This is a genomic window from Novosphingobium clariflavum, assembly GCF_026420865.1.
Lineage (GTDB): Bacteria > Pseudomonadota > Alphaproteobacteria > Sphingomonadales > Sphingomonadaceae > Novosphingobium > Novosphingobium clariflavum.
The window spans coordinates 285,008-325,671 of the sequence record NZ_JAPCWC010000006.1 but is presented as its reverse complement, the minus strand read 5'-3'; the positions used below and the strand labels follow the sequence as shown (position 1 = coordinate 325,671).

Here is a 40,664-nt window from a genome sequence, read left to right as displayed (position 1 = left end):
CTCATCTGGTCGATGGTAGCAGTGAACTGCCCAGAGCCGCTGAATATGTCGGTATCTTCCGCAAAGAAGCAAAAGATCAGGCGGGCCATGAAGTGGTTCATATCCGGTCGGCGGGCGGGCTTCGCCCATTCGGGGTTATCTTTCAGCAGCTCTACATAAAGGCGGTTCAGGCGTCCCGTTGCTTTGATGTCGAACGAGCTTTCCCTGATCTGTTTGACGGTGGTGATACCTGCCAAGGGCAGGAAGAAACCAAAGTGATCGGGGAACTCGGTAAAGTTGCATGCGATGGGCGGCTCATCGCTAAACAGGTCTTCGGCCTGTAGCGTTTCGCCATCGGTGGCGAGGATGAATTTCGCCTTCGCTTGGGCCGTCTTCGGGCTTTCACGCAAAGCCCTCAGGGTCGCATTGACCTGACCAGCGGCACAGGTGGCAATATGGATGTTGTTGCGTTGAAGGACGCCGCCCGCAACGTCAGACGTGTTCGACGCGCCCGCCCGAAGGCGCTTGATGGTAGTGTCTTTGTTTCCGAAGGCGGCAAGGAACGCATACGGGAATTCGACTGGATCGAATGGCGCAATCGCAAGGTCGGATACGGCTTCTTCGATTTCGACAGCGTTCATGCGCCTAAGGGTTCCTTGTTACGTCAAATTCCGTGGCCTCCCTGATGGGGTTGTCTGCTGAATCGCCGACATTTTCGCCACCGCCATAGGTAGATCAGGGGGCGGAATTTGTCACCTAGAACCCGCTCCATGTATGCGGCTATCCACATTAGCGGGCATCCAATCGGCGGACGGTTGGCCTCTCGGGGAGAGGCTGGGTTCCAAGGGGCAGGCACGCCCTTTCGGTCGTCGCGGTGGGCGAAACCACCGTGCAGGGTCCAAGGGCGGCATACGCCTTGGTCGTGGTTCAGGGCGCGAATGCCCTGACGGTATCCAATCCGCGTAGGGTTGGGATATGGGGGGAGGAAGCGCAACGCGGCTCCGGTCGGGGAGAGAGAATTCTCCCCGATGGTGCGGAGCTGGCTCAATGCCAGTGACGCGCCACTGCTGGGGATGGAACGGGGGCGCAGCGCCCCTTCCCAAGATAGGCGTGGTAGTACCACGCACATCTTGCGGTCAGCGTAAGCCCGTTCTTTCTTGCTTTTGAACTGAGCCTTTCGCTTCCTGCCTTATGGGGCTTCGGCGTCCCCAACGGGCATTGCCAACGTGTAGCTGGTGCTTCTTCCTCCTGCTTCACTGCGGACAAGGATGCCGCGTTTCACAAGGTCGTCGATGTCGCGGGCGGCTGTGTCCTGCGAGCATTTCGCCAGCTTCGCCCACTTGGAAGAGGTGAGCTTGCCCTCGAAGCCGTCCAGCAATCTGTTGATGACAAGGCGCTGTCTTTCGCTGATGGGTTGCCCCTTGATGGCATCCCACAGGCGCGCTTTTTCCATGACTGAGGCGAGCGTTTCCTCGGCCCGGTCAATAGCGCGCTCGAGGCATTCCAGAAACCATCGCAGCCATCCTGTCACGTCGAGGCCACCCTTTTGCGTGGCCTCCAGCATGTCGTAGTAGCGATTGCGCTCGGCCCTGATCTGGGACGACATGCTGTAAAATCTTTGCTGGCTTTGCTCGGAACGGGCCAGATAGAGGTCGGCAATGGCACGGGCTATCCGCCCGTTTCCGTCTTCGAATGGGTGGATAGTCACAAACCATAGATGGGCAAGGCCTGCTTTGATGACGGGATCAATCCCGGCATCGCGTTCCATCCATTCGAGAAGCGCCGCCATTTCGTCGGGTAGGCGCGGCGCGGCTGGAGCTTCATAATGAACCCGCTCGCGTCCGATGGGGCCAGATACAACCTGCATCGCACCGTTGGCATCATCGCGCCATCCGCCGACGATGATCTTGGTCATGCCGCTTCGGCCAGTCGGGAAGAGGGAAGCGTGCCAAGCGAAGAGGCGTTCCTCTGTTAGCGACTCGCTATAATTCTGCGTGGCGTCTAGCATCATCTCGACGACACCCTCGACATTGCGCTCGGCTGGGACCAATCCGGCGATGTCCATGCCAAGGCGGCGCGCGATAGAGGATCGCACCTGTTCCTTATCCAGTTGCTCGCCTTCGATTTCGCTGGATTTCAGAACGTCTTCGGTGAGGGTATGGAGGACGGCTTCCTTGCGGAGCGAGAAGCCCAGACCTTCCATGCGGCCTATCAGTCGGCCTTGCCGATGGCGGACATTCGCTAGCGTTGCCGCCAGTTCATCGGCGTTCCATTCGAATTTCGGCCATTCGGGCCGCTCATGGATATATGTCATAATATCCGCACCTCTTGCGGAGATTATAGCCCATATTCTCCGCAAAGGGCAATTACATTCTCCGCATACGGTGCGGAGAATAGGGGCGACAATCTCCGCATGGCACAGGATAAGTTGTGATTTGCCCTATTGAGGCAGGTTGCGATGATATAGCCTCGTTCTCATGTCCGATGATCTTGATCTAAATACGACCTATCAAGCCATTCTCGCCGCAGCAAAAAGGCGGGAATTTTTAAGTTATGGCGACATCGCCAAAGCGCATGACGCCGAATGGTCCAAGGTCCGCTATGCGATGAACAGGCACCTCGAAGAATTGGTGCAGGAAGCTGCCGTGCGGGACTGGCCTCTTATCACCTCCATTGTCGTCGATAAGGACGGTTTGCGCACAGGACGCATGAAAGATGGGGCAATCGAGGGGTTCGTGAATGCGGCGAAGCGTCACGGGCGCAGTGTCACGTCTCCCGACACATTCGTGCAAGAGGAACAGCAGCGCACTTTCGATTGGGCGCAGACGGCACCAGCTGATCCCGCCTTTCCCGAGAAACCCCAGAAGAAAGCCAGCAAGGCGGCGGGTCCGAAATTCGTACGGTATTTTCCCGTTGTTCTCGACGCGCTCCGCGCTCTTGGCGGATCGGCGGAAGCAAAGGAAGTTTATGCGGGCGTGCTCGACCGTGCCGAAGTGCCTGACGAGGAACTTCATGGGCAGACCAAGGGCGGGCAATCCAAATTCGAGAACAAGGTCGGCTGGGCGCGTTTTTACCTCACCAAAGCAGGCTTGCTGGACAGCAAGAAGCGCGGCGTGTGGGCACTGACCACGGAGGGGCGTGAAACTTACCTCGACCATGACGCGGCACTCGCCTTGTTCAAGGACGTGCAATCGCGCTTCAAGGTCAAAAACGGCAGCGATGATGCCGATGACGACACACCCGCACCCCATGTCACCGACGACAGCGACCTTTTCGGCGATCCGAACAGGCGCTTTTGGTTTGTCGGTGCGGTCTGGGGGGACGGGACGGAAGACCAGACGGACAGGTTTGTCGAAGAAGGTATCTGGCAGAACGGCTACGACGACAAATTCTCGGACCATGTGAGCCGTATGCAGGTGGGCGACCGCATCGCGATCAAGGCCTCCTACACCCAGAAATACAACCTGCCCTTCGATAGTCAGGGGCAGGTCGTTTCCTGTATGCGGATCAAGGCCATCGGGACCATCACCGAAACCTCCAAAGATGCAAAGAGCGTCAAGGTGGATTGGGAAAAGCTCGATCCGCCCAAGGAGTGGTTCTTCTACACCTACCGCGTCACCGTCGTGGAAGCGGATGCTTCCGATGATCTGGCTCGCCGCCTCATTCAGTTCACCTTCGGCGATCACAAGCAGGACTACGCATTCTGGCTGCGGGTGCCATACTTCGCGAAGAAGTATCGGCCCCAGACGACCGCAACGCTCGAACCGTTTTTCGAGGACGGCGACGAGGACATCGAGGTCGAGGGGGATGAAGCTGCATTCGAGACCTACGACCTTGCCAGTATCGTGACGGATGGCTGCTTTCTGGAAGATGCCGAACTCGGCGATGCGCTGGAACGCTTGAAGCAGAAGAAGAACCTGATCCTGCAAGGTCCGCCTGGCACAGGCAAAACGTGGCTGGCTAAGAGGCTGGGCTACGCACTCATTGGAACCCGCGACGGCAAGGTCACGAAAAAGCGCGTACGGTCGATCCAGTTTCACCCCTCGCTATCGTATGAAGATTTCGTGCGCGGATGGCGGCCTGACGGAAACGGCCAACTGTCACTCGTTGACGGGCTGTTTCTGGAAGCGGTCGAGGCCGCAAGAGCCGAGCGTGACCGCCCGTTTGTCGTGGTCATCGAGGAAATCAATCGGGGCAACCCCGCGCAGATTTTCGGCGAGATGCTGACGCTTTTGGAGCGCGACAAGCGGAACAAGGAAGAGGCCATCGAGCTGGCCTACAGGCAGGTGCAGGGAGAGCGGGTCTTCATCCCCGACAATCTCTATGTGATCGGCACGATGAACATCGCGGATCGCTCGCTCGCCCTTGTCGATCTTGCACTTCGCCGCCGATTTGCCTTCGTCACCCTTGAGCCGCGATTGAATGACCGTTGGAAATCATGGTGCGGCGAACAGGCCGGAATTGACGATGATGCGGTTGCCCTGATCCAGAGGCTTTTCGGGGAACTGAACGACGAGATCGCCGGCGACCGCTCGCTCGGACCGCAATTCCGTATCGGTCACAGCTATGTAACACCTGCGAAGGCGGAGAAGATCGACAATCCGCGTGAATGGTTGCGGCAAATTATCTCGACCGAGATCGCGCCGCTGCTCGAAGAATATTGGTACGACAATCCCGACCGCGCCAGAAAGCTCACGGGGCGGCTGCTGGACGCGCTGTGATGCTGGATGCGGCGCTCGACATTCCCGATGCGGACGCGGACGAGAGCCTTGTCGGCAAAATTCCGATCAGGAATGTCTGGCTGCTCTTTCTCTACGCGTCGGGATTAGCCCAGTTTTCCGAGCGCTTCGAGGCCGAAGTCGAGGAATCTCCCGACCTCAAATCCCTGATTGCACGCCTGCTGTGTTTTGCGGTCGAGAAGCGGCTGCGGCGCAACCTTAGCTTCGGCTATCGCCGTCGCAATGAGGTGTTGAAGCGCATTCGCGGCAGGATCGACATCCTAAAGACGGTATCCGAAGACCTATTTCGGCGGGGCGAAGTCGCCTGCCGCTTCGATGAGCTGACCATCGACACTCCCCGAAACAGGTTGGTGCGTGCAGCCCTCGCCAGACTGTCGTCGATAATCCTCGATGATGCCGATCTTTCCCATCATTGCCGCACGCTGGCGAATGATCTCGGGCGCGTCGGCGTGTCAGGCAAGGAACCGACACGCTCGGAAATGGCCGCAGACCAAATCGCCCGCCACGAAGGCGATGACCGTCTCATGGTCTCTCTGGCCCGCGCCGTGTTCGATCTCGTGCTGCCTATGGAAGCGGTGGGATCGCGGAGCATCCCGAAAGCGCAGCGGGAGGAAGCCAAGTTTCGGAAACTGTTCGAGAAGGCCATTAGCAACTTCTTTGCGAGCGAATTGTCGCGCGACGACGGTTGGAGGGTTTATCCGGGCAAACAATTTAGTTGGCCCATCACATCGTCATCCCGTGGTTTTTCAACCTTTATGCCGATCATGATTACCGACATCATTCTTGAGAACGAGCAAGTTGGGCGACGAATAATCATCGATACCAAATTTACGGGTATTCTAGCTAAATCGAAATTTGAAACCGAACGATTTAAGACGGGCCACCTTTATCAGCTATATACTTACCTTCGCAGCCAAGAAAAAATAAATGACCCGCTTTCGGAAAATTGTGAAGGCTGGTTAATTTACCCTTCTATGGGAATAAACATTGACGAGACCGCAAAAATCCAAGGGCACAATCTGAGAATGGTGACAATTGACCTATCACTTCCGAGTGACGATATTATCAGAAATCTTCAGAGGCTACCATTCATTAGTCGTTTGTTGCAAAATGACGATGTTGGATCATAGGCGAATGTCCTCCCGCCAACTCTATTCCCCCGCTTAATTCTATACTGAGTGCGAGGTCGTCCTCCTTCATTAAAAGGAGGCAGTGAGATGATGATCGAAGTGACCAAGGTTGGCGATCTCACCTTCGAAATTCGGTTTGATGAAAGCGTCCGTGAAGACCTGACCCTGATCGCGGGATGGGGAACAGAAGAATGGGCTATCGGACGCATTCTCTCTGACATTCTGCTGGGCAACGGCATCGAAGATGATGATGACTTCGTGGAACGCCACTATCCCGAAATGCTCAATTACGACCCGGAAAGCGACGGTGATCTGGATGGCGAAATTCCATTCTAATCGCCTATCCCCCCGAACGGTTCTGATCGGACCTTATCGCTTCGTGAAGCCGCAGAGTTCCTGCGGCTTCATTTGCATAGGAGGCGATTTTGCAAATCAATCCGCCCGAACTCCCGTCGATTAAGCCTGTTGGCGAAACCAATCCCCCTCCAAAGATGTCCGCGCCATCGCCATCACCGCGTGCCGAATTTCAAGGTCCACGGCACATGCGGCGGATCATGACTGCACTGGCGAGTGGCGGGCTGATCCTCGTCGCTGGCGTGGCACTCGGGGAGCTGGCCTTGCGGCCCGGCATCCGCCCAACGGACATTCTCGCAACCATCGAAGCCCGGACGGAAACGGGCATCTTCAATCAGAAGATGGGCGTAGCTCCGGGCGAGATGACTCTGACCGAAGATCAGTACCGCGCGAAGATCGCGGAAGCCGAACGCACTGGGCAGGCCAAGGCAGAAATCGCCTTTCAGCGTGAACTGGCCGACGTGCAGGCCGACAAGGAAATCCTCGTCGGTGCGTATCAGACGCTTTACCAGCGAACGAACGTGATAGCGCAGGAAGGCCTCCGCATGGAAAACTTAGCGCAACAGTTTCGCCAACAATTGCTCCAGCAGACGAATGGCGGTCGCGCGACGGTCATTGCCGTTTACGATATGCTTTGCGCCATCGGCGATCAGCAATCCTGCGAGAAGGCGCGTCAGGCTCGCGCAGGTATGATCCAAGAAGCATCCGAACTGACGCAGGGTGATCTGGCAAAGAAGATCAATAACCTGATGGCAGGCGTTCCCGATCCTGCGACGCTCGTGGTGAACACTCGCGGCAACGGCTCGCGCGCCTCTCCGCGCTAACAACCCAAATCCCCCAAGCCTCCATCCGGCGCATCGCAAGATGTGCCGGATTTTTATTGGGAGTGTGTCTGTGTCGATCTTCTCCGATTTTCCACGCGGGGTTCCCGACGATCCGTCTCGGCAATCCCTGCTCGGGACGGCGAAGTGGTCACAGACTTCAACCGCTTGGCGCGAAGGCCTGTTCTGGCTCGGGCGCGGCGATCACGGGCAGGCGGTCGGCAATGGCGATGACCGTCATATCGTCACGGTAGCTGGAAGCCGATCCGGTAAGGGGCGATCTGCGATTATTCCTAACCTGTTCCTGTGGCCGGGCAGTTGCGTCGTGAGCGACCCAAAGGGCGAGAATGCGACGCGAACCGCCGTGATCCGCGCAAAGCGGGAAGGTCATCGCGTGGCGGTGATCGATCCCCATCATAGCGCCGATGTGCCGGATAGCCTGCGCATGAGCTTCAATCCGCTCGACCTTATCGACGCTGAGAACGATGACGCTATCGACATCGCCGCCGCCATCGGTGACGCGGTGATGGTCGGCGGCGAAGACGGCAAAGATATTCACTGGGTCGAAAGCGCCCGGCAGATATTCGAGGCTGTGCTACTCCATGTCGCCACAAGCGAATATGGCGCGCGCCGCTCGCTTGTTCGTGTCCGGAAGTTGCTCACCATCGGCGATCCTGAATATGCCGATCAGCTCTATGCGGAGCGCGTCGCGGAAAAAGGTGACAAGGCCGTTGAGGTTTCGCCGTTCGATGCGCTGTGGATTCAGATGTCCAGTTCCATCGCGGCAAATCGCGCCGTCCGCGATGTGATCGCAGGGGCCGCAAACTCGGTTCGCGACATGGGCGAGAATGAGCGAGGCAGCGTTCTATCGACTGCGCGGCGCAATACCAAATTCATAGACAGCCCGTGGCTCCAATCTTGCCTCGATGGATCAAGCGGCAATCACCTCGACATCGACGAGCTGAAATCCGCCAAAGGAGGCTTGTCCGTTTATCTGTGTTTGCCCGCACGCTTCATTCCAACCCATGCAAGGTTTCTGCGCCTGATGCTGAACCTCATGCTCTACCGGATGGAAGCGCAAGGGCTGGAACAGCCGCAATGCGGCCATCCGGTTCTGTTCGTCCTCGATGAATTTGCCGCGCTCGGTCGGCTGGAAGTGATCGAGAAAGCGGCGGGGCTTATGGCCGGGTACGGCGTGAAGCTCTGGCCGATCTTGCAGGATTTGGGGCAGCTCAAGCGGCACTACAAGGAGTCATGGGAAACCTTTCTCGGCAATGCCGGGATTTTGCAGTTCTTCGCCAATGCCGATCTGACGACGCTCGAATGGCTGTCAAAGCGCATGGGGCAGATTGAGCTGATCCGCGAAACGCGCGGCACGTCATCGGCAACGACGACGCAGATTTCGAAAAGTCAGGGACGCACGGAAACGGCGGGCTGGTCGGAATCGAACGGCACTTCGCAGGGGCAATCTGAAATGCCGGACCTCTCGCGCCTAGCGGCGCGCGATGGCGGTTCGGGCCTGTTGCCGTTTATCGCACGCTCCGGCGCAAGCGGCACGGGGCATAGCGAAGGAGTCACCAATCAAAAGGGCGTCTCAGGCGGCGAGAGCATCCAGCACGGCGATAGCAGTTCATCGGGCAGCAGCACGACTGAAACCGCAAATGAGGGCATCCACCGGACGGCGTTGCTCAACCCCGACGAAATCGCTCGGCTGTTCGACCGAAAAACGGGACGGCAGATTGTATTTCTGGACAGCGAACCCGTCGCGCTCTGGCGAACGAATTGGGATCAGGACGCGGCGTTTAGCGCCATCCGACAATCCCCCGGCCAAGAAATTGCATGATCTCGCGATGGGCGCGAAACTCTGCCTTGAACTCCTTGGGTGTGTAGGTTCGACAGGTGACGGGCTTGTTCGCCCGTCGCATCGTGATCGGATAGGCGCTCGAAAGCGTGCCGCTCGCGCCGACCAATAAAGTACCATCGCCACGTGAATAGCCGCCTGTCTTCGGATCAAGGGGCAGGCTCGACATGATGAAGATGAACGGCGCGCCCGTTTCCCTCAAGCGCCCCTGAAAGAGAATGCAGGATTGATAGGGAATAGCGAAGCCATCCACATGCTCTTCGGCTTGCTCGTCATCGTCGTTAATGAAAGCCATGTCGATGGTGAAGCGCGAAGGGTCGTCATCGAAGCCACATTTCATCGACATCACCATGATCTCGTCTAGGCTGACGAAAGAGGGTCGATAAACGGCATAGTCGCCCCGCAAAAGTCTGAGGGCATTCAGGTCGAGAGACTTTTGCGTCGGCGTCAGAAATCGGTTCAGCGATGGCGCAACCGCGTTTGGCACGTCGGGGTGATAGTCCGGCATCGTCTTCCATAGCGGCTCTATGGCGTGGCGCTGCTTCTCGAAAAACCAATCCCATGCTGCGGGCGGCAAATCGGGTTCATTGGATTTGTAGGTGGCATCGCGGGTGACAAACCTATGCCACTTCCGGCGATCCAGACTGACGCCCCGGAAGCCCTCAAGATTTGCGGCTCTCTCACGCGACCAAGCTTCGATCTGCTCGGCTTGCGCTTTGAGCGATAAATATGGCTGCAACTCTTTGGCTGCGGCTTTCAGGACAGCGATGGAACGCGGAGTGCCGTCGAAGAGCGGGATGTCATTTGCCTGATCCATGTCGCAGATATGTCGCGGCATGTGTCAGACCTGTCAACCCGAAGTCGCCAATGATTCTGTGACGCGCCTGTCACACCAAAATCGCTGAAAACCGCCCGATTTTCCAGCATCTTCCTTTTGTTAGCAAACAGTGAGGAGAAGCAAAATGGAGACGTGTCGCACCTGCCTGTTTTTGAAGGTCGCCTGTGTTTGCGCGACTAGCGCTAACGACAATAATCCCTTCGATCTGGGATTCATTCGGTTGCCGTTCGATGCCGTCCTCGCCCAGCCCTCGGCTTATCATCGCCTTTCGATGGCCTATCGCCCGAAGGGATTGTCCCGGCGCTCGGTTCTCGATCACCTGAATCATGTCTTCACGGAGTTCGAAGGCATTGCCATTGACGAGAAGGGGCGCTGCATCAATGTGGCGGAGATTGATGTCGATGAAATCTTCCGCACCGATGCTGACCCATCCGAACGCTGGCTTTCTGATTTTCTGAGGGCCGGGATGGCGATGCCGAAGCGCGTTGCGCAAGGTCGGGTAGTGCCTCGGCTGAAACTTCTCTGGCTGGCGCTTGCCATTACCAATCCCGCACAAGCCGCATTGGTCATCCGGTAACAGACAGGGCCGCGTGGCTCACGCGGCCCGATTGTCGTTTAATTGCATATCAATCGATGGTTGTGGTAATATTATTACATAAGCGTTTCGACGCAAAATGTATATTCGGGCATCGGGGAGACATGAGGCCCACAGGAATTTAAGCGAATGCGCTTGGGGAGAGTAATCCCCCCGACCGTCACACAGGCATCTGTAGATCGGACTGACCTTGCTCATTCGAGAGCCGCCAATGGCGGCGGGACAGTCATTTGATGAAGATGCTATCGCCGGACGAAATGCAGGAACTGCGCGCAGATATTGCGGCGCTCGGCCTGCCGGATGGCAGGCAGGAAGAACTGATCCGGCTCATCGACAACATCATCATTTCCATCATCGATCAGGAATTTGGCTGGAGTCCGGTCCAAATCTCGCTTTCTGCGAGGGCAAACCGGGCTTTTTCGGCCTCTGACTCTTGCGGCGGAGTCCTTGCATCCGGTACATTTGGGGAAGTTGACGCCGAAGTCGATGGCGTAACGAAACCCGAACGATCAGCGGATCAATTTGCGCCATGACCAGAAAAACAAACCAGAAAGCCGTCATCTACTGTCGCGTCAGCACCAAGAAGCAAGCCCGTGAAGGTAATGGCTTGGATTCACAGGAAACGCGCTGCCGCGAATACGCTGGCTATCGTGGTCATCAGGTCGTGCAGGTATTCAGCGATGATATGTCCGGCTCGCTCTCCGGGCGTCCGGGGATGATTGCCATGCTGGCGTTTCTCAAAAAGCACCGCAAAGATAATGTGGTCGTCATCATCGACGACATCAGCCGTCTGGCGCGCGGGATCGAGGCGCACCTGAAACTCCGCGCCGACATTGCGGGCGCGGGCGGGATGCTGGAATCTCCGTCCATCGAGTTTGGCACGGACTCCGATAGTCTGCTGGTGGAGCATCTGCTTGCAAGCGTCTCGCAGCATCAGCGTCAGAAGAATGGCGAACAGGCCAAGAATAGAATGAAGGCTCGTCTTCAGAACGGGTTCTGGGTGTTCAATGCGCCCTTCGGTTATCGCTACCAAAAAGCTTCCGGCGGCGGCAGTGTTATTATTCGTGATGAACCACTCGCATCTATTATTGCGGAAGGGATCGAAGGCTATGCCAGCGGACGCTTCAATTCACGGGCTGAGGTGAAGCGGTTCTTCGAAGATCATGCAGAGTTTCCGCTTTGCCGTCATGGCTTCCTGACAAATGAACAGGTGAACCGCATTCTCACGCGCCCAATCTATGCCGGGTATATCGAGAGTAAGGAAATGGGCGTGTCGCTCCGCAAGGGGCAGCACGAAGGCCTTGTGTCACTTGAAACCTTTGAGCGGGTTCAGGAGCGCCTGACTGGAAAGGTCTATGCACCTGTCCGGCAGGACATCAATGTTGCGTTTCCCATGCGCGGCTTTGCCGCCTGCGGCTGCTGTCATCATCCGATGACAGCCAATTTCTCGACAGGTCGCCACGGCAAAAAATTCCCGTACTACGTTTGTCGTCACCGGGGCTGCGAGAAATTCGGCAAGTCGGTAGCCCGCGCGAAGATCGAAGACGCATTTGAAGAGTTGCTTCGCGCGCTCGTGCCAAGCCAAGAGCTTTTCACTCTCGTCTCCAAGCTGTTCCGCAAACGCTGGGATGAGGCGGAGGCCAAGGTGAAAGAGACTCGCGCTTCGATGAAGCTGGAGATTGCCGCGATTGAAAAGAAGGTCGCTCACTTTCTGGATCGCATCGTTGAATCCGACAGCGCAACCGTGATCGGTGCGTATGAGCGCAAGGTTGAAGAACTGGAGCGTCAGAAGCTCGCGATGGTCGAAAAGACCAATCGCTGCGGCACAGTCGCGCGAGGCTATGACGAAACTTTTCGAACCGCTTTTGAATTCCTCGGAAACCCTTGGAAACTATGGGAAACCGGGAGTTTTGAAGACAAGCGTATTGTCCAAAAATTGGTTCTGGCCACTCATTTGGAATACGACTGGAATGAGGGTGTTCGAACCCCTGAATTGTCTTTGCCGTTCAAGATGTTGGGGACGGATTTCGACCGTGAAAAGGTAATGGCGGAAGAGGTGGGATTCGAACCCACGGATAGGTTGCCCCATCGACGGTTTTCAAGACCGTTGCCTTAAACCACTCGGCCACTCTTCCATGCAGGATTGCTGCTGCGGGCAACGCGCATAGCGCAAAGCTGACAGCATGCAAGAGCGCTCGTTGCACTGTGGACAGATTGGGACGGAGTGCAGCCGGCATGCGGTGACTGTCCACGGATGATGCCGCCGGGGCATTTGCATCGGCGCTGCATTGTGCAAGATTTGGCGGCGATGACTTTTTCCTCGAAGCTTCGTTTTCTGCGCCTTCCCATCCTTGCCGCAGCCGCGACTGCCGCGCCGATCGTGCCGGTGCACGCGCAGGCCGTCGTCCAGAGCGCCGCCGCTCAGGGGTTTGACGCCTATTTGCAGTCGGTCGCCGCGCGGGCTCGGCGCGAAGGTGTCAGCGACCCGACGATCGCGAAGGTGTTAACCGGCTTGACGCCCAATCAGCGTGTCGTCGACCTCGACAGCGCACAGCCCAACCGCAGCAGCTCACCGCCGCCGATCGCCCCCTACATCGCGCAGCACGTCGGCCCGAGCATCATCGCGCGCGGCAGGGACCGCTACGCGCAGAATGCCTCGATCCTGCCCGCAATCGAACAGCGTTACGGCGTGCCGGCCAAGATGCTGTTCGCGATCTGGGGCCATGAGACCAATTTCGGCAGCTATGTCGGTGATTTCGATCTGGCGCGTTCGCTGGCAACGCTTGCCTGGGAAGGGCGACGGCGGCAGCTGTTCGAGAACGAGTTGATCGCACTGATGAAGATGGTCGATCAGGGGGTGCCTACCTACAAGCTCAAGGGAAGCTGGGCAGGGGCCTTTGGCTATCCGCAGTTCCTTCCCAGCGTCTACCTGCGCCTTGCTGCAGACGGCGACGGCAATGGTACGCGTGACATCTTTTCCAGCCCGGCCGACACACTGGCGTCGATCGCGAACTATTTTCGTGATGCGGGCTGGCGGCCTGGCCAACCCTGGGGCGTGCGCGCGTCGCTCCCAGCGGGTTTTTCGGCCAGCAGCTATGCGACCAAACTGTCGGCGCCGACCTGTGCTGCCGTCCACGCCCGGCATGGCCAGTGGAAGAGCGTGGCGGAATGGCGGGCGCTTGGCGTGACGCCGCTAGGGCCGATTGGGGATCAGGTGCAGGCCTCGCTCTTCCAGCCCGACGGTCCTGGAACTTCGGCCTATCTGTTAACCGGGAATTATCGGGTCATCCTCCAGTACAACTGCTCGAACTACTACGCCTTGTCGGTGGGGTTGCTTGCAGATGAGATTGCCCGTTAACCATGCGCTGCCGCTTGCGGCGCTGATTGTCCTCGTTACCTCGCCGCTCGCGGCGAAAGAGCGCAGGGCGCCCGTCGCCGCACCCGCGGCAAGCGGCCCTGCTGCCGACTATCCAGTGGTAGTGGGCGAACCGTTCACGGTCGCTGGAACGACCTGGACGCCGGCCGACCAGCTTAATTACGACGCCGTAGGCTATGCCACGACGGGGGAGGGAACGGGCGTGACTGCCGCGCACAAGACGCTGCCCCTGCCAAGCTATGCTGAAGTGACGGCGCTGGGCACCGGCCGCACCATCCTTGTACGCATCGAGCGCAGGGGCCCCATGGTCAACGACAGCCTCGTCGAACTCTCCGGCGATGCCGCTGCCCAACTTGGTGTCACGCCAGGCTCGCACACGCCCATCCGGATCCGGCGTGTCAACCCGCCCGAGGCGGAGCGGGCCCTGCTGCGCAGCGGCGCGCGCGCGCCGGAACGCATGGCCACGCCCGAAGGCCTGCTTGGAGTGCTTCGCCGCAAGCTTGCCGAGCAGTCACCGTTGCTACCGCCGCCTTCGACGCCGCCCAGAATGCCGACGTCGCTGCCCCTGCCTCAGGATAGCCCCGTCAGTTCGCCCGCACCTACGCCAAAGCCAGCGCCAGGCGCGACGTCTGCCGCACCACAGCCCCCCATCCGCTCTGCGCCGCCAGCAGCGAAACCAACCGAAAAGCCGACTGCGAAACCGGCAGTGGTATCTCCTCCTTCCGCCAGCGCCCCCCGCAAGGATGGCGCTTTCGTGCAGGTCGGGGCATTTTCCGTCGAAGCCAACGCGCGAAAGGTGGCCGCGCAACTGGGCGGCTCCGTGAGCAAGGCGGGCAAGCTCTGGCGTGTCCGGCTCGGTCCATTCCAGGCGGACACGCAGGCTGCAGCCGCGCTGCGCAAGGCGCAATCGGCAGGCTACAAGGACGCCAGGATCCAGCGCGGGGACTGATCGCGGAGACGGATTGACTGGGCCAGGACCGGTCCGCTCCTTCGCAAACGGTGCACAAGCTGCCGCAGCGCTGGAGCGGTGGCACCGCGCGCGGTATAGCCACTCGCGAATCTCGCGCACCGGCCGATCGGACGGCGCGCCCCGCACCATCGCACCCCGCCACGAGGGCGCGCCGGGAGAAGTCGCGTCTTGAAGTTCTTTCCTAAGTCCGCCCGTTTCATCACCTCGGCACTGGCTATCGCGCTCGGGGTTCCTGCAAATGCGGCAATTCCGACGCCGCCTGCGGAATTGCAGGGCATTCCGGTCAGTCTGCTGGTCGATATCGGCTCGGGACAGGTACTCGTGCAGAACCATCCGGACATTCCATTCCTGCCGGCTTCCGTCACCAAGGTGATGACGGCATTCGTGGCTTTCGAGGAAATCGACGCGGGGCGCCTGCCGCTCGACCGCCGCTTTTCGGTGCGCCCGGAAACCGCACGGGAATGGTTTGCCAAAGGCACTTCGATGTACCTGACCGAAAAGGACCAGCCAACCACGACCGACCTCCTTCACGGCATCATGACAGCGTCCGCCAATGACGGCGCGATCGTGCTTGCCCAAGGCTACGCCGGCAGTATTCCCGCGTGGACGGCAAAGATGAATGACGCCGCGCGCCGCCTCGGGATGTCGCGCAGCCACTACAATACGCCCAATGGCTGGATGGACGAGGGCCACACTTACGTCACCGCCAGCGATCTTGTTCGCCTTGCCGACGCGATGATCACCCGCCATCCGGCGCTCTATCGCGAATTCTCGGGGGTAAAGCACTACATGTGGCGCGACGTCGCCATGCGCAGCCATGACCCGACAGTAGGGGTGGTTCCCGGTGCCGACGGTATCAAGACCGGTTACACGCGCGAGGCAGGGTACAACTTCCTGGGCACCGCAGAACGCGATGGCCGCCGTCTGGTGATGGTGCTGGCGGCATCGCCCTTGCCCAAGCAGCGCGATGCCGCAGCGCGGGCCTTGCTTGAATGGGGCTTCTCGGCGTGGACGCCTCGGCACCTGTTCGATCAGGGTCAGCCTGTCGCGCAGGCCGAAGTGCAGGGCGGCACCGACCGCTCGGTGCCGCTGGTCGCCAACCGCGAGGTTCATGCGACCCAGCCCACCGGTGACAATCGCAAGGTTACGCTCGCCGTCCATTACAAGGGGCCGCTGGTGGCACCGATCCGTAAGGGGGACGAAGTCGGAAGCCTCGAAATCAAGGTTGACGGTCTCGCGCCCGGCCGCGTCCCTCTTTACGCGGGGCGCGACGTTGCCGTGGGCGGTCCGCTGGACAGGCTCTGGAACGGCCTTATCAGTCTCTTCGCATGAAACCGGGACGATTCATTGCGCTGGAAGGCGGGGAAGGGGCTGGAAAGTCCACGCAGGCGCGGCTGATTGCCGATGCCCTGCGAGCACGCGGGCTCGAAGTGGTGACCACGCGGGAGCCGGGCGGAACGCGCGGTGCCGAGGCGATCCGCAACTTGCTGCTGCACGCCGAAGGCGATGGCTGGGGCGCACGCGCCGAGGCACTGCTGTTCGCAGCCGCCCGCGCCGACCATGTCGAGAAGCTGATCCGTCCGGCGCTCGCCCGCGGAGCCTGGGTTATCTGCGATCGCTATCTCGATTCCAGCCGCGCCTACCAGGGCGGCGGCGGCGGGCTGTCGGACGCGGATCTGCGCACTTTGCATGCCATCGGCAGCGAAGGCCTGCTGCCGGACCTCACCCTGCTCATCGAAGTGTCGCCGGAAGTAGCCCGCACCCGCGTGTCCCTCCGCGACGTCGATGGAAGCGATCACATCGGCGGCCGTGAAGCGGCCTATCACGCGCGCGTCAACGCCGCATTTGTCCGGTTTGCGGAGGAGGAGCCGATGCGCTTCGTTCGCGTTGACGGTAATGGATCGCCGGAACAGACACGGGCGCTTGCCATGCAGGCGCTGGAGGTGCTGCTGCCCGAAAGTCCCGGGGCGTGAGCGAGGTGCTGCCATTCGTCGGCCAGCGCGAGGCATGGCACGAGTGGCTTGCTGCCATAGGCTCGGAGCGCATGCATCACGCCTGGCTACTCGCCGGGCAACGCGGGCTCGGCAAACGGGCCTTCGCGCGTGAAGCGGCGGCGGAACTGGTTCGCCAGCCCGGCCACCCGCGCCCGGATCACGCCACCCACCCGGATATTCACATCCTCGAGGCATTGCCCGCGAACGACGACGAGGCCAAGAAGAAGGCTGAGGGCAAGCCCTGGCAGGCCAAGCGCAGCATCTCCGTGGACCAGGTTCGCGAGATGATCCGTCGCCTCGCCACCAAGCCCACGTTGGGCGAGCGCCGCGCCATCGTCATCGATCCTGCCGACGAACTGGAGAAAAGCGCGGTCAACGCCTTGCTCAAGGCCTTGGAGGAACCGCCGGCGGGAACGTTTTTCCTGCTGGTTACGCACCAGCCGGGGCGGCTGCTACCCACTGTCCGATCCCGCTGCCGGGTCCTGCGTTTTTCGGCGCTCAGCGAAGCCGAACTCGATGAAGTGATCCGGCGGGAACTGCCGGAATCGGATGCCTCGATCCGCCGCACCGCCATCGAGGCCGCGCAGGGATCGCCCGGTGTTGCACTGAGCTTTGTCGAGCATGACCTCGCCGGGATCCATCACTTGATGCTGAGGATCCTCCACGAAGGAGATCGCGATTACCACCTTCGCGGGGCACTCGCCGACGAGATGGGGGCAAGGCCTCCGCGCGGCCGTCAGTTGGCGACGCTCGAACTGGCCCGCACGGTGGTGGCGGGAGAACTGGCTGCGGCTTCGCGCCCCCGGCAACTCGCGCTAATCGAGGCCCATGGCACGCTCATGCAGATTTCCGCACAGGCACCGACCTACAATTTCGATGCCGGCCTTCTCGTAATGGAAATTGGCGGCTTGCTGGCATCGGCCGCGATGCCTAGAGAGGCGGCTCGCCCGTAAACTCCAGCAAGGAATTGCGACGCCGCATGGCCGAGCCTTATTACGTCACCACCGCCATTTCCTACCCCAACGGCAAGCCGCATATCGGTCATGCCTACGAGGCCATTGCCGCCGACGTCATCGCCCGCCACCGCAAGGCGGAAGGCTTCGACGTGCGGTTCCAGACCGGCACCGACGAGCACGGCCTGAAGATGGCGCAAAAGGCACGTGACCTCGGCATCACGCCGGCACAGCTAGCGACGGAAATGTCGCAGCATTTCATTGATATGTGCGCTGCTCTTAACATCGAATACGATGTCTTCATCCGCACCACCGAAGCACGCCATCACGAAGCGACGCAGGAATTGTGGCGCCGGATGGAAGCGAACGGCGACCTCTATCTCGACCGGTATGAAGGCTGGTACTCGGTTCGCGACGAAGCCTATTATGACGAATCCGAACTGGTCGCAGGGGAAGGGGGCGCCAAGCTCTCCCCACAAGGCACGCCGGTGGAATGGACCGTCGAGGAATCGTGGTTCTTCCGCCTGTCGAAGTACCAGGACAAACTGCTCGAGCTTTACAATTCGAGCGACTTCATCCGTCCCGACACCCGCCGCAACGAGATCCAGCGCTTCGTCGAAGGCGGCCTGCGCGATCTTTCGGTTTCGCGTACCAGCTTCGACTGGGGCATCAAGGTGCCGGGCAGCGACAACCATGTCATGTACGTCTGGGTCGATGCGCTGACGAACTACCTCACCGGCCTCGGTTTCCCGGATGAAAGCGGCGACTACGCCAAGTTCTGGCCGGCAGACCTGCACCTGATCGGCAAGGACATCGTCCGCTTCCATACGGTTTATTGGCCGGCGTTCCTGATGAGCGCAGGCCTTCCGCTTCCCAAGCAGGTCTACGGCCACGGCTTCCTGCTCAATCGCGGCCAGAAGGAATCGAAGTCGCTCGGCAACGTGACCGATCCGATCGGCCTTGCCGAAACCTTCGGCGTCGATGCTGTACGCTATTTCCTGCTGCGCGAAGTGGCCTTCGGTCAGGACGGCTCCTGGTCGCCAGAAGCGATTGTCACGCGAGCCAATGCCGAACTCGCCAATAGCTTCGGCAACCTTGCCCAGCGCAGTCTTTCCATGATTTTCAAGAACTTGGATGGCGAAATCAAGGTGGGCTTCGAGGAATCTGAAGCGGACAAGGCGCTGTTTGCCGCTGTCGCCGAGGGTATTGCCGGCCTGCGCAAGAGCTTCACCGATCTTGCCTTCAGCGACGGCCTCGAAGCCTGGATGCGCGCCGTCTTCGCCTGCAACCAATATGTCGACGAGCAAGCGCCCTGGACGCTGCGCAAGACCGACCCCGCGCGCATGGAAGTTGTGCTCATGACCTTGTTCCGCGTCGTGCGCGATCTCGCCATCGCGGTGCGTCCGGTCGTGCCCAACTCGATCGACAAGTTGCTTGACCAGATGGGTATCGCCACGGAAGCTCGTGGCTACGCGTCGCTGGCCGATGCGGACTGGTTTACCGCGCTTGCCGCAAGGGGCTTCAAGGTGGAAAAGCCGGAAGGCGTGTTCCCCCGCCTCGAATTGCCCGAGGGTACGGAAGCAACGGCTTGATGTTTATAGATTCGCATTGCCATCTTGAATACGAAGGCCTGGTCGAGGATCAGCAGGGCGTGCTGGATCGCGCCCGCGCTGCCGGGATCAAGGGGTTCCTCAACATCTCGACGCGGCAGAGCGAATGGGATCGCGTGGTCGGTACGGCCGCGCGTATCCCGGACGTATGGGCTTCGGTCGGCATTCATCCCCATGAAGCCGACCAGCATGCCGATCTGGGCGAAGCTGCACTGCTCGAAGCAACACGGCACCCCAAGGTGATCGGCATCGGCGAAACCGGGCTCGACTATTATTACGACAAGTCCGACCGGGACGTGCAGCAGGCGCTGTTCCGCACGCATATCCAGGTCGGGCGGACCACCGGCCTGCCGCTGATCATCCATACGCGCGATGCGGAGGACGACACCTTCCGCATTCTCGAGGAGGAAATGGGGAAGGGCGCCTTCCCGGCACTGATCCACTGCTTTACGGCTAGCGCTGATTTCGGCCGCAAGGTGCTGGGCCTCGGCCTCACAATCTCGATCTCCGGTATCGTGACTTTCAAGAACGCCGCTGATTTACAGGAGGTTGTTAAGACGATTCCTGAAGATCGGCTACTGGTCGAAACGGACTCTCCTTTCCTTGCGCCGGTCCCGCATCGCGGCAAACGCTGCGAGCCTGCCTATACGGCCGACACCGCGCGTTTCGTCGCGAACCTGCGAGGCGTGAGCGAGCAGGAACTGTCAGAAGTTACGTCGCGCAACTTCTTTGCGCTGTTCACCAAGGCCGATCGAAAGGCCGTGTCGTGAAAGTGGTGATGCTTGGTAGCGGAACCTCGACGGGGGTCCCGCGCCTCGGCGGCGAATTCGGAGCCGATTGGGGGCTTTGCGACCCAAACGAGCCTAAAAATCGCCGAACCCGCGTATCGATCCTACTGGAAAGCGATGCCGGAAGCCGCATTCTCGTCGACACGTCGACCGACTTGCGCGCGCAGCTTCTGGCCAACGACATCCACCGCATCGATGCGGTTTTCTGGACCCATGATCATGCGGACCATTGCCATGGCATCGATGACATGCGTCCGCTGCGCTATGGGCGCGCAGGCCCTATACCCGGCTTTGCCAACTCCGAAACGGTCCGGCGCCTCCGGCAGCGCTTCGGGTATGTCTTTGCAGGCCAGTTCGGCTATCCAACCCTGATTAGCCTCGACAACCTTGATACCATGCGCCTGTGCGAAGGTTTCCGTGTTGATCACGTGCAAATGCCGCACGGACCGGCGGAATCCACCGCATTTAGGTTCGATTGCGACGGTAAATCAGTGTGTTACGCGACAGATTTCAGCGAAATTACCGGGGGAATGGTTGACCTCTGTTATGGCGCGGACCTGCTCGTGGTCGACTGCCTTCGCCGCGAACCGCATCCCACGCACGCACATCTTGGTATGGCGTTGGAACTGGCGTCGGTCTGCCGGGTGGGCAAGGCGGTTCTGACACATCTCGACAAGTCGATGGACTACGCAACGCTTTCCGCCGAAGTGCCGGACAATGTCTCGGTAGGTTATGATGGAATGGTGATCGAACCGTGATCAACAGCGCAACGATCGCAGGCATCATTTCCGTGATCGGTGCGCTGATCCTGGTATCCAGCCATTCCCGCTTTCGGGAGCTTGGCTTTGCCAAGGGCCTCAAGATGGCGCTGATCTGGGCACTCATAATCATTACGTTGACGTTGGTGATCGAGACCTTTGGCGTGCGGCTAAAGGGATGACTTCGAATAGTGGCGATCACAAATTTAACATAATACATATTATCAACCTATCTTGCCGCAGGTGATCATGACCCCGTACCACCACCAGATCGATCGTCTTCTGGGCATCATGGCGCGGCTGCGCGATCCGGTTTCAGGCTGTGAATGGGACCGCGAGCAGGATTTCGCGACGATCGCACCCTACACGATCGAAGAAGCCTACGAGGTCGCCGACGCCATTGCGCGCGAAGACATGGTCGATCTGCGCGGAGAACTCGGCGACCTGCTGCTTCAGGTCGTTTTTCACGCCCGCATGGCCGAAGAACTGGGCCACTTCGCGTTTGGCGATGTCGCTGCCGCAATCTCGGACAAGCTGGAATCGCGCCATCCTCACATCTTTGGTGAAGAGACCTCGGGTGATGCCCAGACCGAGCGTTGGGAAAAGCTGAAAGCCAAGGAACGCGCGAACAAGGGTGAAACGAGCGCGGTCGACGGCGTGGCTATCTCCCTGCCGGCGTTGATGCGGGCCGAGAAGCTCCAGAAGCGCGCCGCCCGCGTCGGTTTCGATTGGCCCGATCCCAGCGGTGCCGCGGAAAAGGTTACCGAAGAAATGGCCGAACTCGCAGAGGCCGGCGAGGCAGACCGCCTGGAGGAAGCCGGCGACCTGCTTTTTGCTGCCGTCAACTTGGTCCGCCTCAATGGTATCGCCCCCGAAGACGCCCTGCGCGCAGCCAATGCCAAGTTCGAGCGCCGCTTCCGGTCCATGGAGGCCTTTGCCGCCCGGGATGGACTGGATTTCGCGGCGCTCTCGCTCGATGAACAGGAGGCTTACTGGCAGGCGGTCAAGCGGTCAGAGCGCGCTGAAACGGCCTAGCTCGCGGTCGGCAAGGCGTACCTGCACCCGCAGCAGAGGCCCCTGCTCGTTTTCGCCAGCATCTTCTTCGGACACGACGTCACCACGCGCATGCAGGAATGCCAGGCGCTGGCCGTCTGCCGCAGGAATGACAAAGCTGTAGAGCTTTGCATCCTCGGTGAGAGACAAGCCCACCGTTTCCAGCAACGCGTCGCATCCCATGCCGGTGAGCGCGGAAATCGGCACGATCGTCTCGCCAACGCGGTGTGCAATCACCTCACGCAGCTCTTCGGCCTGTTCAGGCCCGAGAAGATCCCACTTGTTCCACACCTCGATCATCGGGATCGCGGGCTCGGCCTCCCCTGCTCCGTCTTCGTTCTCGCCACTGCCAAGCACTCCGAGGTCGGCCAGTACGTCCAGCACTTGCCGCTTCTGTGCCTCGGTGTCGGGGTTGGCGATGTCACGGACGTGCAGGATAAGATCGGCGGCCGTCACTTCCTCCAGGGTCGCACGGAAGGCCGCGACAAGCTGGGTAGGAAGGTCGGAAATGAAGCCGACGGTATCCGAGAGGATCGCCTTTTCGACGCCGGGCAATCGAATGGCCCGCATCGTCGGATCCAGCGTGGCGAACAGGAGATCCTGCGCCATCACCTGAGCGCCCGTCAAATAATTGAAAAGGGTCGATTTCCCTGCGTTCGTATAGCCCACAAGCGCGACAATCGGCCAAGGTGCCTTTTCACGCCGGTCGCGGTGCAGGCCGCGTGTCCGGCGGACTTGCTCCAGTTCACGGCGGATCTTGCCCATGCGATCGCGGATCATGCGGCGGTCCGCCTCGATCTGCGTTTCGCCGGGGCCGCCAAGGAAGCCGAAACCGCCGCGCTGACGTTCAAGGTGAGTCCAGCTGCGCACAAGGCGACCAGCCTGGTAATCGAGGTGCGCCAGTTCGACCTGGAGGCGACCTTCCGCGGTCGCGGCGCGTTCACCGAAGATCTCCAGGATCAGTCCGGTACGGTCGATGACCTTGCGCTTGAGCTTTTCCTCGAGATTGCGCTGCTGGATCGCCGACAGTGAGCCGTCGACGATTATCAGTTCTGCCTCGTTCAGCTCGCAGGCGACGCCGATGTTCTGGATCTGGCCTTCGCCGAAGAGCGTGCCGGCGCGCGGCTCGCGGATGGGAATTGCCATGGCTTCGGCCACGACAAGGCCGATCGCGAGGGCGAGCCCTTTCGCTTCTTCAAGACGGGCTTCGGTATCGAGGTCTCCACGACCCCGCATTTGCGGATAGACGACAAGGGCACGCGCGCCGCGCGTGACCTCGCCCTTGAGTTCGTCGTTCAAATCGGTTCAGCTTTGCTCGTCAGTCTTCGTCGATTTCTTCATGCGCCTGAAGGTCGACCGGAGTCACGGGCTGAATCGTCGAAACCGCATGCTTGTAGGCCAGCTGAACGTAGCCTTCGCGCTCCAGCAGCATGCAAAACAGGTCGTAAGCGGCAACACGGCCCTGGAGCATGACGCCATTGATCAGGAACATCGTGACCTGAACACCGGCGTTACGGATGCTGGACAGAAAGACATCCTGAAGAACACGCGTCTTCTTGGTGCTTTCAGCGCCGTTGGAAAACTGACGCGCGTCGATCGGCGTCGAGGGCATGATCGTCGAGATCGCATGCTTGTAGACAAGCTGCGACTGACCGTCACGACGCAGGAGAATCGAGAAATTGTCGAACCAGGTCACGATGCCCTGGAGCTTCACGCCCTTCACGAGGAACATCGTGACCGGCGTCTTGTTCTTGCGAAGGAGGTTCAGGAACTGGTCCTGGAGGTTCTGCCCCTTGCTCGCCGAAGTGCCGGCGGCAACCGGAGGCGACGCGGGGTTTTCTTCCGCAGGCGGGGGGGTGGGACGAGGACGCGCGGTCAGCGTGCGGCCAGCCATGTTCATGCTCCTTTTTTTGGCGGCCGCTTATGCGGTCCGCGATCTGGCCCTGCCCTGATGGCAATGGCCGTTCTCGAATCAAAATCTACCGTCTTGCTGCAATGCAGTAAACGCGAAAAATGTAGCAAGACGATGACAGATGCTGAGAGAAGCTCCGAATCCCCGAGGTTTCCGCCGTTTTGGATGCCTCAGATTTCCTCATCGTCAGGTTCGCCCTCGCGCCGTTCGGCCATACCGAGCAGCTTGAGTTTGCGATGCAGGGCCGAACGCTCCATGCCGATGAACGATGCCGTCTTCGAGATATTGCCCGAGAAACGGCGAATCTGAAGCCTCAGATATTCGCGCTCGAAGGTTTCCCGCGCTTCACGCAGCGGTGCGCTCATCATCACCGAAATTCCGGCCTCACCGCCGGTGCGATTGGCGAAGATCTCGGGCGGCAGCATGTCCACCTCGATCCGGGCCAGCTTTTCGCGCGGTGCCATGATGACGGTTCGTTCGACCACGTTGCGAAGCTGGCGGACATTGCCCGGCCATTCATAAGCCTGCAGCGCGGTCATTGCCTCGGCGCTGACCTGCGGCGGCGCAATCCCCTGTTCGTTCGCGTAGCGTGCGAAGAAATGATCGATCAGCGATGGAATGTCATCGCGCCGTTCGCGCAGAGCGGGAATGGTGACTGGCACCACGTTGAGGCGATAGAAAAGATCCTCGCGGAAGCGCCGTTCGGCAATTTCCTTTTCGAGATCACGCGAAGTGGAGGAGACCACCCGCACATCCACGCGGATCTGGCGGGTGCCGCCAACACGGACAAACGCCTGATCGGTCAACACCCGCAAGATGCGGGCCTGAGTCGATAGCGGCATGTCGGCCACTTCGTCGAAATAGAGTGTCCCGCCGTCGGCCATCTCCAGCAGGCCCGGGCGCACGAGTGCCCCTTCGCTTTCCTCGCCGAACAACTCCTGTTCGAAGCGTTCAGGCGTGATACGCGCCGAATTTACGCTGACGAAAGCGCTGCTTGCGCGCGCACTCCAGGCATGGAGCAGCCGCGCGGCCACTTCCTTGCCCGATCCTGCGGGGCCCGTGATCAACAGGCGGCTGCCGGTATTGGCGACTCTCTTCAGCGTCGCGCGGACCTGGTTGATGACGCCGCTGGATCCGGTGAACTCCTCGCCACTGGTGAAATCCGAGCGCAACTGCGCATTTTCGCGGCGCAGGCGCTCCGTTTCGGTTGCGCGCTCGACGAGGTGCAGCAGCTTTTCGGCCTCGAACGGCTTTTCGATAAAGTCCACGGCGCCGCGACTGATGGCCGCAACCGCGGTATCGATATTGCCGTGGCCGGAAAAGATGATCACCGGCAGCCCCGGCTCACGCGCCTTGATCGCGTCGAGTACTTCGAGCCCGTCCATCGGGCTCCCATGGAGCCACACGTCCAGCAGGACCAGCGAAGGGCGGCGCGCATCGACCGCGGCCAGCGCAGCGCCGCTGTCCCCTGCTGTGCGGCATTCATAGCCTTCGTCGCTCAACACGCCCGCAACCAGTTCGCGGATGTCGCGCTCGTCATCGACAATCAGAATTTCGAGGGCCATGGCATTGTCTTCATCTGGAGGAATATGGAGAGCGGTCGAAAGAGCGCTGGAGGCCTTGTTGGAGGACGCCCTGTCATTCAGCGGCCTCCGCCTTGCGGGCCTGCGCGGTGGGATCGACGGCGAACCGCATGGTCACCGTGGTCCCGCCGCCAAGCGTCGGCAGGAACTGCATTTCGCCGCCATGCTCTTCGATAATCTTGTTGACGATGGCAAGACCGAGGCCGGTCCCCTTCTCGCGCGTGGTCACGTAAGGCTCGATGATGCGTTCACGGTCCTGTGACAGACCGATGCCGTTGTCGGCGATCTGCACAAGGATGGCGCCGCTCAGCGCGTCGACAGAGACGGTGATGGCACCGTGGTAGTCGTCACCGGCATCCTTGGCCTTGGCCTCGATCGCCTCTACCGCGTTCTTGAGCACGTTGGTCATAGCCTGGCCGAACTGGTGACGATCGCAGTCGATCGAACCGATCGCCCCGTCGCTGGCAAAGCTGAAGGCGATGTCCGGACGGGCGACTTCCTGCAGGAACAAGGCCTGCCGGGTCAGCGCGACCGGGTCCTCAGGCCGGAAGACCGGCTTGGGCAGGCGGGCGAAGGACGAGAACTCGTCAACCATCTTGCGCAGGTCTCCGACCTGGCGGATGATCGTGCGGGTCAGATCCTCGAACAGTTCCGGATTGTCGACGATCTGCTTGCGATAGCGCCGACTGAGGCGTTCGGTCGCGAGCTGGATCGGCGTCAGCGGGTTCTTGATCTCGTGGGCGATGCGCTGCGCGACATCGGACCAGGCCGCGGTGCGCTGGTCCAGCAACTGGCGGGTGATGTCCTCAAAGGTGATGACATAGCCGGTCGCATCGCGCGTGACCTTGACCGCAAACGTGAGCAGGTCGCCGTGCCGGTGGTACTGAACAAGCCCGCCGCTACTTCCCTGCTCGACCAGCGCGGCGAACTGCGCGGCCACATCGGCCAGCGGAGTGCCCTCCGGCACCTGCTCCAGCGTGGTGAGCAGCTTGAGCGCGGTGCTGTTCATCAGGAGGATGTAGCCCTCCTTGTCGAGCGAGATGATACCCGAGGTGACCGATTCCAGCACCGCCTCGATGAAGATACGGCGTTCGTGCAGTTGCCGGTTGGCCCCCAACAAAGCCTGGGTCTGCTTCTCGATCTGCGCGGTCATCCGGTTGAAGGCACGGTTGAGCAGCCCGATCTCGTCGGTGCCCACTCTTCCCTCCAGACGGAGCGCAAAATTGCCACTGCCGACCGTACGTGCCGCGTCGACAAGTTCGTAGAGCGGCTTGACCTGCCTGTCCGCAAATCGCAGCGCGAACCAGACAGCCAGCCCCACGAGTGCGAGCGAGGCGATGAACAACGCGATGTTGAAGCGCAACTGGAAAACCCGCGCGCGGCTTGTCAGCACTTCGTAGGCCTGGACGATATTCTCGGCGTTTTCGGCGCGTTGTCCCTGGCTCAGGGCGAGCAAGTCGTTGCTACGCGCCGCGTAGAGATAGATCCCGGCATCTCGCTCGATCGGGACGACCGCCACGATCCGGTTGGCGTCCGAAGTGACGACGTAAGGCTCCTTTTGAAGCCTTTGCTGAACATCCGGCGCGATCCGCTTGGAATCCGATTTCCGGTCCGGATCGACGATGATCGGCGTGCGCTGCTCACCGTCGGGCGTCACCTGAACCAGGGCGGCGACCGAAAGGTTGCGGCGATAGACCTGGTCGCCGAAAAACGCCTGGAATTCACGGCTACCCACCGGATATTCACCCAGCCAGTCCCGCGTGTCCTGCGCCATGGCCACAGATTCGTAACCGACGTCGCGCTGGGTCTGCTCGTAATAGCCACGGGCCAGCTTGTTGGCATTTTCCAGCAGGCCGCGCGAGGAATCCGAGAACCAGAACTCCACGCCCGACTGAAACAGCCAGGATGCGAAGACCACCACAAGCAGGGTCGGCACCGCAGCGATCAACGAGAAGATGAACACCATGCGCACGTGCATCTGCCCGGTGCCGCCGATATGTTCGGCCGCGCGGCGCAGGGCCATCCGGCGCCCGAACAGCACCAGGATCGCCATGGCCGGCACCAGCGTCCCGACAAGCAGCGTGGCCGTCAGGTTCGAGGGGAGCAGCGTTCGCTTGTCCGCCCCGGTATTGAGCGCCATCCAGGTTGCCGCCGTCATCGCCAGGAAGGCGAGAATGGAGGCGACTTCCATGACCGCAAAGAAATTCGCTCGGCGCGCCCCGATCTGGACACGCCGCCACCAACGCGGCCAAGCGCGCTTGCGGACCCATTGTTCGTTCATCGTGGCCGAGTTACAACGCCAGTGTTGCCGGTTTGCAAGTGCAAATGCATCAAGCGCGGCTCATGAACGACGGGTGAATTCCTCGGGATCGAGCGCAAGTTCGCTCAATCGCTTGCGCAAGGTGTTGCGATTGATACCCAATGCCTGGGCGGCCCGAAGCTGGTTCCCGCCGGTCTCGCGCAGCACTTCGCTGAACAAGGGCCGCTCAAAGGCAGCCACTGCCGCTTCGTAGATCGTGCCGCTGGCAGGCCGTTCGGCTGCGAGCCAGCGACTGACCGCATCGGCAATGCCCCCTTGCCCGATCGCGGCACTCTCTCCGCCGCCCGAAAGGTCATCCCCGGTAGCCGCCGTGGCTGCATCCGGGCTGAGCAAGGCCTGTACGCTTTCGGCATCGATCATATCCTCCCGCGCCAGCAAGGCGAGGCGATAGATCACGTTCTTGAGTTCGCGCACATTGCCACGCCACGGCTGCCGGGCCAGCAATTGCCCTGCTTCAACACTCAACTGGCGGCGCGGAAGCCCTTCACCAGCGGCCAGTTGCAGGAAGTGGCGGGCAAGAACCTCGATGTCGTCGCGGCGCTCGCGCAGGGGCGGCATATGGATCGGCACGACGTTGAGGCGGTAATAGAGATCCTCACGGAAGCGCCCTGCAGCGATCTCCGGTTCGAGATCCTTGTTGGTCGCTGCGATGATGCGAACGTCGAGGCGGACCTCCTCGCGTCCGCCAACACGCCTGACAGTGCCGGACTGGAGGGCGCGAAGGAGGCGGGTCTGTGCCTGCATCGGCATGTCACCGATCTCGTCCAGGAACAGCGTGCCGCCGGAAGCCTGCTCGAACTTGCCGACATGGCGCGCGACAGCGCCGGTGAAGGCACCCTTCTCGTGGCCGAACAACTCGCTCTCGATCAGGTCGGCCGGGATCGCTGCGGTGTTGACCGCGATGAACGGTCCGGCCCGGCGATGGCCGAGATTGTGCACGGCTTCGGCCACCAGCTCCTTGCCGGTTCCCGATTCTCCCAGGATCAGCACGGTCAGGTCGTTGCGCAGGACCCGCGTAATCATGCGGAAAACCGATTGCATGGCGACACTGCGCCCCACCAGCGGCAGGCCGTCGCCCAGCGGCTCATCCCCGTCCGGCAGCAGTTCCTTGCCCGCTCCGGCAGCCTGGCGCACGGTGCGCGCCAGTTCGTCGATGTCGAAGGGCTTGGGAAAATACTCGAAGGCGCCGGTATCGCTCGCCCGCACGGCGGTATCGAGCGTGTTCTGCGCCGAAAGAATGATGATCGGCATCAAGGGGTGCAGCACCCTCGCACGATCAATCGTCTCGATTCCGTTGCCGTCCGGCAGCATGACGTCGGTGACCAGGGCGTCGAAACCACGCTCCCCCAATAGGCGGTCACGCTCGGCGATGGTCTGGCAATGCGTCACCGCAAAGCCCTCGGCCTCCAGCGCGGCGGTAATGACGATGGCGATCGAGACGTCGTCCTCGACCAGCAGAACACTCATGGCGCGACCTTTCTCCTGCTCGCCTTGCCGCGGGTTTCACGCGCAAGCGGCAGGTGAACGCGAAAGTGCGTCAGCCCCGCTTCATCGTCGCGTTCGTGGGTGATGCGCCCGTTCATGTCGCGAACAAGCTTGCGCACCAACGGCAAGCCAAGCCCCTGCCCCGCCTTCTTGGTGGTGACGAAGGGCTCGAAAATGTGCTCGCGCATCGCCGCATCGACGCCGGGACCGTTGTCGGTGACGCGCAGTTCGACGGGGAGCCGCACCGGCTCACCCGAATCGGTGGCGTGAAGCTGGAGGCCGCTGGCAAAGCGGGTGCGAATGGCCACTCGCGGCGCAGCTTCCCCCTGGCAGGCTTCACGGGCATTGGCGACAAGGTTGATTATCACCTGAACAAGGGCGTCGGGACTACCGAGTACGGCGGGCAAAGAGGGGTCAAATTCCTCTTTAATTCTTACCCTTACCACCGATCCCTCATGCGCCGCCGAAAGAACGTCGATGGCGCGGCGAGCGGCCTCGTGGAGGTTGCACGGCTCGACTGGCGGCGTCGTGCGACGGGACAGCTTCTGCATGCGTTCGATCAGGTTGGCGATCCGGTCCACTTCGGAAGTAATGAGTTCGGTCAGCGGAAGATCGCGCTCGCTGGCATGGCGCCCCAGCAGTTGCGCTGCCCCGCGAATGCCCGCCAATGGGTTCTTGATCTCGTGCGCCATGATCTCCGGGCCGCGCAGGACGGCATTGTCGGCGCTGCCGGAATCGTCTCCCAGCGCATCGGTGGCGCTGTTGTCGTGGATCGTCAGGACCTGCCAGCCCGGGGTGTCGGCCACCGGCGCGACGTTGACATCGATGCGCAGAACCCCGCGCCCGCGGATTGAGACCGTCACCTCACGCGCGGAAACCGGCGTTTCGTAATCGTCCAGACGCTCCAGCAGGCGCGCGTCGGGCACCGTCATGACGTCGCGCAAGCGATTGCCGACAAGACGGCGGGCGGATTGCCCGAAGAACTGTTCCGCCGCCGGATTGAGCGAGGCGATCCTGAGACCCGGCTCCAGCACCACAACGGCCACCGGCAGGCTTGCCATCAACCGCCCGATGTCCGGCCGAGCATTGACCGAAGGGGCGTTCATGCAGCCTGACGCTGAAGGGTGTTCGCCTCGCCGGGTTCATCGCGATACGGAGCGTAGAACTCAGCAAGTTCGGCAAGCACACGATCGGGATCGTCAATGAAGTTCACGTGATTTCTGAACTCCGCCGACCCGCGAATGCCGCGCACGTACCAGCCCAGATGCTTGCGGGCCATCTTCACTCCGGTCTCGCGCCCATAATGGCTGAGCATCTCTTCGTAATGCTCGCGAATGATCTCGTACTGGGCGCCGAAGCCCGGCTCAGCCCCGAAGCCGTTCCCGCGCCACCACTGCATGATCTGCGCCAGCGCCCAGGGCTTGCCGTAGGCACCGCGCCCGACCATCAGGCCATCCGCGCCCGACTGTTCCAGCGCCTTGGCCGCATCTTCGATCCCGCAGATATCGCCATTGACGATCACCGGGATGGAAACCGCGTCCTTGACCCCGCGCACGAAAGCCCAGTCGGCCGAGCCCTTGTACATCTGGTTGCGGGTACGACCATGAACGGTGATCATCTTCGCACCCAAGTCCTCGGCAATGCGCGCGAGTTCCGGAGCGTTGAGGCTGTCATGACACCAGCCCATGCGCATCTTGACGGTGACCGGTACCTTGACGGCCTTCACCGTCGCCTCGATCAGGCGGGTCGCCAGAGGCACATCGCGCATCAGCGCCGAACCGGCATCGCCGTTGACGACCTTGCGGACCGGGCATCCCATGTTGATGTCGATGATCGCTGCGCCGCGATCCTCGACCAACTTGGCGGCCTCGCCCATCTGCTCGGGATCGCAACCGACAAGCTGCATCGACACCGGATCTTCCACCGGATCCCACATCGCCTTCTGGAGCGACACGCGAGTCTCCCGGATGGCCGCCGGGCTGGCAATCATCTCGGTGACGTTGAGGCCCGAGCCGAAGCTGCGCACCATACGGCGGAACGGCAGGTCCGAAACCCCGGTCATTGGCGCCAGCACGACCGGACACTCGATCCGCACGGGACCAACTTCGATCGGCTTCATGGCCGGAGGAGTGGGAAGTTCGTTCATGATGCGAGCCCGACAATTGCCTGAATGACGCCACGTGCCTAAAAAACGTGACATGCCTAAAAAACAGGCAGCGCATAGTGGATTGCCCTCGGGACGGCAAGCGATTACCGGCAGGCACGATGTCGCAGGACCAGACAATTTCGCAGGCGCGAAGCATAGCCGGGCAGAAGGCCGCAGCCATCGTCGTTGCAGCCGGCCAGGGACTTCGCGCCGGCCAGCCTCTTCCCAAGCAATTTGCGCTCTGGCGCGGCAAGCCGGTGCTGCGGCACTCGGTGGAGGCCCTGGCGAACGCCGGTGTGGCGCCAATCCTCGTGGCCATCCCGGAAGGCGCCGATCCGCTGGTTCGCGAAATTCTTTCGGGGATCAAGGACATCCAGCTGACGGCGGGCGGCGCGACTCGTCAGGAATCGGTTCGGATCGGACTTGAGGTGCTGGCCGGATCTGCGCCGGACCTCGTGCTGATCCACGACGCCGCCCGCCCGGTCCTGCCTGCCGCCGTGATCGCGCGATTAACGGCGGCGCTGGACCGCCATCCAGGCGCAATTCCGGTGCTGCCGGTGGTCGATAGCCTTGCGCATGCGGAGATGGGCGCAGAGGGCGAGACGATGGGCGCTCCCGCCCGCCGCGAAGACCTGCGCCGCGTCCAGACCCCGCAGGCATTCCGATTCGCCGAAATCCTCGCCGCCCATCGCAACTGGGAAGGCCCTTCCCATGCCGGCGACGATGCCCAGGTCGCGCAGGCTGACGGCCTTCAAATCGCGCTCGTCGAAGGAGACGAAGCCTTGCACAAACTGACGTACGCAACCGACTTCGCGCCCTCCGCCCCGCCGATCCGCGTCGGTACCGGCTATGACGTCCACCGCCTCGAAGCAGGCGAGGACCTCTGGCTCTGCGGAGTGAAGATCGAGCACAGCCACGGCCTTTCGGGCCACAGCGACGCCGACGTGGCCATCCACGCGCTGGTCGATGCCCTGCTGGGCGCGATCGGCGCAGGCGACATCGGCCAGCACTTCCCGCCGAGCGATCCGCAATGGAAGGGCGCCGCCTCCGATCGCTTCCTCGCGCACGCCGGATCACTGGTCGCCAAGGCGGGCTACATGCTTGCCAATGCCGACGTCACGATCATCTGCGAAGCCCCCAAGATCGGCCCGCACCGCGAAGCCATGCGCGCCCGGCTTGCCGAAATTCTCGGCGTCGATTCCGCCGCCGTCAGCGTCAAGGCAACCACGACCGAGAAACTGGGTTTCACCGGCAGGTCCGAAGGCATCGCGGCACAAGCCGCCGTCAGCCTGATCCGCCTCTAGGGAATAGTCGATGACCGTTCACCGCAAGACACTCATCCTCGCCGCGATGCTGCTGGGAACCGCTCCAAGCGTCGCGCAGGCCGAAACCGCATGCCTGACACGGCCCGAAGCGCAGGCCATGTTCACTTACGCCCTGCCCCAGGTCATTTCCGGCACCGCCAAGCGCTGCGAGCAGGTTCTGCCGTCCGACTCCTATTTAAGGACGCACGGCAGCGAACTGGCAGCGCGCTATGCGTCGCAGAAAGGACGTTCCTGGCCGGAAGCCAAGGCCGCTTTCCTGAAGCTTTCCCAAGGGCGAAGCAGCGATGTTGCCAAGTTCGCGCGCAACCTGCCCGACGAATCGCTGCGCCCCCTGGTCGACATCACGGTCGAGGGACTGGTTTCGCAGCACCTGCCGCTCAAGTCGTGCGACCGGATCGATCTTGCGGTCGACCTGCTCGCCCCGCTGCCGCCCGAAAACACCGCCGGACTTATCGCGCTGATCGTCGAGATGACCGCGAAGGCCAAGGACGTCGCGCCCGCTGATGTGGCCGACAAGGCGAAGATCGCCGGCCTGACCCTCTGCAAGGACTGACATGCCCGACACCCTCCTTTTCCCGCAGGATCTCTACGCGCTGGCGGAGCGCGTCATTACCGAGAACAAGGCTGCCGGCCGCAAGGTGGCGGTCGCGGAAAGCTGCACGGGCGGCCTCGTCTGCGCGGCATTGACCGAAGTTCCGGGCTCTTCGGCGGTACTGGATCGCGGCTTCGTGACGTATTCGAACGAGGCCAAGCAGGAACTGCTGGGCGTCTCGCCGGACATCATCGATACGCTGGGCGCGGTATCACCCGCCACGGCATGGGCCATGGCGCAAGGCGCCATCGCGAACAGCCGGGCGGATGTGGCCGTGGCGATCAGCGGCATCGCCGGCCCTGACGGCGGCAGCGAGTTCAAGCCTGTTGGAACCGTGGTCTTCGCACGCGCCTTGCGCGGCGCGGAAGAGGAAGATGCCGAGCAGAAGCTGCTGGACGGCACCGGCCGGACGGAAATCCGCCATCAGGCCGCGCTGATCGCACTGGAACTGCTGCTGCCCGAAAACGCCTGAAGGAAGGATGGAGCGGCCCTCGTAGCAGGCCGCTCCAAACTCATGAAACTCAGCTTTCCTGAGGCTCGCCGTAGAGTTCGTGAGCCCGAGTTTCGAACGCGGCGACCATCTTGCGGAAGGCCTTGTCAAAATACTGGCCGGCCAGCTTCTCGAACAGCACGTTGCGGAAGCTGAAGCGCACGTCGAACTCGATGTCGCAGCTATGCGCATCCACCGGATGGAAGATCCAGTGGTTGTCGAGATCCTTCATCGGCCCGTCGACATAATGCACCTTGATCTCGCGCGGACGGACCTTCTCGACGCGTGAGGTGAACTTTTCGCGCAGCGCCTTGAAGCCGACCAGCATATCCGCGATCATCTCGCTGCCGTCGTCCGACTTGACACGGGTGGCGACCACCCAGGGCAGGAACTCCTGGTAGCGGCCTACGTCCGCGACAAGATCGAACATCTGTTCGGCGCTGTAGGGCAGCCGCTGCGTCTCATGAATACCGGGCATGGGTCAGGCCTTCGGAGCGGCCTTTGCGAGCTTGGCTTCACGCGCCGCACGCATTTCCGCAAAGTCCTTTCCGGCATGGTAGCTCGAACGCGTCAGCGGCGAGGAGGCGACCTGCAGGAAACCCTTGGCACGGGCAATCGCGCCATAGGCATCGAAAGCCTTGGGGGTGACGAACTCCTTGACCTCGGCGTGCTTGGGCGTCGGCCTCAGGTACTGGCCCATGGTCAGGAAATCGATGTCGGCGCAGCGCATGTCGTCCATCACCTGATGGACTTCGAGGCGCTCTTCGCCCAGCCCCAGCATCACGCCGGACTTGGTGAAGATCAGCGGATTGTGAGCCTTCACCTCTTCGAGCAGGCGCAGCGATGCGTAGTAACGTGCACCGGGACGAATGGTCGGGTAAAGGCGGGGAACCGTCTCGAGGTTGTGATTGTAGACGTCGGGCCCGGCCTCGACGATGACCTCGACCGCGCGGCGCATCTTGCCGCGGAAATCGGGCGTCAGGATCTCGATGGTGGTATTGGGCGTTGCCGCGCGCAGCGCCTGGATCACCTTGACGAACTGGTTGGCACCGCCATCGGGAAGATCGTCGCGATCGACAGAGGTGATGACGATATGCTCCAGACCGGTCTTCACCGCGAGTTCCGCCACGTGTTCGGGCTCAAGCGGGTCGACGCGGCCGGGCATCCCGGTCTTCACATTGCAGAACGCACAGGCGCGGGTGCAGGTATCGCCCAGGATCATCACCGTGGCGTGCTTCTTGGTCCAGCACTCGCCGATATTCGGGCAAGCGGCCTCTTCGCAGACCGTATTGAGCTTCAGGTCCCGCATGAGCTGGCGCGTTTCGCCATAACCCTTGCTGGTCGGCGCCTTCACGCGGATCCAGTCGGGCTTGCGCTGACGTTCGGGCTTCTGCTCGGGGCTCGGCACGGAAGAGAGGTCGTTCATGGGGCCCAGATAGTCGCAAGCGCCGCCGCTTGCCAGTGCGAATATCCGGTCTATGGGTTGCGTGCGTTTCAACGGAGGCCCCCATGACCGATTCTTCCACCGGAACCAGCGCAGGCGACAATCGCGTGCTCGATGGTTTGATCGCCGGCTACCGCCGCTTCCGCGACTCGGGCTGGACCCCGCACCGCGAACGCTGGGCCCGCCTCAGCGAAGGCCAGCAACCCGAAGTGATGATCGTCGCCTGCTCCGACAGCCGCGTCGATCCTTCGCAGATCTTCGACGTCGACCCCGGCGAGATCTTCGTGGTCCGCAACGTCGCCGCCCTTGTTCCCCCCTTCGAGACCTCGCCCGGCCACCACGGCGTGTCCGCCGCCCTGGAATTTGCGGTGCAGGTGCTGAAGGTGAAGGAAATCGTGGTCATGGGCCACGGCATGTGCGGTGGCTGCAAGGCGGCGCTGACGCAGGAACTTCACGGCACCGAGCCAGGTGAAGGCGGCTTCATTGCCGACTGGATCTCGATGCTGGACGAGGCCCGCGCCCCCGTCGCAGCCGAATTCGGCACCTCCGGCCGTCCTGCCGAGCGGGAAATGGAACAGGCTGCGGTGCGCGTCAGCATCGAGAACCTGATGTCGTTCCCCTGCGTGCGCCACAAAGTGAAGAACGGTGAACTGACCCTGCGCGGCACCTTCTTCGCCATTTCCGATGGCGTGCTGCACCTGATGGATCAGAAAACCGGCGAGTTTGCACCGGTAGCCTGACCGCTCCCTACCGACAGGCCACAAACAAGAAGGGCGGCGGGTAATCCCGCCGCCCTTTGTCTTGGGCTGGTATGGCCGATCAGGCGGCCGGCTTGCCCTTGGTGGCCGCATAGGCCGACCACAGCTTGGCAATCGACGAGCGCTTGTCGGTCACCTTTGCGAGCGTGGCCTGTGCTTCGGCAACCTTGCCCTGCATAGCCTGGGCCATGCCGAGGCGCAGGTTGGCCTTGTTGGCATCGACACCCGGCTTGGTCAGCGCAGACTGGAGCAGCGCCTCGACCTTGGCATACTGTTCATAGCTGAGCAGCACGTCGGCCGCGCCCATGATCTGGGCTGCGGTAGCGCCCGGCTTCTGGGCATCGCGTTCGGTCGCGGCGAGAGAGGCCTTGTCGCCAGCGACGCGCGAGGCGGCATTGGTGCGATCGGCGCCGATCTCCGCCTGCGTGAGCAGGCCCTTGGCCAGCCCCTGATCCATGACCTTGAGTGCTTCACCCGGATAAGCGCGCGGATCGGCGTTTTCCAGGTACTCATAGTAGTCGCGCTTGTCCTTCATGCCGCCGGTGACGAACATCAGGCGCATGAGGTCGAGGTTGTCCGACTTCTCGAACGACCCAAGCTGGCGCACGATCGAGGCCGAGATGTTCCAGGTGTCCTTGCGCGGATAGTACTGCGCGAGCATCGCCGCGTAGTCTGCCGAGGCGTCGAGCTGCTTGGCGGTATAAGCCGCCTGAAGCACGTTGCGGATCGACGTTTCGCTCGGCGCCACACCCTTGGCCTTGGCGCCGTCGACTTCGGCCTTCGCCATGTCCATCGCCGCCTGCGGGTTACCGCCGCGCTTGTAGGACTCCGACAGGATCAGGTCGAGCTGGTTCTGGGGATCCTGATAACCGGCATCCTTGGCCTGCTTCACATAGGTCGCAGCGGTCGCATAGTCCTTCAGGTTGAAGGCGTTGACGCCGGCATCGAAATAGGTCGCGGGAAGCGAGGCGGCGGGAACCTTGCCGCTCTCGATCATAAGCAGGACACCCTTCTGCTTGAAGGCGAGATCCTGCGACAGCACGCCATAAGTGCGCGCGAACTGGCCCATCGCCATCTTGTCATCCGGCGTGGTGGCCGAGGGCAGCGCAGCCTCGATGGCCGCCTTGCCGTTGCCGCCGAGCGCGGTGTCGATGCTGGCCTTGGCCGCCGGGAAGGCATCCGCGCCCGCACCCTGCGGAATGGCGGCGGTCGCGGCGTTGATCGCCTTCTCGATCGGTCCAGCAGCCTTGATGAAGGCTTCCGAGTACTTGCTTTCGGACTTCTTGGCTTCCTTGGCCGAAGCCACCGGCGCCATCGCCACGGCCATGCCGCCGCCCAGGGCCACGGCAAGGGCAACACGGGAAATCAGGAACTTGCGAGCCATCAAGGCCAACTCCTCAAAAAGACATGTACGGTCGCGCCGCGAACCACGGCACTATAAATTCGCCGGGCCGGTTTGACGGCGAAATCGCCGCTTGGCAACCTTGTCGCCCGATTAGACGCACCCCACTGAACGCTGATTGAATGCAATTCGTCGCAAGTTCGCAGGGCTTCGCCGCAGCTCTCCCGCAATGCCTTGCCATAAGTGTGGAAAAAGCAATGCCCACCCCTCTCCCCGCATGCGTTCCGGTGGCTTTCATCCGCCGCATGCCCTAGGGCCGAATATCAACCCTTGTCCCGCAGCAACGAACGATCCAGCGCGTGAGCGACGACACCGACATTCCCGAGCAGAACGGTTCCGGACACACCGGCCCCGAAGGCGAATACACACGCATCGACATCGTCGATGAGATGAAGACGAGCTATCTCGATTACGCGATGAGCGTGATCGTGAGCCGCGCGCTGCCCGACGTGCGCGACGGCCTCAAGCCCGTCCATCGCCGCATTCTCTATAGCTGCCACGAAGCGGGCTACGTTGCGGGCCGCCCGTACCGCAAGTCGAGCCGCATCGTCGGTGACGTCATGGGTAAATATCACCCGCATGGCGACAGCGCGATCTACGACGCGCTGGCCCGTATGACGCAGCCCTGGTCGATGCGACTGCCGCTGATCGACGGTCAGGGCAACTTCGGCTCGATGGACCCCGATCCGCCGGCCGCCATGCGTTACACCGAAGCACGCCTCGACAAGGTGTCGAACGAGCTTCTGGCCGACATCGAGAAGGCCACGGTCGACTTCGCCGACAACTACGACGGTTCCGAAAGCGAGCCGACGGTACTGCCGGCACGCTTCCCGAACCTGCTCGTCAATGGCGCGGGCGGTATCGCCGTCGGCATGGCCACGAACATTCCGCCGCACAACCTCGGCGAAGTGATCGACGGCTGCCTTGCCATGATCGACAATCCGGCGGTCACCATCGAGGAACTGATCCAGATCATTCCGGGACCGGACTTCCCGACCGCTCCGCTGATCCTTGGCCAGGGCGGTGCCCGCAACGCGTACCTGACCGGGCGCGGCTCGATCATCATGCGCTGCCGCCACGAGATCGAGGAAGGTCGCGGCGACCGTCGCTCGATCGTGCTCACCTCGATCCCCTACCAGGTCGGCAAGGCCGGTCTCGTCGAGAAGATCGCCGAAGCCGCCAAGGACAAGCGCATCGAAGGCATCGCGGACATCCGCGACGAATCGAACCGCGAAGGCATGCGCGTGGTCATCGACCTCAAGCGCGATGCCACGCCGGAAGTCGTGCTCAACCAGGTCTGGCGCAACACTCCGGCACAGTCGAATTTCGCGGCCAACATGCTGGCCATCAAGAACGGCCGTCCCGAAGTCTTCAACCTGCGCGACATCCTCGCCTCGTTCATCCAGTTCCGCGAAGAAGTCATCACCCGCCGCACCAAGTTCGAACTGAACAAGGCGCGTGACCGGGCGCACATCTTGCTCGGCCTGGTCGTCGCGGTCTCGAACCTCGACGAAGTGGTGAAGATCATCCGCGGCGCGCCGAACCCGGCGGAAGCCCGCGCTCGCCTGCTGGCCCGCGAATGGCCGATCGGTGACATCGCGCCCTATATCCGCCTGGTCGAAGCCATCGAACCCAATGCCGAGGAAACCGGCGGCGTCTATCGCCTGTCCGAGATCCAGGTGAAGGCGATCCTCGACTTGCGCCTGCATCGCCTGACGGCGCTGGGCCGCGACGAGATCGGCGACGAACTCAAGGAACTCGCCGCCGCGATCGAGGAATATCTCTCGATCCTCTCCGACCGCGTGAAGCTTTACGGCGTCATGCGCGGCGAACTGGTGGCAGTGCGCGACCTCTATGCGACCCCGCGCGTGTCCGTGATGACCGGCGCCGCCGAAGGCATCGAGGACGAGGACCTGATCGAGCGCGAGGACATGGTCGTTACCGTGACCATGGACGGCTACATCAAGCGCACCCCGCTCTCGACCTTCCGGGCCCAGAACCGTGGCGGCAAGGGCCGCGCCGGCATGGCGACGAAGGACGAGGACGTGGTGACGACGATGTTCGTGACCTCCACGCACAATCCGGTGCTGTTCTTCTCGACCGCCGGCAAGGTCTACCGCCTCAAGGTCTACAAGCTGCCCGAAGGCGGCCCGACCACGCGCGGTCGCCCGATCGTCAACCTCCTGCCCGCGCTGGACAAGGACGAGACGATCCAGACCGTTCTCGCCCTGCCCGAGGACGAGAAGGAATGGAGCAAGCTCTCGGTCGTCTTCGCAACGGCCAAGGGCAACGTGCGCCGCAACGCGATGGACGCCTTCGCGAACATCCCGTCGAACGGCAAGTTCGCGATGAAGTTCGACGAGGACAGCGACGATCGCCTGATCGGCGTCGCGCTGCTCAGCCATCAGGACGACGTGCTGCTGGCTAGCCGCCAGGGCAAGGCAATCCGCTTTGCCGGCGACCTCGTGCGCGAATTTGCAAGTCGCACCTCGACCGGGGTCAAGGCGATGACGCTGAAGGACGACGACGAGGTCATCTCGCTCTCGATCCTCCACCGCGTCGGCGTGAAGGACCAGGACGAACGCGAGGCCTATCTGCGTTTTGCCCCGTGGAAGGGCGAAAAGGAGGGCGAACCCTCGCTCGAAGCCGATCGGTACACCTACCTGGCCGAGATGGAGCAGTTCATCCTCACGGTCTGCGCCAACGGCTATGGCAAGCTGTCCTCGGCCTACGAGTATCGCCGCACCGGTCGTGGCGGCCAGGGCATCACCAATATCGACAACATCGCCCGTAACGGCCCTGTCGTCGCAAGCTTCCCCGCCACGCGTGCGGACCAGCTCATGCTGGTCACCGATCAGGCCAAGCTGATTCGCCTGCCACTCGATTCGCTGCGCGTGATCGGCCGTGGTTCGGCGGGCGTGCGCCTGTTCAACGTCTCTGGCGGCGAACACGTGGTGAGCGCGGTGCGCCTCGATGAGGCCGAAGCGGAAGAAGTGGCCGAAGGCGACGCCATCGACACACCGGCGACCGAAGCACCCGACGCACCGGAATCCGAAGCGTGAACGATACCGTTGCGTACAAGATCCTGACCGGCGAGCAGTTCCAGCAACTGCTCGCCGACAAGGTGTTCGACGGCGCGCCGATCGACAAGGCGGACGGCTACATCCACATGTCGACCGCAGCCCAGGCCCAGGAAACGCTCGAAAAGCACTTCGCCGGACAGGACAGCCTTGTTCTCGCCGCCGTTGATCTCACGGTGCTCGGCGATGCGGTGAAGTGGGAAGTGTCGCGCGGCGACGCGCTGTTCCCGCATATTTACGCCGACCTGCCGCTTTCCGCCGTGATCGCGCACGGCCCGGTCGCTTACGACGCGGACGGCAAGCTGACC

Annotated in this window: 36 protein-coding genes, 1 tRNA gene and 1 pseudogene (1 of these 38 cut by a window edge); 24 read left to right on the top strand and 14 right to left on the bottom strand. The window is 61.7% G+C overall.

Annotated elements, in window-relative coordinates; genetic code table 11:
* Together OKA11_RS11225 and OKA11_RS11220 are read right to left on the bottom strand one after the other, a co-directional pair.
* Positions 1-620: type IIL restriction-modification enzyme MmeI (locus OKA11_RS11225; protein WP_323748319.1), on the bottom strand; the 620-nt coding region annotated here is incomplete at its 3' end.
* Positions 621-1,168: 548 nt separating this feature from the next.
* The gene (locus tag OKA11_RS11220) at positions 1,169-2,293 is read right to left on the bottom strand and encodes a Fic family protein (RefSeq protein ID WP_048577847.1); all 1,125 of its coding nucleotides are present in this window, start codon (positions 2,291-2,293) and stop codon (positions 1,169-1,171) included.
* Between the two features lie 163 nt (positions 2,294-2,456).
* Here OKA11_RS11220 and OKA11_RS11215 point away from each other — a divergent pair, with 163 nt between their 5' ends.
* From OKA11_RS11215 to OKA11_RS11195, 5 genes are all read left to right on the top strand, one after another.
* Entirely contained in the window at positions 2,457-4,700 is a 2,244-nt protein-coding gene (locus OKA11_RS11215; protein ID WP_267220242.1) for an AAA family ATPase, read from the top strand.
* Positions 4,700-5,848: a 5-methylcytosine-specific restriction endonuclease system specificity protein McrC gene (mcrC, locus tag OKA11_RS11210; RefSeq protein WP_267220266.1), complete on the top strand. Its 1,149-nt coding sequence runs from the start codon at positions 4,700-4,702 to the stop codon at positions 5,846-5,848. Before OKA11_RS11215 ends, mcrC begins: the two co-directional genes overlap by 1 nt.
* An 87-nt stretch (positions 5,849-5,935) precedes the next feature.
* Complete coding sequence (locus tag OKA11_RS11205; protein ID WP_048577845.1) at positions 5,936-6,184, top strand: hypothetical protein; 249 nt, start codon at positions 5,936-5,938, stop codon at positions 6,182-6,184.
* Between the two features lie 218 nt (positions 6,185-6,402).
* On the top strand, positions 6,403-7,026 hold the full coding sequence (locus OKA11_RS11200; protein WP_267220241.1) for a hypothetical protein: 624 nt from the start codon (positions 6,403-6,405) through the stop codon (positions 7,024-7,026).
* 70 nt (positions 7,027-7,096) lie between these two features.
* Positions 7,097-8,866, top strand: coding sequence for a type IV secretory system conjugative DNA transfer family protein (locus tag OKA11_RS11195; RefSeq protein WP_267220240.1), 1,770 nt, complete (start codon positions 7,097-7,099; stop codon positions 8,864-8,866).
* Here the strand turns inward: OKA11_RS11195 and OKA11_RS11190 are convergent.
* Positions 8,826-9,722, bottom strand: a complete 897-nt coding sequence (locus tag OKA11_RS11190; protein ID WP_267220239.1) for a hypothetical protein — start codon at positions 9,720-9,722, stop codon at positions 8,826-8,828. The two genes, OKA11_RS11195 and OKA11_RS11190, sit on opposite strands and share 41 nt — an antisense overlap.
* 124 nt (positions 9,723-9,846) lie before the next feature.
* Here OKA11_RS11190 and OKA11_RS11185 point away from each other — a divergent pair, with 124 nt between their 5' ends.
* The 3 genes and pseudogenes from OKA11_RS11185 to OKA11_RS24675 all read left to right on the top strand — a co-directional run.
* Entirely contained in the window at positions 9,847-10,299 is a 453-nt protein-coding gene (locus OKA11_RS11185; RefSeq protein WP_267220238.1) for a hypothetical protein, read from the top strand.
* Between the two features lie 251 nt (positions 10,300-10,550).
* The gene (locus OKA11_RS11180) at positions 10,551-10,850 is read left to right on the top strand and encodes a hypothetical protein (protein ID WP_267220237.1); all 300 of its coding nucleotides are present in this window, start codon (positions 10,551-10,553) and stop codon (positions 10,848-10,850) included.
* Positions 10,847-11,824: pseudogene (locus OKA11_RS24675) on the top strand (recombinase family protein); the annotation flags it as partial. The gene OKA11_RS11180 and the pseudogene OKA11_RS24675, both read left to right, overlap by 4 nt.
* 538 nt (positions 11,825-12,362) lie before the next feature.
* On the opposite strand, the gene OKA11_RS11165 reads toward OKA11_RS24675, so the two are convergent.
* Positions 12,363-12,452 (bottom strand) — tRNA-Ser (locus OKA11_RS11165).
* Positions 12,453-12,625: 173 nt separating this feature from the next.
* Between OKA11_RS11165 and OKA11_RS11160 the strand changes: the two genes are divergently transcribed.
* The 10 genes from OKA11_RS11160 (at position 12,626) to mazG (ending at position 21,801) form a co-directional block, all read left to right on the top strand.
* A complete protein-coding gene (locus OKA11_RS11160) occupies positions 12,626-13,675 on the top strand; it encodes a lytic murein transglycosylase (protein WP_267220235.1) in 1,050 nt (349 codons plus the stop codon).
* Positions 13,659-14,642, top strand: coding sequence for an SPOR domain-containing protein (locus tag OKA11_RS11155; protein ID WP_267220234.1), 984 nt, complete (start codon positions 13,659-13,661; stop codon positions 14,640-14,642). Before OKA11_RS11160 ends, OKA11_RS11155 begins: the two co-directional genes overlap by 17 nt.
* A 189-nt stretch (positions 14,643-14,831) precedes the next feature.
* The gene (locus tag OKA11_RS11150; RefSeq protein ID WP_379489279.1) at positions 14,832-15,995 is read left to right on the top strand and encodes a D-alanyl-D-alanine carboxypeptidase family protein; all 1,164 of its coding nucleotides are present in this window, start codon (positions 14,832-14,834) and stop codon (positions 15,993-15,995) included.
* Positions 15,992-16,636, top strand: a complete 645-nt coding sequence (gene tmk, locus OKA11_RS11145) for a dTMP kinase (RefSeq protein WP_267220233.1) — start codon at positions 15,992-15,994, stop codon at positions 16,634-16,636. Before OKA11_RS11150 ends, tmk begins: the two co-directional genes overlap by 4 nt.
* A complete protein-coding gene (locus OKA11_RS11140; protein WP_267220232.1) occupies positions 16,633-17,610 on the top strand; it encodes a DNA polymerase III subunit delta' in 978 nt (325 codons plus the stop codon). Before tmk ends, OKA11_RS11140 begins: the two co-directional genes overlap by 4 nt.
* 26 nt (positions 17,611-17,636) lie before the next feature.
* Positions 17,637-19,202, top strand: coding sequence for a methionine--tRNA ligase (metG, locus tag OKA11_RS11135; protein WP_267220231.1), 1,566 nt, complete (start codon positions 17,637-17,639; stop codon positions 19,200-19,202).
* Positions 19,202-19,990 carry a TatD family hydrolase gene (locus OKA11_RS11130; RefSeq protein WP_267220230.1) on the top strand — a complete coding sequence of 263 codons (789 nt, stop codon included), beginning with the start codon at positions 19,202-19,204 and terminating at the stop codon, positions 19,988-19,990. Before metG ends, OKA11_RS11130 begins: the two co-directional genes overlap by 1 nt.
* Positions 19,987-20,766, top strand: coding sequence for an MBL fold metallo-hydrolase (locus tag OKA11_RS11125; RefSeq protein WP_267220229.1), 780 nt, complete (start codon positions 19,987-19,989; stop codon positions 20,764-20,766). Before OKA11_RS11130 ends, OKA11_RS11125 begins: the two co-directional genes overlap by 4 nt.
* Entirely contained in the window at positions 20,763-20,948 is a 186-nt protein-coding gene (locus OKA11_RS11120) for a hypothetical protein (protein WP_267220228.1), read from the top strand. The genes OKA11_RS11125 and OKA11_RS11120 overlap by 4 nt, the downstream gene beginning before the upstream one ends.
* A 67-nt stretch (positions 20,949-21,015) precedes the next feature.
* Positions 21,016-21,801 carry a nucleoside triphosphate pyrophosphohydrolase gene (mazG, locus tag OKA11_RS11115; RefSeq protein ID WP_267220264.1) on the top strand — a complete coding sequence of 262 codons (786 nt, stop codon included), beginning with the start codon at positions 21,016-21,018 and terminating at the stop codon, positions 21,799-21,801.
* On the opposite strand, the gene hflX is transcribed toward mazG, so the two are convergent.
* The 7 genes from hflX to dusB all read right to left on the bottom strand — a co-directional run bounded on the left by hflX (position 21,778) and on the right by dusB (position 31,265).
* Positions 21,778-23,118, bottom strand: coding sequence for a GTPase HflX (hflX, locus tag OKA11_RS11110; protein ID WP_267220227.1), 1,341 nt, complete (start codon positions 23,116-23,118; stop codon positions 21,778-21,780). The genes mazG and hflX overlap by 24 nt on opposite strands.
* A gap of 19 nt (positions 23,119-23,137) precedes the next feature.
* Positions 23,138-23,713: an RNA chaperone Hfq gene (gene hfq / locus OKA11_RS11105; protein ID WP_207078561.1), complete on the bottom strand. Its 576-nt coding sequence runs from the start codon at positions 23,711-23,713 to the stop codon at positions 23,138-23,140.
* Between the two features lie 188 nt (positions 23,714-23,901).
* Positions 23,902-25,296 carry a nitrogen assimilation response regulator NtrX gene (gene ntrX, locus OKA11_RS11100; RefSeq protein WP_142633750.1) on the bottom strand — a complete coding sequence of 465 codons (1,395 nt, stop codon included), beginning with the start codon at positions 25,294-25,296 and terminating at the stop codon, positions 23,902-23,904.
* A gap of 73 nt (positions 25,297-25,369) precedes the next feature.
* On the bottom strand, positions 25,370-27,595 hold the full coding sequence (locus tag OKA11_RS11095) for a sensor histidine kinase (RefSeq protein WP_267220226.1): 2,226 nt from the start codon (positions 27,593-27,595) through the stop codon (positions 25,370-25,372).
* 60 nt (positions 27,596-27,655) lie between these two features.
* Complete coding sequence (locus OKA11_RS11090) at positions 27,656-29,101, bottom strand: sigma 54-interacting transcriptional regulator (RefSeq protein WP_267220225.1); 1,446 nt, start codon at positions 29,099-29,101, stop codon at positions 27,656-27,658.
* On the bottom strand, positions 29,098-30,225 hold the full coding sequence (locus tag OKA11_RS11085) for a two-component system sensor histidine kinase NtrB (RefSeq protein WP_267220224.1): 1,128 nt from the start codon (positions 30,223-30,225) through the stop codon (positions 29,098-29,100). Before OKA11_RS11085 ends, OKA11_RS11090 begins: the two co-directional genes overlap by 4 nt.
* Entirely contained in the window at positions 30,222-31,265 is a 1,044-nt protein-coding gene (gene dusB / locus OKA11_RS11080; protein WP_207078559.1) for a tRNA dihydrouridine synthase DusB, read from the bottom strand. The genes OKA11_RS11085 and dusB overlap by 4 nt, the downstream gene beginning before the upstream one ends.
* Positions 31,266-31,384: 119 nt before the next feature.
* On the opposite strand from dusB, the gene OKA11_RS11075 reads away from it, so the two are divergent.
* Genes OKA11_RS11075 through OKA11_RS11065 form a run of 3 tightly spaced genes read left to right on the top strand, consistent with a single transcriptional unit; the run spans position 31,385 to position 33,654 of the window.
* Positions 31,385-32,569, top strand: coding sequence for a bifunctional 2-C-methyl-D-erythritol 4-phosphate cytidylyltransferase/2-C-methyl-D-erythritol 2,4-cyclodiphosphate synthase (locus tag OKA11_RS11075; RefSeq protein WP_267220263.1), 1,185 nt, complete (start codon positions 31,385-31,387; stop codon positions 32,567-32,569).
* A 10-nt stretch (positions 32,570-32,579) separates the two neighbouring features.
* On the top strand, positions 32,580-33,143 hold the full coding sequence (locus OKA11_RS11070) for a hypothetical protein (protein ID WP_267220223.1): 564 nt from the start codon (positions 32,580-32,582) through the stop codon (positions 33,141-33,143).
* Between the two features lies 1 nt (position 33,144).
* Positions 33,145-33,654 (top strand): CinA family protein, encoded by a 510-nt coding sequence (locus OKA11_RS11065; protein WP_142633760.1) that lies wholly within the window; start codon positions 33,145-33,147, stop codon positions 33,652-33,654.
* Between the two features lie 49 nt (positions 33,655-33,703).
* Here the strand turns inward: OKA11_RS11065 and OKA11_RS11060 are convergent, their stop codons facing one another.
* Both OKA11_RS11060 and lipA read right to left on the bottom strand, forming a co-directional pair.
* A complete protein-coding gene (locus OKA11_RS11060) occupies positions 33,704-34,150 on the bottom strand; it encodes a type II toxin-antitoxin system RatA family toxin (protein WP_142633762.1) in 447 nt (148 codons plus the stop codon).
* Positions 34,151-34,153: 3 nt separating this feature from the next.
* Complete coding sequence (gene lipA / locus OKA11_RS11055; RefSeq protein WP_267220262.1) at positions 34,154-35,098, bottom strand: lipoyl synthase; 945 nt, start codon at positions 35,096-35,098, stop codon at positions 34,154-34,156.
* An 83-nt stretch (positions 35,099-35,181) separates the two neighbouring features.
* Here lipA and OKA11_RS11050 point away from each other — a divergent pair, with 83 nt between their 5' ends.
* The gene (locus OKA11_RS11050) at positions 35,182-35,856 is read left to right on the top strand and encodes a carbonic anhydrase (protein ID WP_267220222.1); all 675 of its coding nucleotides are present in this window, start codon (positions 35,182-35,184) and stop codon (positions 35,854-35,856) included.
* 79 nt (positions 35,857-35,935) lie between these two features.
* Here the strand turns inward: OKA11_RS11050 and OKA11_RS11045 are convergent, their stop codons facing one another.
* Positions 35,936-37,258, bottom strand: coding sequence for a hypothetical protein (locus tag OKA11_RS11045; RefSeq protein WP_267220221.1), 1,323 nt, complete (start codon positions 37,256-37,258; stop codon positions 35,936-35,938).
* 317 nt (positions 37,259-37,575) lie between these two features.
* On the opposite strand from OKA11_RS11045, the gene gyrA reads away from it, so the two are divergent.
* Positions 37,576-40,338, top strand: coding sequence for a DNA gyrase subunit A (gene gyrA, locus OKA11_RS11040; RefSeq protein WP_379489278.1), 2,763 nt, complete (start codon positions 37,576-37,578; stop codon positions 40,336-40,338).
* A protein-coding gene (locus tag OKA11_RS11035) for a DUF952 domain-containing protein (protein ID WP_267220220.1) crosses the window boundary here: on the top strand, positions 40,335-40,664 show its 5' portion. It continues 12 nt past the right edge of the window; only the first 330 of its 342 coding nucleotides appear in the window; its start codon is at positions 40,335-40,337; its stop codon lies beyond the right edge, outside the window. Before gyrA ends, OKA11_RS11035 begins: the two co-directional genes overlap by 4 nt.

Excerpts from the sequence above, each read along its gene's own strand:
- OKA11_RS11220 (WP_048577847.1), bottom strand. The coding sequence starts at position 2,293 with ATGACATATATCCATGAGCGGCCCGAATGGCCGAAATTCGAATGGAAC.
- OKA11_RS11215 (WP_267220242.1), top strand. The coding sequence starts at position 2,457 with ATGTCCGATGATCTTGATCTAAATACGACCTATCAAGCCATTCTCGCC.
- mcrC (WP_267220266.1), top strand. The coding sequence starts at position 4,700 with ATGCTGGATGCGGCGCTCGACATTCCCGATGCGGACGCGGACGAGAGC.
- OKA11_RS11205 (WP_048577845.1), top strand. The coding sequence starts at position 5,936 with ATGATGATCGAAGTGACCAAGGTTGGCGATCTCACCTTCGAAATTCGG.
- OKA11_RS11200 (WP_267220241.1), top strand. The coding sequence starts at position 6,403 with ATGACTGCACTGGCGAGTGGCGGGCTGATCCTCGTCGCTGGCGTGGCA.
- OKA11_RS11190 (WP_267220239.1), bottom strand. The coding sequence starts at position 9,722 with ATGCCGCGACATATCTGCGACATGGATCAGGCAAATGACATCCCGCTC.
- OKA11_RS11185 (WP_267220238.1), top strand. The coding sequence starts at position 9,847 with ATGGAGACGTGTCGCACCTGCCTGTTTTTGAAGGTCGCCTGTGTTTGC.
- OKA11_RS11180 (WP_267220237.1), top strand. The coding sequence starts at position 10,551 with ATGAAGATGCTATCGCCGGACGAAATGCAGGAACTGCGCGCAGATATT.
- OKA11_RS11160 (WP_267220235.1), top strand. The coding sequence starts at position 12,626 with ATGACTTTTTCCTCGAAGCTTCGTTTTCTGCGCCTTCCCATCCTTGCC.
- OKA11_RS11155 (WP_267220234.1), top strand. The coding sequence starts at position 13,659 with ATGAGATTGCCCGTTAACCATGCGCTGCCGCTTGCGGCGCTGATTGTC.
- tmk (WP_267220233.1), top strand. The coding sequence starts at position 15,992 with ATGAAACCGGGACGATTCATTGCGCTGGAAGGCGGGGAAGGGGCTGGA.
- metG (WP_267220231.1), top strand. The coding sequence starts at position 17,637 with ATGGCCGAGCCTTATTACGTCACCACCGCCATTTCCTACCCCAACGGC.
- OKA11_RS11130 (WP_267220230.1), top strand. The coding sequence starts at position 19,202 with ATGTTTATAGATTCGCATTGCCATCTTGAATACGAAGGCCTGGTCGAG.
- mazG (WP_267220264.1), top strand. The coding sequence starts at position 21,016 with ATGACCCCGTACCACCACCAGATCGATCGTCTTCTGGGCATCATGGCG.
- hfq (WP_207078561.1), bottom strand. The coding sequence starts at position 23,713 with ATGGCTGGCCGCACGCTGACCGCGCGTCCTCGTCCCACCCCCCCGCCT.
- ntrX (WP_142633750.1), bottom strand. The coding sequence starts at position 25,296 with ATGGCCCTCGAAATTCTGATTGTCGATGACGAGCGCGACATCCGCGAA.
- OKA11_RS11095 (WP_267220226.1), bottom strand. The coding sequence starts at position 27,595 with ATGAACGAACAATGGGTCCGCAAGCGCGCTTGGCCGCGTTGGTGGCGG.
- OKA11_RS11090 (WP_267220225.1), bottom strand. The coding sequence starts at position 29,101 with ATGAGTGTTCTGCTGGTCGAGGACGACGTCTCGATCGCCATCGTCATT.
- OKA11_RS11085 (WP_267220224.1), bottom strand. The coding sequence starts at position 30,225 with ATGAACGCCCCTTCGGTCAATGCTCGGCCGGACATCGGGCGGTTGATG.
- dusB (WP_207078559.1), bottom strand. The coding sequence starts at position 31,265 with ATGAACGAACTTCCCACTCCTCCGGCCATGAAGCCGATCGAAGTTGGT.
- OKA11_RS11075 (WP_267220263.1), top strand. The coding sequence starts at position 31,385 with ATGTCGCAGGACCAGACAATTTCGCAGGCGCGAAGCATAGCCGGGCAG.
- OKA11_RS11070 (WP_267220223.1), top strand. The coding sequence starts at position 32,580 with ATGACCGTTCACCGCAAGACACTCATCCTCGCCGCGATGCTGCTGGGA.
- OKA11_RS11065 (WP_142633760.1), top strand. The coding sequence starts at position 33,145 with ATGCCCGACACCCTCCTTTTCCCGCAGGATCTCTACGCGCTGGCGGAG.
- OKA11_RS11060 (WP_142633762.1), bottom strand. The coding sequence starts at position 34,150 with ATGCCCGGTATTCATGAGACGCAGCGGCTGCCCTACAGCGCCGAACAG.
- lipA (WP_267220262.1), bottom strand. The coding sequence starts at position 35,098 with ATGAACGACCTCTCTTCCGTGCCGAGCCCCGAGCAGAAGCCCGAACGT.
- OKA11_RS11050 (WP_267220222.1), top strand. The coding sequence starts at position 35,182 with ATGACCGATTCTTCCACCGGAACCAGCGCAGGCGACAATCGCGTGCTC.
- OKA11_RS11045 (WP_267220221.1), bottom strand. The coding sequence starts at position 37,258 with ATGGCTCGCAAGTTCCTGATTTCCCGTGTTGCCCTTGCCGTGGCCCTG.